Origin of the sequence: Rhizobium sp. CBN3, assembly GCF_030518245.1 — a bacterium.
Classification (GTDB): domain Bacteria; phylum Pseudomonadota; class Alphaproteobacteria; order Rhizobiales; family Rhizobiaceae; genus Rhizobium; species Rhizobium aethiopicum_A.
In genome coordinates this window covers 1-55,865 of the sequence record NZ_JAULSE010000025.1, presented here as the reverse complement: position 1 = coordinate 55,865, position 55,865 = coordinate 1, and the positions used below count along the sequence as shown (strand labels likewise).

The 55,865-nt window shown below is 58.3% G+C and carries 57 protein-coding genes and 2 pseudogenes (1 of these 59 running past the window's edge); 15 read left to right on the top strand and 44 right to left on the bottom strand.

The window, feature by feature from the left end; all coding sequences use genetic code 11:
- Nucleotides 1-2,515: the 5' portion of a Ti-type conjugative transfer relaxase TraA gene (traA, locus tag QWJ46_RS26500; protein WP_018247162.1), read on the bottom strand. Its footprint begins 2,144 nt before the window's first position; only the first 2,515 of its 4,659 coding nucleotides appear in the window; it begins with the start codon at nt 2,513-2,515; its stop codon lies off the left edge, out of view.
- Nucleotides 2,516-2,688: 173 nt separating this feature from the next.
- On the opposite strand from traA, the gene QWJ46_RS26495 reads away from it, so the two are divergent.
- From QWJ46_RS26495 to traG, 3 genes are read left to right on the top strand one after another with little or no spacing between them, the layout of a single operon-like run.
- Complete coding sequence (locus tag QWJ46_RS26495; RefSeq protein ID WP_004676102.1) at nt 2,689-2,976, top strand: TraC family protein; 288 nt, start codon at nt 2,689-2,691, stop codon at nt 2,974-2,976.
- Nucleotides 2,966-3,205, top strand: coding sequence for a conjugal transfer protein TraD (locus QWJ46_RS26490; RefSeq protein ID WP_004676101.1), 240 nt, complete (start codon nt 2,966-2,968; stop codon nt 3,203-3,205). Before QWJ46_RS26495 ends, QWJ46_RS26490 begins: the two co-directional genes overlap by 11 nt.
- A complete protein-coding gene (gene traG, locus QWJ46_RS26485) occupies nt 3,196-5,115 on the top strand; it encodes a Ti-type conjugative transfer system protein TraG (protein WP_004676100.1) in 1,920 nt (639 codons plus the stop codon). The genes QWJ46_RS26490 and traG overlap by 10 nt, the downstream gene beginning before the upstream one ends.
- 11 nt (nt 5,116-5,126) lie before the next feature.
- Here traG and QWJ46_RS26480 read toward each other — a convergent pair whose 3' ends face one another.
- Nucleotides 5,127-5,393 carry a type II toxin-antitoxin system prevent-host-death family antitoxin gene (locus tag QWJ46_RS26480; RefSeq protein WP_004676099.1) on the bottom strand — a complete coding sequence of 89 codons (267 nt, stop codon included), beginning with the start codon at nt 5,391-5,393 and terminating at the stop codon, nt 5,127-5,129.
- A gap of 154 nt (nt 5,394-5,547) precedes the next feature.
- Nucleotides 5,548-6,030 (bottom strand): hypothetical protein, encoded by a 483-nt coding sequence (locus tag QWJ46_RS26475; protein WP_004676098.1) that lies wholly within the window; start codon nt 6,028-6,030, stop codon nt 5,548-5,550.
- A gap of 502 nt (nt 6,031-6,532) precedes the next feature.
- On the opposite strand from QWJ46_RS26475, the gene QWJ46_RS26470 reads away from it, so the two are divergent.
- Nucleotides 6,533-6,838, top strand: coding sequence for a WGR domain-containing protein (locus tag QWJ46_RS26470; RefSeq protein WP_004676097.1), 306 nt, complete (start codon nt 6,533-6,535; stop codon nt 6,836-6,838).
- An 80-nt stretch (nt 6,839-6,918) separates the two neighbouring features.
- Here the strand turns inward: QWJ46_RS26470 and QWJ46_RS26465 are convergent, their stop codons facing one another.
- On the bottom strand, nt 6,919-7,086 hold the full coding sequence (locus QWJ46_RS26465; protein WP_004676096.1) for a hypothetical protein: 168 nt from the start codon (nt 7,084-7,086) through the stop codon (nt 6,919-6,921).
- A 345-nt stretch (nt 7,087-7,431) separates the two neighbouring features.
- Entirely contained in the window at nt 7,432-7,755 is a 324-nt protein-coding gene (locus QWJ46_RS26460; protein WP_004676095.1) for a DUF736 family protein, read from the bottom strand.
- A gap of 37 nt (nt 7,756-7,792) precedes the next feature.
- Here QWJ46_RS26460 and QWJ46_RS26455 point away from each other — a divergent pair, with 37 nt between their 5' ends.
- Entirely contained in the window at nt 7,793-8,233 is a 441-nt protein-coding gene (locus QWJ46_RS26455; protein WP_004676094.1) for a hypothetical protein, read from the top strand.
- A gap of 127 nt (nt 8,234-8,360) precedes the next feature.
- Here QWJ46_RS26455 and QWJ46_RS26450 read toward each other — a convergent pair whose 3' ends face one another.
- The 3 genes and pseudogenes from QWJ46_RS26450 to QWJ46_RS26440 all read right to left on the bottom strand — a co-directional run bounded on the left by QWJ46_RS26450 (nt 8,361) and on the right by QWJ46_RS26440 (nt 10,047).
- Nucleotides 8,361-8,759: a type II toxin-antitoxin system VapC family toxin gene (locus QWJ46_RS26450; RefSeq protein WP_008536014.1), complete on the bottom strand. Its 399-nt coding sequence runs from the start codon at nt 8,757-8,759 to the stop codon at nt 8,361-8,363.
- A complete protein-coding gene (locus QWJ46_RS26445) occupies nt 8,756-9,022 on the bottom strand; it encodes a type II toxin-antitoxin system Phd/YefM family antitoxin (RefSeq protein ID WP_004676093.1) in 267 nt (88 codons plus the stop codon). The genes QWJ46_RS26450 and QWJ46_RS26445 overlap by 4 nt, the downstream gene beginning before the upstream one ends.
- Before the next feature lie 84 nt (nt 9,023-9,106).
- Nucleotides 9,107-10,047, bottom strand: a pseudogene (locus tag QWJ46_RS26440) (DUF2493 domain-containing protein).
- A gap of 488 nt (nt 10,048-10,535) precedes the next feature.
- Here QWJ46_RS26440 and QWJ46_RS26435 point away from each other — a divergent pair.
- From QWJ46_RS26435 to QWJ46_RS26420, 4 genes are all read left to right on the top strand, one after another.
- Nucleotides 10,536-10,673, top strand: coding sequence for a hypothetical protein (locus tag QWJ46_RS26435; RefSeq protein ID WP_018247159.1), 138 nt, complete (start codon nt 10,536-10,538; stop codon nt 10,671-10,673).
- A 269-nt stretch (nt 10,674-10,942) separates the two neighbouring features.
- Nucleotides 10,943-12,133 (top strand): DUF1173 domain-containing protein, encoded by a 1,191-nt coding sequence (locus QWJ46_RS26430; RefSeq protein ID WP_026188839.1) that lies wholly within the window; start codon nt 10,943-10,945, stop codon nt 12,131-12,133.
- Nucleotides 12,134-12,570: 437 nt separating this feature from the next.
- Entirely contained in the window at nt 12,571-13,092 is a 522-nt protein-coding gene (locus QWJ46_RS26425; RefSeq protein ID WP_018247157.1) for an excisionase, read from the top strand.
- Complete coding sequence (locus QWJ46_RS26420) at nt 13,082-13,375, top strand: hypothetical protein (RefSeq protein WP_004673430.1); 294 nt, start codon at nt 13,082-13,084, stop codon at nt 13,373-13,375. The genes QWJ46_RS26425 and QWJ46_RS26420 overlap by 11 nt, the downstream gene beginning before the upstream one ends.
- Nucleotides 13,376-13,701: 326 nt before the next feature.
- Here the strand turns inward: QWJ46_RS26420 and virB11 are convergent, their stop codons facing one another.
- Genes virB11 through QWJ46_RS26355 form a run of 13 tightly spaced genes read right to left on the bottom strand, consistent with a single transcriptional unit; the run spans nt 13,702 to nt 23,829 of the window.
- Complete coding sequence (gene virB11, locus QWJ46_RS26415; protein WP_004673428.1) at nt 13,702-14,730, bottom strand: P-type DNA transfer ATPase VirB11; 1,029 nt, start codon at nt 14,728-14,730, stop codon at nt 13,702-13,704.
- Nucleotides 14,731-14,738: 8 nt separating this feature from the next.
- Nucleotides 14,739-15,911: a type IV secretion system protein VirB10 gene (gene virB10, locus QWJ46_RS26410; RefSeq protein ID WP_004673426.1), complete on the bottom strand. Its 1,173-nt coding sequence runs from the start codon at nt 15,909-15,911 to the stop codon at nt 14,739-14,741.
- 8 nt (nt 15,912-15,919) lie between these two features.
- Nucleotides 15,920-16,777, bottom strand: coding sequence for a P-type conjugative transfer protein VirB9 (virB9, locus tag QWJ46_RS26405; protein ID WP_004673424.1), 858 nt, complete (start codon nt 16,775-16,777; stop codon nt 15,920-15,922).
- On the bottom strand, nt 16,774-17,445 hold the full coding sequence (locus QWJ46_RS26400; protein WP_004673422.1) for a virB8 family protein: 672 nt from the start codon (nt 17,443-17,445) through the stop codon (nt 16,774-16,776). The genes virB9 and QWJ46_RS26400 overlap by 4 nt, the downstream gene beginning before the upstream one ends.
- 1 nt (nt 17,446) lies before the next feature.
- Nucleotides 17,447-17,728 carry a hypothetical protein gene (locus tag QWJ46_RS26395; RefSeq protein ID WP_004673420.1) on the bottom strand — a complete coding sequence of 94 codons (282 nt, stop codon included), beginning with the start codon at nt 17,726-17,728 and terminating at the stop codon, nt 17,447-17,449.
- Nucleotides 17,729-17,767: 39 nt separating this feature from the next.
- A complete protein-coding gene (locus QWJ46_RS26390; RefSeq protein WP_004673418.1) occupies nt 17,768-18,700 on the bottom strand; it encodes a type IV secretion system protein in 933 nt (310 codons plus the stop codon).
- 2 nt (nt 18,701-18,702) lie between these two features.
- A complete protein-coding gene (locus tag QWJ46_RS26385) occupies nt 18,703-18,936 on the bottom strand; it encodes an EexN family lipoprotein (protein ID WP_004673415.1) in 234 nt (77 codons plus the stop codon).
- The gene (gene virB5, locus QWJ46_RS26380; RefSeq protein WP_004673414.1) at nt 18,933-19,634 is read right to left on the bottom strand and encodes a P-type DNA transfer protein VirB5; all 702 of its coding nucleotides are present in this window, start codon (nt 19,632-19,634) and stop codon (nt 18,933-18,935) included. The genes QWJ46_RS26385 and virB5 overlap by 4 nt, the downstream gene beginning before the upstream one ends.
- Entirely contained in the window at nt 19,631-21,997 is a 2,367-nt protein-coding gene (locus QWJ46_RS26375) for a VirB4 family type IV secretion/conjugal transfer ATPase (protein WP_004673411.1), read from the bottom strand. Before QWJ46_RS26375 ends, virB5 begins: the two co-directional genes overlap by 4 nt.
- A complete protein-coding gene (locus tag QWJ46_RS26370) occupies nt 21,990-22,328 on the bottom strand; it encodes a type IV secretion system protein VirB3 (protein ID WP_018247156.1) in 339 nt (112 codons plus the stop codon). The genes QWJ46_RS26375 and QWJ46_RS26370 overlap by 8 nt, the downstream gene beginning before the upstream one ends.
- A gap of 5 nt (nt 22,329-22,333) precedes the next feature.
- Nucleotides 22,334-22,633 carry a TrbC/VirB2 family protein gene (locus QWJ46_RS26365; protein ID WP_004673407.1) on the bottom strand — a complete coding sequence of 100 codons (300 nt, stop codon included), beginning with the start codon at nt 22,631-22,633 and terminating at the stop codon, nt 22,334-22,336.
- A 14-nt stretch (nt 22,634-22,647) separates the two neighbouring features.
- Nucleotides 22,648-23,289, bottom strand: coding sequence for a transglycosylase SLT domain-containing protein (locus QWJ46_RS26360; protein WP_004673406.1), 642 nt, complete (start codon nt 23,287-23,289; stop codon nt 22,648-22,650).
- Between the two features lie 3 nt (nt 23,290-23,292).
- The gene (locus QWJ46_RS26355) at nt 23,293-23,829 is read right to left on the bottom strand and encodes a hypothetical protein (RefSeq protein ID WP_018446357.1); all 537 of its coding nucleotides are present in this window, start codon (nt 23,827-23,829) and stop codon (nt 23,293-23,295) included.
- Nucleotides 23,830-23,927: 98 nt separating this feature from the next.
- Here QWJ46_RS26355 and QWJ46_RS26350 point away from each other — a divergent pair, with 98 nt between their 5' ends.
- Entirely contained in the window at nt 23,928-24,299 is a 372-nt protein-coding gene (locus tag QWJ46_RS26350; protein WP_004673403.1) for a hypothetical protein, read from the top strand.
- A 768-nt stretch (nt 24,300-25,067) separates the two neighbouring features.
- Nucleotides 25,068-25,250 (top strand): hypothetical protein, encoded by a 183-nt coding sequence (locus QWJ46_RS26345; protein ID WP_016737443.1) that lies wholly within the window; start codon nt 25,068-25,070, stop codon nt 25,248-25,250.
- A gap of 110 nt (nt 25,251-25,360) precedes the next feature.
- Here QWJ46_RS26345 and QWJ46_RS26340 read toward each other — a convergent pair whose 3' ends face one another.
- Nucleotides 25,361-26,281 (bottom strand): ArdC family protein, encoded by a 921-nt coding sequence (locus QWJ46_RS26340; protein ID WP_004673402.1) that lies wholly within the window; start codon nt 26,279-26,281, stop codon nt 25,361-25,363.
- Between the two features lie 294 nt (nt 26,282-26,575).
- Here QWJ46_RS26340 and groEL point away from each other — a divergent pair.
- Nucleotides 26,576-26,801, top strand: a pseudogene (gene groEL / locus QWJ46_RS26335) (chaperonin GroEL); the annotation flags it as partial.
- Nucleotides 26,802-26,871: 70 nt separating this feature from the next.
- On the opposite strand, the gene QWJ46_RS26330 reads toward groEL, so the two are convergent.
- The 13 genes from QWJ46_RS26330 to QWJ46_RS26270 all read right to left on the bottom strand — a co-directional run bounded on the left by QWJ46_RS26330 (nt 26,872) and on the right by QWJ46_RS26270 (nt 44,346).
- The gene (locus QWJ46_RS26330; RefSeq protein WP_018247155.1) at nt 26,872-28,527 is read right to left on the bottom strand and encodes an IS66 family transposase; all 1,656 of its coding nucleotides are present in this window, start codon (nt 28,525-28,527) and stop codon (nt 26,872-26,874) included.
- A 45-nt stretch (nt 28,528-28,572) separates the two neighbouring features.
- Nucleotides 28,573-28,920 carry an IS66 family insertion sequence element accessory protein TnpB gene (gene tnpB / locus QWJ46_RS26325; RefSeq protein WP_008536653.1) on the bottom strand — a complete coding sequence of 116 codons (348 nt, stop codon included), beginning with the start codon at nt 28,918-28,920 and terminating at the stop codon, nt 28,573-28,575.
- Entirely contained in the window at nt 28,917-29,324 is a 408-nt protein-coding gene (locus QWJ46_RS26320) for a transposase (RefSeq protein WP_004675073.1), read from the bottom strand. Before QWJ46_RS26320 ends, tnpB begins: the two co-directional genes overlap by 4 nt.
- 785 nt (nt 29,325-30,109) lie before the next feature.
- A complete protein-coding gene (locus QWJ46_RS26315) occupies nt 30,110-32,908 on the bottom strand; it encodes a bifunctional diguanylate cyclase/phosphodiesterase (protein WP_004671498.1) in 2,799 nt (932 codons plus the stop codon).
- A 175-nt stretch (nt 32,909-33,083) separates the two neighbouring features.
- A complete protein-coding gene (locus QWJ46_RS26310; RefSeq protein WP_008534399.1) occupies nt 33,084-35,345 on the bottom strand; it encodes a methyl-accepting chemotaxis protein in 2,262 nt (753 codons plus the stop codon).
- 292 nt (nt 35,346-35,637) lie between these two features.
- Nucleotides 35,638-36,603 (bottom strand): AraC family transcriptional regulator, encoded by a 966-nt coding sequence (locus QWJ46_RS26305; protein ID WP_008534397.1) that lies wholly within the window; start codon nt 36,601-36,603, stop codon nt 35,638-35,640.
- Between the two features lie 296 nt (nt 36,604-36,899).
- Nucleotides 36,900-38,165, bottom strand: coding sequence for an NAD(P)/FAD-dependent oxidoreductase (locus tag QWJ46_RS26300; RefSeq protein ID WP_004671504.1), 1,266 nt, complete (start codon nt 38,163-38,165; stop codon nt 36,900-36,902).
- A 63-nt stretch (nt 38,166-38,228) separates the two neighbouring features.
- Nucleotides 38,229-38,540, bottom strand: a complete 312-nt coding sequence (locus QWJ46_RS26295) for a putative quinol monooxygenase (RefSeq protein WP_004671505.1) — start codon at nt 38,538-38,540, stop codon at nt 38,229-38,231.
- Nucleotides 38,541-38,552: 12 nt separating this feature from the next.
- Nucleotides 38,553-39,656: an NAD(P)-dependent alcohol dehydrogenase gene (locus QWJ46_RS26290; protein WP_004671507.1), complete on the bottom strand. Its 1,104-nt coding sequence runs from the start codon at nt 39,654-39,656 to the stop codon at nt 38,553-38,555.
- A 58-nt stretch (nt 39,657-39,714) separates the two neighbouring features.
- Complete coding sequence (locus tag QWJ46_RS26285; RefSeq protein WP_026188838.1) at nt 39,715-40,713, bottom strand: ABC transporter permease; 999 nt, start codon at nt 40,711-40,713, stop codon at nt 39,715-39,717.
- Between the two features lie 5 nt (nt 40,714-40,718).
- Nucleotides 40,719-41,660: an ABC transporter permease gene (locus tag QWJ46_RS26280; protein WP_004671512.1), complete on the bottom strand. Its 942-nt coding sequence runs from the start codon at nt 41,658-41,660 to the stop codon at nt 40,719-40,721.
- Between the two features lie 12 nt (nt 41,661-41,672).
- The gene (locus QWJ46_RS26275) at nt 41,673-43,202 is read right to left on the bottom strand and encodes a sugar ABC transporter ATP-binding protein (protein WP_004671513.1); all 1,530 of its coding nucleotides are present in this window, start codon (nt 43,200-43,202) and stop codon (nt 41,673-41,675) included.
- 55 nt (nt 43,203-43,257) lie between these two features.
- Nucleotides 43,258-44,346 carry a substrate-binding domain-containing protein gene (locus QWJ46_RS26270; RefSeq protein ID WP_004671515.1) on the bottom strand — a complete coding sequence of 363 codons (1,089 nt, stop codon included), beginning with the start codon at nt 44,344-44,346 and terminating at the stop codon, nt 43,258-43,260.
- A gap of 255 nt (nt 44,347-44,601) precedes the next feature.
- Here QWJ46_RS26270 and QWJ46_RS26265 point away from each other — a divergent pair, with 255 nt between their 5' ends.
- A complete protein-coding gene (locus QWJ46_RS26265) occupies nt 44,602-45,231 on the top strand; it encodes a 2,3-bisphosphoglycerate-dependent phosphoglycerate mutase (protein ID WP_004671516.1) in 630 nt (209 codons plus the stop codon).
- 364 nt (nt 45,232-45,595) lie between these two features.
- Nucleotides 45,596-46,702: an NAD(P)-dependent alcohol dehydrogenase gene (locus QWJ46_RS26260; protein WP_004671520.1), complete on the top strand. Its 1,107-nt coding sequence runs from the start codon at nt 45,596-45,598 to the stop codon at nt 46,700-46,702.
- Between the two features lie 236 nt (nt 46,703-46,938).
- Here the strand turns inward: QWJ46_RS26260 and QWJ46_RS26255 are convergent, their stop codons facing one another.
- The 8 genes from QWJ46_RS26255 to QWJ46_RS26220 form a co-directional block, all read right to left on the bottom strand.
- The gene (locus QWJ46_RS26255; protein ID WP_004671523.1) at nt 46,939-48,219 is read right to left on the bottom strand and encodes a bifunctional 3,4-dihydroxy-2-butanone-4-phosphate synthase/GTP cyclohydrolase II; all 1,281 of its coding nucleotides are present in this window, start codon (nt 48,217-48,219) and stop codon (nt 46,939-46,941) included.
- A 16-nt stretch (nt 48,220-48,235) separates the two neighbouring features.
- Entirely contained in the window at nt 48,236-48,754 is a 519-nt protein-coding gene (locus QWJ46_RS26250; protein ID WP_004671524.1) for an NAD(P)H-dependent oxidoreductase, read from the bottom strand.
- Between the two features lie 360 nt (nt 48,755-49,114).
- Nucleotides 49,115-49,447, bottom strand: coding sequence for a GFA family protein (locus QWJ46_RS26245; RefSeq protein WP_225881302.1), 333 nt, complete (start codon nt 49,445-49,447; stop codon nt 49,115-49,117).
- A gap of 77 nt (nt 49,448-49,524) precedes the next feature.
- Nucleotides 49,525-50,742, bottom strand: coding sequence for an LL-diaminopimelate aminotransferase (locus QWJ46_RS26240; protein WP_026188837.1), 1,218 nt, complete (start codon nt 50,740-50,742; stop codon nt 49,525-49,527).
- Between the two features lie 77 nt (nt 50,743-50,819).
- Nucleotides 50,820-51,989, bottom strand: a complete 1,170-nt coding sequence (locus tag QWJ46_RS26235) for an ABC transporter substrate-binding protein (RefSeq protein WP_004671529.1) — start codon at nt 51,987-51,989, stop codon at nt 50,820-50,822.
- 123 nt (nt 51,990-52,112) lie between these two features.
- Nucleotides 52,113-53,234 (bottom strand): LLM class flavin-dependent oxidoreductase, encoded by a 1,122-nt coding sequence (locus tag QWJ46_RS26230; RefSeq protein WP_011053356.1) that lies wholly within the window; start codon nt 53,232-53,234, stop codon nt 52,113-52,115.
- Nucleotides 53,235-53,294: 60 nt separating this feature from the next.
- Nucleotides 53,295-53,702 (bottom strand): carboxymuconolactone decarboxylase family protein, encoded by a 408-nt coding sequence (locus QWJ46_RS26225; RefSeq protein ID WP_004671531.1) that lies wholly within the window; start codon nt 53,700-53,702, stop codon nt 53,295-53,297.
- Between the two features lie 72 nt (nt 53,703-53,774).
- Nucleotides 53,775-54,284: a flavin reductase family protein gene (locus tag QWJ46_RS26220; RefSeq protein ID WP_004671533.1), complete on the bottom strand. Its 510-nt coding sequence runs from the start codon at nt 54,282-54,284 to the stop codon at nt 53,775-53,777.
- Between the two features lie 134 nt (nt 54,285-54,418).
- On the opposite strand from QWJ46_RS26220, the gene QWJ46_RS26215 reads away from it, so the two are divergent.
- Nucleotides 54,419-55,186: an SDR family oxidoreductase gene (locus tag QWJ46_RS26215; RefSeq protein WP_004671535.1), complete on the top strand. Its 768-nt coding sequence runs from the start codon at nt 54,419-54,421 to the stop codon at nt 55,184-55,186.
- Nucleotides 55,187-55,669: 483 nt separating this feature from the next.
- On the opposite strand, the gene QWJ46_RS26210 is transcribed toward QWJ46_RS26215, so the two are convergent.
- A partial coding sequence (locus QWJ46_RS26210; RefSeq protein ID WP_275245415.1) for a transposase occupies nt 55,670-55,865 on the bottom strand: 196 nt, incomplete at its 5' end.

The following is a 55,865-nucleotide window of genomic DNA, read 5'->3' as shown; positions in this document are numbered from 1 at the left end:
TGACGCCCCAGAGCCGATGGGCGGTTCCGTCGTCCGTCCTGACATCGGCATAGGGGCTGTCGTCGGCATCCTCGTCCTCGGGCCGGAATTTGGCTTCGCCGGTTTCGACAAGCTCGCCGGTGACACCGGCGGCATGATCGACACGCGGTTTGCGTCCCCATTCCGGTCTCGGCTCAAAATCCTCTTTCGCCGCATAAAGATCGACGCGGTCGCGATGCCGGGTCATCGACACATAGGTCAGATGCCGGTCCATCATGCCGGTGGCGAGCACGAAGGTGCGGTCGACGGTCGACCCTTGAGATTTGTGGATCGTTGCGGCATAGCCGTGGTCGACATTGTCATAACTGTCCTCGCCGAAGACGACTTTATTGCCATTGTCGAGCAGAACCGACAGCAGCGGATCGCCGCGTTTGTCGCCGGTCGCGGTGACCGTGCCGAGCATGCCGTTCTTGACATATTGCGGCCCGGAGTGCTTGGCCCGCGGCTCGAGGAAGCGGGCGTTCTCCAGGAAGATGATGCGGTCGCCGGCGGCAAATTTTCGCGCCCCGCGCTCGGTCCGGAAGCTGCGGCTTTCGCCGAGGGCATTATCGCCGGCCATCACCTCACGCAGCGCCTCGTTGAGCTTGCGGACATCGTCGTTGGTGTGGGCGAGCACCAGCAGTTCATCACCGCGAAGACGGCCATCCCTGCCCTCGGAGATCGAGCGACCGATTGCGTGTTTGCGTGCCTCTGTCCAATCGACCACAATCCTGTCGATCGTTTCCTCGCGTGTGCCCGCCTCGACCAGGTGGCCCTGCTGGGTATAGGCGTCGAGGCCCTTCTCGACCTCGCCGCGGGCAAACAGCCGCGAGGCATTACGTGCCCAGGCCTCACGCTGGCGGCGCACGCCGGCAAGCTCTGCAAAGCCGATGCGTTCGGTAATTGCCCGGAAGGCAGCACCGGCCTGGATCGGCTGCAGCTGCATCGCATCGCCGACCAGCACGACCTTTACCTCAGCCTCCTCGGCAATCTTCAGCACACGGGCCATCTGCTGCGAGGCCACCATGCCGGCCTCGTCGATCACCAGCACATCACCGCGATGGAGCGTATCGCGGCCATTGGCCCAGGCCAGTTCCCAGGAGGCAAGTGTCCGCGACTTGATGCCGGAACTGTCTTGCAGCCCTTCTGCGGCCTTGCCGGCAAGGGCTGCACCGATCACCCGGTGTCCCTCGCCCTCCCAGGCAAGACGTGCGGCAGCAAGCAGCGTCGATTTGCCGGCGCCGGCAAGGCCTACAATAGCGGCAATGCCACCATCACCGGTGACATGACGGACAGCATCGACCTGCTCTGCATCGAGCCGGAACGGAGTTTTGGGATCGCCGCTCTCGATGCTCTCCACGCGTTCGATCGCCACCGTCACATTCCGCTCGGAAACACCGAAGCCGCGACGCTCCGACAAAACCCGCGCCGACTGCGCCATGTCGTATTCGATGCGCAGCATCTCCCGCGTCGTAAACACCGCGGGCTCCGACACCTTTCCTGTCTCTGCCTCGATCTCCTTCGGCTTCAGTATGACCAATTGGTCCGACGCCATCAGCCTGGCGCGGATGTTGGCAAAATCGGTGGGATCGTCGACGTAACGGTGCAGCGCCCTGGCGATATCCCTCTCGTCGAAGGTAGAGCGTTCATTGCCGAGCTGCTTCAGCAAAAGCTCCGGCTCTGAAAGCAGCCGATCGGCCATCTCCTGGCGGCGGGCGAGATCGGCCGGCGCGAAGTGGAGCTCCCTGCCCTTCCTCGCCAGCGCCGCCTTCTCCGGCCCGAGATGTTTTTGCGCGATCCCGTCGAGGCCCTGTTCGGCATAGGAGCGACCGTCGAGGCGGATGTCATGTCCGGCCAGCGCCAGATGCCGGTTGGCCGTTTCCGCCCAGGCGATCTTCCACGCTTTCATCGTTTCCTTGTCGCCCGCCCAGACTTTGTAGACGATCTTGCCGTTCGGGCGGTCCGGCGTGACGACACGCAGCGGCTTGCCACCCTCACCAAGCACTGGAACCTTCTTTGCCCCGAACCCCTCCTCCGTCGCCGGCCGGAGCGTCGTCATCAGGTGGATGTGCGGGTTGCCGTCCTTGTCGTGATAGACCCAGTCGGCGATCATTCCTTTCGAGGTGAGATTGTCGCGGACGAATTCGCGCACCAGCGTGATATTCTCGGCCCGCGTCAGCTCCTCCGGCAGCGCGATGATCAGTTCGCGGGCGAGCTGCGCATCTGCCCGCGTCTCGAAGGCGTCAACGGCATTCCAAAACACTTCGCTGGCCTTGCTGACGGACTGACCTGATATCGCCGACCGCAGCCAATCCGGGATCTCATCCGGCAGCGCCAGTTCCTCATACATCAGTTCGCCCGCCCCACCGCGATAGCTGAACGACGTTCCCGCCTGCTCGTCCATCATCCGGGCGCGGTGGCGATAGGCGGCAGCCGAGACGATGCTGCGTCCCGATCCCCTGCTGATCACCTGCGCTCTGACGAACATGATCGCCACTGGCGTCTCCAGACTGGCCCAAGCACGTCGCGACAGCGACGTATATTGCGCCCTCAAACAGATCGGACCGAAGGGCCGATGCCGCTTTTCTGGTTGCACGGTAGCGCATTTTACTGTTTTATTCTAGTTAGTATAATCGCACCTTCGACATCAAAGCAGAAAAGGAACCAGGAATGGCGACAAAATCATCGATTTCCGATCTCGACGCCCAGATCGAAAAGCTGCGCGAACGCAAACGATTGTTGATAGTTAAATCGGCCGAGCGGTTTGCCCGCGCCGCGACCAGAACCGGGCTGGCGGAGATGGAGATCGCCGACGAGGAGGTCGATCGGATCATCGAGGAAATCGCCGCGCGATTTCGGAAGGGGGAAAGGAAAGGCGCCGCTGGCCCCACTCCTCAAACGCGTCGACCAGCAGATAGCGGCGCTGGAGCGCAGGGGCAGGTTCCAAATGACGGCTGAGCGCAAGCGCGACACGCGCGAAAAGATCCTGCTCGGCGGGATCGTCGTCAAAGCCGGGCTATCGAAGGCGGATCGGGCGTTCCTGCTCGGCGGCCTCATAGAAATGGCAAGGCTCGTCCCAGGCTCCATCGAGCATCGGCGGCTGCGCGATATCGGCGAAGAGGCTTTCAAGGCCCCCTCGCTGAGGAACGGTTCATCGCATCTCGAGGAGAAAGTAAGATGGGCCTAAGAGGGAAACCGCATCCGAGCCTGTTACTCGTTTTGGTACCGATCGCCGTCACCACGATCACAATCTACATTGTTGGCTGGCGATGGCCGGGACTCGCCGCCGGCATGTCCGGGAAGATAGAACACTGGTTCCTGCGGGCAGCACCTGTACCGCCTCTACTGTTCGGACCTCTTGCCGGACTTCTGACCGTGTGGGTCTTGCCGCTGCATCGGCGAAGGCCGGTCGCCATGGCAAGTCTTTTGTGTTTTCTCAGCGTTGCCGCCTTCTATGCGCTGCGCGAATTCGGCCGGCTTGCACCTACTGTGCAGGCCCGGGTCGTTCCGTGGGATCGAGCGCTGTCCTATCTTGATATGGCCGCAGTCATTGCTGCCGTCGCCGGCTTCATGGCAGTGGCGGTGTCCGCCCGCATCTCCGTCGTCGTGCCAGATGAAATCAAGCGTGCCCGGCGTGGAATATTTGGAGATGCCGATTGGCTGCCGATGGCGGCAGCAGGAAAGCTGTTCCCGCCGGATGGGGAAATCGTGGTCGGCGAGCGTTATCGGGTCGACAAGGAAATCATCCATGCGCTTCCCTTCGATGTAAACGATCGCAGCACATGGGGACAGGGCGGGAAGGCGCCATTGCTCACCTACAGACAGGACTTCGATTCCACCCATATGCTGTTTTTCGCGGGATCGGGCGGATACAAAACGACCAGCAACGTCGTGCCGACGGCGCTCAGATATACCGGACCCATGATCTGCCTCGATCCTTCCACTGAGGTCGCGCCCATGGTCGTCGAGCACCGCACCAATGCGCTCGGGCGCGAGGTCATGGTGCTCGATCCGACGAACCCGATCATGGGCTTCAACGTGCTCGACGGGATCGAAGCATCCAAGCAAAAGGAAGAGGACATCGTCGGCATTGCCCATATGCTGCTGTCGGAAAGCCTTCGCTTCGAAAGCTCGACGGGATCCTACTTCCAGAACCAGGCGCACAACCTCCTGACCGGTCTGCTCGCCCATGTGATGCTCTCGCCCGAATATGAGGGCCGGCGAAGCTTGCGCAGTCTCCGCCAGATCGTTTCCGAACCGGAGCCCTCGGTGCTCGCTATGCTGCGCGACATTCAGGAGCATTCCGGTTCGGCCTTCATCCGCGAAACGCTCGGCGTCTTCACCAACATGACCGAGCAGACGTTTTCGGGCGTCTATTCCACAGCATCGAAGGATACCCAGTGGCTGTCGCTCGACAGCTATGCCGCGCTCGTCTGCGGCAATGCCTTCAAATCGAGTGATATCGTTTCGGGCAAGAAGGACGTCTTCCTCAACATCTCCGCATCGATCTTGCGCTCCTATCCGGGCATCGCTCGTGTGATCATCGGCTCGCTCATCAACGCCATGGTGCAGGCCGACGGCGCCTTCCAGCGCCGGGCGCTGTTCATGCTCGATGAGGTCGATCTGCTCGGCTACATGAGGGTGCTCGAGGAGGCGCGCGACCGCGGCCGCAAGTACGGCATCTCGATGATGTTGATGTACCAGTCGGTCGGGCAGTTGGAGCGGCATTTCGGGAAGGATGGCGCGACGTCATGGATCGATGGCTGCGCTTTCGCCTCTTACGCAGCGATCAAGGCGCTCGACACGGCGCGCAACCTCTCTGCGCAATGTGGCGAGATGACGGTGGAGGTGAAGGGCAGTTCCCGCAACATCGGCTGGGACACGAAGAACAATGCATCCAGGAGATCCGAGAACGTCAACTTCCAGCGCCGGCCGCTGATCATGCCGCACGAGATCACCCAGTCGATGAGGAAGGACGAGCAGATCATCATCGTCCAGGGGCATAGTCCGATCCGCTGCGGCCGGGCGATCTACTTCCGGCGAAAGGAGATGGATCAGGCAGCGAAGGTCAATCGTTTCGTCAAACCGGTGCTATGATCGTGGTTTTATCAGCGGCCCACCTCGTCCTCGCCGGCATAGGCGTCGACGGCGTTTTCGAGTTCGGCAAAAAGCTCATCGGGCATCGTTTCGATAGTGCCGACGGTGCGTCGGTCTGCCTGCCTGATCAGTTGCTGATAATCTTCGATATTGAGGAGAACCAGCCGGGGTTTGTTCCGCTGGGTGATCGTCACCGGATGACGCAGCGCCTCGGCGATGATGTCGCCGGATTTACGTGAGAGGTCACTGGTTGAATACGTCCCGCTTGGCTTCGGCATTGGGCTTCCTTGCTATCGCTGGAATTTAGAGCATTTACAACATTACTGCGATTGTTGTGAAACTTCGCAGCCGTCCTTCCTCGGCTCACTTGAGGGCCATCGGCAACTGAGAGGCAACCTCGTCTGTCGCCTCTCAGTATGTGAGATGGTGCTGCTACCACCATGACCAAACGACGCGCCCCGCATAGACCGGGATGCGAGTTGCCAACGTGATATCCTTGATGATCGGCGCCAGCGAGCCGAGTTCGTCCGCAATCAGCGCAACGAGCTCAGGATAGTTGATATCGACGCCAGTGTCGTCGGCAGCCCAAGCGCTCATCCAATCGCCGCCGTTGACGCGGAATTCATGCGTGTCGTAATCAATTTCGAGTTCGTCCAGCAGATTGATAGTGAAGCGCCCGAAAATCTCGATCTCGCCCTCCAGCTGATATTCGGCGAATTCATCCTCCCCGATGAGAACACTTCGTTCCAATTCCATGATGACGCTGATCCGATCGATTGCCGCGTCGAGCCCCTCAACCAGGCGATCGTGAAGCTCTCGCGAAAAATCGCTGTCGCAGCCGAAGCGGTTTGCCAGGACGACGAGCCGGAAGCCGGCAAACTTGGTGTAGAGTATAAGGTTCTGATCGGTTGTCATAATGTGATCTCCTTCGTTGATGACGGAGATCGGCCACTCTCTTGCAAAGAGGGGTCAAGGACCGCGGAACGCGGCTCGCAAGCGGGGGAACCGATTTTTCCAGAGCGCAGTGAAACGCAGCAGCGGAAAAATTGGGGGAGACGCGCCGTCCTTGACGCCGGATTTGCTGGAGTAAAATTGGACGTCAGAGAGAGAAGAGACCCGCGGACCCGAAGGGGACGCGACCGTTTCCGGCGTGAGCCGGCAGGAGGTGTCGAGGATAGAACCGCCGCCCTGCGGCTGGGCAATTCGCTCACGTCATTCCGCGAGAGGGGGCGTGACCGGAGGCGGAGACGGTGTTCGGGCTCCGTGAGCGGAGCGAATAGCACCCGGCCGCCGATTGGCCGGCTCGCCCAAATCCATGATCTTCGGCTTCAACGATCATCACAAAAATGAATCGGTGTGGGCCGACCGATTCATAAGTGTCGTTAGACGCAAAAGCTGGAAGAGGCGACTCTCCGTCATGCTCACTCAACCCTATCAGCTCTACATCGAACGCAGGGACGCGACGAAAAACATGGCGCGCTTCTACGCGCTCGCAATCGAACCGACGTTGTTCGGCACACCATGCCTGACGCGGCGATGGGGACGCATCGGAACGATCGGACAAGCCATGGTGCATCACTTCGACAGAGAGGAGGATGCAGTCCGTATGTTCCTCGAACTTCTCCGATCAAAACGGGCGCGCGGCTATAGGCCGAACACAAATGTCGGACGGGAACCCATGGTCCGGGCTGTCCGCGGAAGTCTTCCTGGTCCTTGCCGGTAATTATCGGCGTGAAGCGCAGCTTCGGGTCGACGCGCCGGTCGATCCGGCGTACCGGCCCAGGCGAGGAGGCAAACGCCGCCTCAGAAGGGTGGCGCGGCGTCGATGGCGCCCTCCTGCTCGGCGATCGCTACCCTCAGTTCGGCCCGAGCGATCTCCAGCTCCGCTTCGATCTGGCGGCGCTCAGCCGGATCGGCGTTCCTGAGCTCGGCCCGCAGTTCCTCAACCTGAATTTCGAGTGCAATCGTCATCGTCGTCGTCTCCTGAAATGTGAAAGATGACGCCCGGGGTCGTGAGGATCGGGCCGGGTCAAGGATCGCGTCAGCGACCGGCGGAGCCGGCGAGCGGAGGAACCGATTTTCTGACGGTGCCCTTCAGGGCGCCGGCTGAAAATTGGAGGGGCCGCGAAGTCCTTGAGGCGGCACGAGCCTCACGGCAGACTTCAAGTATCTGAGCAGACAGGGTCCTTGGTCTCGTGTGGCACGACAGGAGGATTGAAGGCGGGCTCGATGCCCGCTTTCAATCCCGCTATTGCGCGCAAAACCTGAGATACGGCGAAGCCGGCCCCGATTGCTCGAGGCCGCTCGCTTTGTTCTTCAGTTCGGGCTGTTCCAGAGGATCACCTTCTTGCTAGGATCGCCGCCGGGTGCCGGTGCGAGATTGCCGAAGATCACACCGATCTCGGGAGCCTCAAGCTTCACTGAGAGGTATTCCTCGCCGGTCTGCCGCGCGATGCGGTTCCAGGCGGCGCCGATCTCGAAGCCCGTCTTGCGGTGAATGACGCGGTAGTCGGGCGCTTCTTCGCTTGCCTTGCTGGCATTTGGGACGATGGCGATCGGGGCGTTGACCCGGATCGTGGCGAAGACGCCTTCGAGGATGCCGTCGGTCTTCTGCGTGAGCGTTGCGATCGTGGTGGCCATGGTTGTTGTCTCCTTCGGTTGCTCGGGACCATTCCCGATGGCGCACGAAGAGACGGCCGACCTGCTGCGGTCAGCTCGCCTGAAAATTTTGCAAAATTCTATTTTCCACCAGGATAAACGAACCGAAATCGAATTTGCAAAAATTTCGGGCGAGTCTTACCCCTTCAGGGGTTGGCCGCCAAAGCAGGCGGTCGTCTATACGAGCGATATAAAACGGGAATGGTTCGGGGCAATCGAAGGAGACAACAAACCATGGCCTCCCGGTCCAAGCACTGGGGGATATTGGCCGCACACTCCACGGACGCTTCGCCCGCATGTCGATCAACATAATACCCTCGCCCGCTCCCGGCTGCGGCAGGCTGTGAGCACCTCGATAACATTTCTGCTGATCGGCGAGGTCGCCGCGGCACCGCATTGCCGTCTGCAGACCGTGCTCCAATCCCGGGTGAAGCTGTTCACGCGGGCGTCGAATGAGTGATCTTCCCCAAACGTGCCCGCTCCCAAGCACCTGAGCCGCCGATGGGTCGCCAGGTACATCGCCATTGGCAAACACGCAACCGGAACGATGTGAGCCGGCTTCATCCGCGGAGCCAAGCTCGGTGAGATCACAAGGCAACAGGATCGGAGCAAGTCACAAACGGAATGCCATAAAGCGCGACATTTTGATCGTCCGAAACCAAATACGCTCCCTCCGCCACGGCTTGCGCCATGAGCAGATGATCGAAAGGATCGCGGTGATGAAGTGGAAGAGCAGCGAGAGCGATAAGATGCGCGTCCGAGATATCCAGCCGGTCGAAACCTTGATCCGGCAAAATCGCAACAATCTCTTCGATATCGGCATCAAGTTTGCCGATGCGCAGCTTCACAGTGATTTCCCAAAGGGAGACAGCACTGACGAGGACATCATTCTCGGGATCGCCAATAAGGCGACGCGCATGGTTCCCTAGCTTCTCGTCGTCGTTCAGCCACCACAGCAAGGCATGTGTATCGAGCAGCAGCCTCACGTCCCGTCTTCCATGGACTTCAGAACATCCGCCGGCAGACCATCGAAGTCATCGGCAACTTTGATCTTTCCGCGCAACGCGCCTGGTTTCCGCATGACGACGCCGGCTGACGGCGGGCCGATTTCGGCGACAACCTTGTGATGCGACGTCAGGACGAACCGCTGGCCGTCTTCGACCTGCTTGAGGAAAGACGTCAGGTTGCCGCGAAATTCCCGCACGCCGACACGGCGGGGAGATGGTATCTGCTGCCGAGATTGGGTCATGGCGAAGCTCCGTTTCAGCGGCAAATGTGTACACAATTTTTGCGAAATGCAAGCATCTCCTTCAGCCGTATGGACAGATGGCGCTTACGCGCCATCTCCCGCCGCTTGCCAAAACGGAGATGCCAAGTCGGCGGGTCTTGTCGGCAAGATTGCCGGTAATGCCGGAGCCGGGGAAGATGACGACGCCAGCCGGCATGACCGAGAGCATGTCGTCATTGCGGCGGAACGGTGCGGCCTTGGCGTGCTTCGTCCATTCGGCTTGAAGGCGATCTGTATCACCTTGCGCGCTTCTGCCCAGCAGGCAGCGATACGTTCGGCGCCCTTCGGCGAGCCGCCGTGCAGCAGCACCATGTCGGGATATTTGGCGAGGGCTTGATCGAGTTTCGCCCAGATTCGTTCGTGATCATTGTAGTCGATGCCGCCGCCGAAGGCGATCTTGGTGCCTGCCGGGATCAGCACTTCGGTCTCGGCGCGCCGGCGGGCGGATGGAAAGTCTCTGGAGTCGATCATCGCCGCGGTCATGTTGGCGTGGCTGACCTTGGAGCCCGTCCGCGGCCGCCATGCCGAGCCGCATTGGCTTCGAAGTGGTCGCCCGCATAGGCGCGCATGAACTCGAAGGCATTGCGGCGCTCAAGCAGCGTGATGCCTTCGGCAACGAGGCGCTCCAACTCGACACTCTTGACCTCCGAGCCGTCCTGCTCGCGCTGACCGTTGCGTTGGCTATCCTCATTACGCTGAAGCTCCCGCTGGATGCGCTCGCCGGCGCGGTGGAAGAGATTGACCGTCGACCACAGGAGGTCTTCGAGATCGGGCTCCAGGCGGGTATCGCCGAGCATTTCGAATAGAGCATCGAACATGGCGGTCAGCGCCGACTGGACGACCGGCTCCTCCGGCAGCGGACGCGGGTCCGGTTCATCCTGGAAGGGGCGATGGCCGTAGATCTGCATCTCGTAGATGAAACGGTCGGTTGGGGACGAGGCGGGGCGGGGCTCGAAGGCGTCGTCGATGGGAAGACATAGGTTCAGATGGTCTCCGTCGGATTTGGGCCGCGCCTCTCGCGGCCTGACGGCGATTGGGCGCGGTAGCTCAATCCCTCGATACGTAGGCGCTGGGGATCCTGCCGCTAGTGCTTGCCCCGGAGTTCGGCGACTTCAACGAGGATCTGCGCCGGCTCAGTCCGGAACGGCTCATCGCTAATCTCAGGGCGCAGCTCGTTCTGAAACGCTCTGGCCTTTCTGCCCGCATGATCGAGCCGGACGGGGAAGGTGAGGGCGTGAGGGCCTACAGGATGGCAGGTCTCTGCCGGTCGCCGCACGGGTAGGCGCCCGCCCGCGGGCCTGCCGAGAGGCGACCCTTACCATGCGGCGGGCGGGCCTTCAGCGGGTCGCTCAGGTTTCTTCCCCTGGCTTGGGCCGCGTGCGGCCCGCCATTCCTGGCACAGCAAGAAACCTCCCTTCCGCCGCCCGGCGCTTCGCCGCGGCGTCAGGCGCCGCGGTTCCGGCCCGTCTGCCGCGTGGACAGGGTGCCGGCCGGCCGCATCGGCGTCAGCTGCGATGTAGAGACGCCGGCAGCCATCGGGCAGTCGGAAGGCGGCAAGGTGATCGGCGGTTCAGTGCCGGCCGGCTCGAAGGGCTGGGTAGCACGCGATTAGAACTCACTTCATGCTGGCGCAGCCTCTACATTTTGACCGGCTGACTTCTAATCAACGCACCGTTGACTTCTAATTATCAAAAGAAGATACGTGCATTCCAGCCTCCAAAAATTAAAATTAACGATCATTCCTGCCTTGGCGTTGAAATCGGCCCCAGCGGCCGTAACATTTACATACTAACTATTTTGCGCTAGTAAAGTCCGCGAAGCTCATGCTACGCCTTCCTTTTACGGCTCGATCAGCCTTTGGCCAGGCAAGGGAGGAACGACGTGCGACAGTTTTTGATCGGCAACCAGGCGTTCGACGACAGTTCTCCAGAGTTTCTGCCGCAGCTCGAACGCGCTTACGAACAGAAGCTCAGGCCACTTTGCCCGTGTCGGCAACCGCCGGTGCCGATGTATATCGCCCGGATGGATGGCCAATTCCTGATCAAACGGATGCCGCTTTCAGGACGAGATCACGATCCCGGCTGCCCATCCTATGAACCGCCATATGAGCTGTCGGGTCTTGGTCCATTGATCGGCAATGCCATCCAGATCGACGCAGCGACGGGCGCGGCTGTGCTGAAACTCGATTTCTCGCTGTCGAAACGAGGGAACCGATCGGCTTCGGCCTCATCTTCGGAGCCGTCGGAAACGGTGCGAAACGATCCGAAAAAGCTGTCGCTCAAGGCCATGCTCCATTATCTCTGGGAGACAGGGGAACTGACTGAATGGACGGCGCTGTGGGCTGGGAGACGCGGCTGGGGTCGCGTCCGCAGCAGCCTGCTGAACGCAGCGCGACAGATGATTGTCCGCGGCGGTCCGCTTAGCGACATCCTGTTCGTGCCGGAAGTGTTTCATCAGGAGGACAAGGAAGGGATCTCCGCCAGGCGCGCAGCGATGTTGGCCGGAGCCCAGTTAACCGGTCCCGGTCCGCGGAAACTGATGATGACCGTCGGAGAGGTAAAGGAATTTTCCTCAGCGCGCGATGGCCAGAAGATGCTGGTGCGCCACCTGCCTTTCCCCTTCATGCTCGATGAGGGTGCGTGGAAACGGTTGAATGCCCGATATGAAACCGAACTGGAACTGTGGCGATCCAACGAGGGGTTTCATCTCATCGGCATCGCCACGTTCGGCATTTCGGGAGCGGGGATAGCTTCGGTCGAGGAAGTGGCGCTGATGGTGGTCAACGAGAACTGGATCCCGTTCGAAACCATCCATGAACAGCGTCTCCTGGAGCGGCTCTCAAGCCTGAAGCGAAGAAGCGTGAAAGGACTCCGGTTCGATCTTTCGCGCGACCAGCCGATTGCCTCCGTGACCTTACCGGAGGCAAAGCCAGCGCCGATCGCCATGTTCATCGTTCCGACGAAGGCCGACGAAGACTATGACGTTGCACTGAATGAGATGATCGCCGCGAGAGCCGAGATGACGCCGTGGATCTGGCGTGTGGCCGACGGCGAAATGCCGCGGCTGCCATGATCCACACCAGCCTCCTTGGTCAGCGACGTAGGCGCCCTAAAAGGAAGCCATCGCCCGGGCGATCTCGAATGCGTGAAGCTATATCCCGGTCAAATCGGCCCAGAGAACTCTCTGCCATTTCTGCATAGCTGCACTGCACAAAAAATGTTTTACCAAGCGGTCAAAATATGAGCATATTGCCTCAAGTTGATGCAGTCGATGGTTTTCCTCCCAGTGCCATCGTATCAGCTGTTCCCCTCTGGAGGTTATTGACCTTCACACCTTAAAGGGCCCTGGTTTTCCAGCGGCCCTATTTTTCTGCATAGTTGGTGAGGCGGCCCCTTTGCATTGCACGATCACATCGGAAGCGGAGCGCTTGCCGTTGGCGGTAACCCACGCTTCAAGTTGGCGGGTCGAGCTCGTTCGCCGCGCGCTCCTATGGCACCCGGAAATCGGAGATGGAAAGCGGAGGATATTTCAGGTATTGCAGTTATGAGCGACTTGCCCTATATACATGGTCAGAGGTGTTCGCCATGACCAGCCATGTTCTTCAATTTACCGAATTGTCGGATCGCGACCGCAAGGCCGTCGCGCCGATCCCAAAGCTGGCGGAGGGCGACCACCTGGAACTGCGGATTCGCCGCGAAGGTGGACAGCTTCAAACCCTTTCTCTTCCAGCCTCGGCTTTCGCACCTGTCGAAGCACTCCTCGATCATCTGTTGCGCGGCAAGCGTGTTGCCGTGCTCACGGAAGATCAGGAATTGAGCCCGACCGACGCCTCCACCATCCTCGGCATCTCACGTCCTCTCGTGGTGCTGCGCATGGATCGCGGCGATCTGCCCTTCCGCTATGTCGGCAAGCACCGCCGAGCCAAGTTGAAGGATGTTCTTGCGCTCAAGGCCAAGCTCGATGCTCGCCAGAAAAGCCTCGACGCGCTGGCCGAGGACACAGAGGATCTGATCGTCAATCATGGCCTCTAAGCCGCCCGTCGCGGTCTACGATGCCTGCGTCCTCTACCCTTTCCATTTACGCAATGTCTTGGTCCAGTGTGCTTTCGACGGTCTCGTCGACGCACGCTGGACCGACGACATCCACGCCGAGTGGATTCGCAATCTGGCCATCGGCTCACCCGAGATACCCTTCTCCCGTCTGGAAGCGACCCGTGATCGGATCAAGGAAGTTTTGCCCGATGCCGATGTCGGTAACCACCAAATCCTCATCCCCAACCTCTCGCTACCGGTCCCGATGATCGTCATGTTTTAGCTGCAGCCATCGCCGGAAAAGCTTCCGTGATTGTCACGTGGAATCTCAAGGATTTCCCTGTCACGGAGCTTCGGCCTCATGGGGTGACCTGCGTATCGCCGGACAATTTCCTCGTGGGCCTCCATCCACCTTTTAGAGCGCATTGATCGACAGCATCAGGCGCGCCCGGTTGAATTTACGCAAGACGGTGCCGGCGGTTCACGAATTCATTGATGCACTGGACCATCAGGGGCTCCGCGCGTTTTCAGTGGTCCTGCGTGAGAAGGCCGCACAATTGGACTGACGGTCGAAACCGACAGAATTGTTAGAGGCCCGGACGCAACCCGTTAAGCTCGATCCGACGAAGAGCGGCCGAGGTCAGTCGCGGCGTCTCGATAGTAGATCTCGCTCACCCGAAACCGGCCGTCGATCCGCTTGCATTGGACGATGATGTCGATCGCGATCGTCAGCATCTCGCGGATGTCGTGCCGTTCGAGGTCCCCACCACCCTCCGACTCCTTGACCAGCAAAGTCAGCTGCTCAAAGGCGAGGCGGGCGGAGTCGGCATGGACCGTGGTGATGGAGCCAGGATGGCCGGAGTTGACATTGCGGATGTAGTAGAATGCCGTCCCGTCACGCAGCTCCTGCAGCAGGATACGGTCGGGCCGCATGCGCAGGCAGGATTCGAGCAGGTCCTTCGCGCCGACCTTGGCGAGACCCTGCCCGCCCTTGGAGTAAAAGAGCCGAACATGGTTGGGCTGCGGGACCACCAGTTCCGGTGTGTCCTCGATGGAAATGATCCGCTCATTTTGCGGGATGTGGCGGATCAGCGCTTTCGACAGCGTCGTCTTTCCCGACCCCGTGGCGCCGGAGATGATGATGTTCTTCCTTGCGAACACCGCCTCCCGCAGAAACGCCTTGTAGGCGCCGATCCGATAGTATTCCAACAGCCTTTGGTCCAATCGTCTCCCGTCGCTTTCGACAGGCGCGACATCGGCGAACAATCCTCCATGATCGAGATCCTCGAGGGTCAGCGACACAGAGGACGGCTTGCGGATGGTGATGCTGACGGTTCCCTTCGTCGTTGCCGGCGGGATGACGATCTGGATCCGCTCATCGTCCGGCAGGGTCGCCGACAGGATCGGCCGCGTCTCGTCGATCGACTGATTGGAGAAGCTCGCGACCGTGCGGGCGAGACGCATCAACCTGTCGAATGAGAGTTCGGGCATCTCATAGGTCTGCCATCCCTCCCTCCCCTCCGTGACGACCTGTCCCGGCCGGTTGACGATGACCTCGTAGAGGGTCTTGTCACGCAGAAAGCGTGATAGCGGCGAAAGCAGTTCGCGCACGACGCCGGAGTCGGCAGCTTCAGTCATTGCCGAACCTATTTCGTCACGAGCTTCGAGGAGGGGCTGAAATCCCCAAGCGCAGCACGGTCGTAGATGCGGTTGCGGGGCTCGGTCACACGAAGCCGGTAGACGGTGGAGAAATCGAGGTCGCGTGCGACGAAGATCGAAACCAGCTCGCCCTGATGTTTCATGAGCGTCGGCGGAATGTTGATCGATTGCTCGACGGCGATCGCCGCCGCCTGCTGACCGGCGCTGGTGGTGTTTTGCGCGTCGACATCGCTGTCCTGCAGCCGGCTGCTGGCATAAGAGCTGGCGTCGCCGACGATCGACAGGAGCATCGCGCTGCCAAAACGCTCCCACCAATGGGTGTCCACATAACCATCGATGCCGGCCCGGCCAAGCGCGTCGGTTGCGGGCGAAGCCAAAGTGATGATCACGCCTTTCGGCGTCTTCGCCCGGTTCCAGAGAACGAACAGGCGCTTTTGTCCACGCCGAATACCGCCGCGATATTCACCGACAATCTGCGTGCCTTTTTCCATCAGCACAACGCGGCCGTTATCTGAAAGAACGTCCCGGTTGATGACGCAGCTCGTGAACCCTGGCTGATCGGAGGAGAGCGCGGTCTCGAGAACGCAAGGAATGGATGTCCCCATTGCGACGATGAAATCACGATTGCCCAACGTGCCGGCACGCGATCCCTGCAATTGCGTCGGTGTCAGCAAGCGGTCGAAGCGCTGGTCATCGTTTTCGCCCTGCGAGGCGAAGCCGCCGGGATTGGCGCCGAGCGGCACGTAATTCGAGGCCTGATCCGACGCCTCGCCCTGATCCTGCCGCCGCGTTGCCGGCGATTTCTCGCCGCCATAGGCGATGACCGGCGCACGGCGGGCAGCATCGAGCAGCTTGTCGCCGTCGGTCGGCGCCTGCTCGGCGGCGACAGGCGTCGGGAGCTGGACCTGCGGCGGTGTCGCCACCGGCTGTGGCTCCTTCGCCGGTTCGAAATCCGATGTCTGCCGGATGACAACGCGCTCCGGCTGGGCACCGTCTGACGGCTTGTCCTGCCCTCGCATCGACCAGAGAGCGAACGCGACAAAGACGACGATCGCCAAGGCGACAGCGCCGCGTTTGAGGATCGGGTTATTGTCGAGCCGGCCGCCGGCCGACGTCTCGGCGCGCTCGCCCGGAATCTGGGTAATCTCTTCCTCGGCCATAACGCCTCCTATTGCGCCGCGCCGGGCGGCACTTTGACGACGCGCTCGACCGATGGTGACGTCGTGTTAGTCTCGGGATTGGTGCCGACGCGATCGTAGGCTTCGTTGAAGACGCAAAGCACGTCGCCGCCACGGCGCAGTATGAACTTGCGGCTGATCGCGTGAACGAGGACGAGATTGCCGTCGACTGACTTCGGAACCAGGCTTTCGCTGCCGTCGGAGTTTTCCATATAGATCGCCGGCATTTCCTGGTTGCCGGCAAAGGCGAAGGTCGTGACCTTGCCGTTGTCATAGACCGCTTGCGGTTCGAGCGCCTGGGACCCTTGCGCCGAATAACGCCAGTTGCGCGGTCCATAGGCTTCGTGAAGGGCAAGCACGCGATCGGCCTCGCCGGCTTGTGCCGCCTGCGCGCGCGCAGATGCTTCCAGCCGGCGCCGCTCCGCTTCATCAGCGGGATAGCGATATTTCACATAGAAATAGGTGTTCTGACCGGCTTCAACACTGCCGTCACGGACGGTGAGTTCCATCTGATAGCTGCGGGTCGAGCCGTCCCGTCGTGTCGTCACGACCGAGATATTCGTCACCGGCTGATTTTCGCGAGGCTTCAGGAACAGGATGTTGCCGGCCGGCGCCACCTCCCAGGCGACGCTGTTGCCGAGGGCGACATGAGCGATTTCCTCGTCGGCGGCGAATTCGATCTGCACGGAAGACCGGAGCGTGCCGACGACTTTTGTGATGTTATAGGGCTGGTAGTCGACGAAACGGATGCGGCTGTCCTGCGTGGCGCCGCGTGGCGTCTCGAGGGCGAGCGCCGCCGAAGAGAAACCGGTAACCAGAATGAGCGGGAGAAGGAAACGCGGTTTCAATTGATCGCCTCCGGATCGGCGCGATATTCGCTGACGACGAAGCCGATCGGGTTGATCAGCCGGTCGGTCGAGGACATCGGGGCATTGGCATAGGAAAAGGTCAGGGTCGCAACCCAGTGCGTCGTGCGCACCTCGTCACCGCGGGTCACCGTCCTCATATAGCGGACGGATGCCACATTGGCGTTGATCAGCGAGATGGAGACAATGTTGATCCGCGACGTGGCACTGCGGCCATAAATGTTCTGCGGGGAGTCTGGATTGCTGCCGCGGTAGACTGCGGCAAATCGAGTCTGCTCCGGCTGCGCCGATAGCAACGCCGCGGTGCGAAAATTCTCCTCGCCCTCGCTCCAGACGTAACCTTCGCGGGCACGGACATATTTGGCCGCGAAATATTTGGTGACGGCCTCGTCGTAGGTGCCGGCGGTCGATGTCAGCGCCGAAACCACATCGACGATGCCGGTGGAATTATCGACCCGCACGACGAAGGGCTCGACGGTTTTCAAAGGCGTGAGGCCGGCAACGGCAAAGACGGAAACGGCAGCAAGCGTACCGGCGCAAGCAGCGATGAACCAAGCGATGCGGGCGGAGCGCTCGACCTGGATCACCCGGTCCTGATCGAATCGGCGGGCCTTGTCGAAGTAACTTTTGAGGTTATCCGTGGTCACCATGTCACTCGCCCTCGCATGGACGGTAGGAGCTCGCGACATCGAAATGCGCGAAAGCGGCCGGTGTGGCTGAAGATGGTTCCGGCACATAGGCGGCGGCGTGACTGGTCGGCTCAGCGGGAACGGCCCGGGTCGCCGGCTGCTCGCCTCCACTGTCCTGCCATTGCCACATGGCGCGGTTCAGCGGCCGGCGGGAATAACCATCACATTTCGGTAGCGGGTGGGAAATCGAACCGCAGCCTACGAGACCGGCGGTCAGCAAAAACGACAAAACGATACGAAGCATCGAAAAAACCTGTTCAATTGTCTGAAGCGTTGGTGACCGTCATTCGGTCCGGCCTGGCGTCAGGCGGCGGCCGACGGAACGCGCGCCGCGGCCGACCGCTCTGACTGTGTGGGATGTCGCCCAGGCGAGCGTGCTTTCGTGCGCATCGCGGGCGGCGCCGTAGCCGTAGGTGAGCGACGCCCCGCCCGCCGCAAGAGCCGAAGCAATGCCGGGCAGTTGGTAGAAGACGTAGAGTGCGGCGACGCAAATGGCGCAGAGCGCGATCGGCCGCATCAGCACGTCGCTATAACCTTCGATCGCCGTAAACGTCGTATCGATGCAGGTGATCAGCAGCGAGCCGATGGCAACGACCAGGACCTGAAGGATGACGAAATTGACGAGCTGGCCGATCCAGGATTCGGTGAACCGGCGGGTCGACTGGAACATGGCGAGCGCGATGAAGATCGGACCTATTGCCAGCACGATGGCAAGCGTCAGCCGGGCATAGAGCGAAACTATATAACCGATCGCCGCGACAAGAAAGCTTCCGCCGATAACCAGTAGGCCGCCCACGCCGGTGACGATATCGATAGGCCAGGAGCCCCGCGACCATATCTCTTTGGCGCATTTCTGGCCCTTATCGAGCAGGCTGTCGAAGGTCGATGCGCTCGGCGCCGTGCCCGAATTCAGCGCCTGCGAGATTTCGCGCGGCAGCGCATCGAAGAAGATATTGGTGACGTAGGTCTGATAGTCGCCGGCGTTCCTCACCAGCATGACGATGATGGCGAGCTTCATCGCCCGGAAGGCGAATTCGAGGATCGGTTCCTGCACGGAGCCGCGCAGGACGAGATAGCCGTAGAGCACGACATAGAGGGTGAGTGCCGCCGTCAGCGGGCCGCTGACCCAGTTGGCGATATTCGAGGTGCCGGAGGAAATGAAGTTTTCCAGCGGTGTCTTGAACTGTCCGTCGACGAAGCTGAAGACCTGATACATCGTCAGCCTCCCAACGATTTGCCCATCCGCTCCAGCCGCAGCTTGCCGTCGGCTGCCTCGGCGTTGCGGCAATTGGGCGTATCGCGGAGTTCTCCGGGATTGTTACGGCATTCGCCGATAATCCTAGCGAGCAGACCATCGTCCGCCATGAGCTCATCGACGGTGTAAATCTTATCCGCCTGTGGGGAGCAGGCCGCCAGTAAAAGCATGGCCGCGCTAGAAAGAAGCCACTTCATTTCAGCGCCGCTCCCATCGTGTCCATTCGCTTGCGCCAGTCCTCAGCCTTGCGTTGGTCATCGACCTGCACCTGAGCCTGCTGGACCATCTGCAGGCCCTGCATGCGCAGGACGTCGGCTTGCAAGAAGGCGGTCTCGGCCTGGAGGCGGGCCTGCAGATCGGCGATGTCCTTGGCGTCGGCAGCACCGGAGATTTTCTGGCGAAGCTCATCGATGCCGCCGATGCGCTTGGTCGCCGCATCGTAGATCTGCCGGCCGAGGCTCATCTGCCCGGCGTTCTGGTTCTGGATGCGCGACAGTTCCTGCGCATAGAAATCGTCGGCATCGGTGCGGTAGGTGGAATTGTCTTGAACGAATTTGGAAGCGGAACTACCGAAGACGCCGCTGCCGGAACCTTTGAACAGCCCCTCGATCGCGTTGAAGTCCTGCGGAAGCGCCTTGCGGATCGACGGATCGTTCAGCAGGTTGGCGACGTCGGCCATGTTGGTGATCTTGTTCAGCGAGCCGTAGAGCTGCTGGGCTTGTTGGAGCTGCTGGTTCAAGGCGTCGAGCTGGGACTTCAGCTGCGCGATGCTCTCGATTTGCTTGGCGATCGATGTCTGATCGATGACGGGGATGCCCTGCGCCGATGCTAGCATCGCCGACGCCAAAAGAGCGGCCGATACAAACAATGGCCGCATCGTTCCTGTTCGGATCATGCTGTCTTCCTCCTCTGATGAAACACGGCAAGCCAGTCCTCCCGTCCCTCGCCGATCTCCAAACGGATAGCATCGGCAAGCTCGACATTGGCGGTCCGGCCGGAGAGGATGGCAAGTTCGTCGTCGAAGCCGTTGAGGTTCAGCTCGGCGACAACGCTGTTGTGCCCCTGCTTGACGATGAACCGGCGGCTCTCGACGGAGAGTTCGCGCGAGACGAGCTCGAATTCGCGCTCCGTCAGCTTGAAGCCGTCGACATAGTCGGCGCGGTCGCCGCGCGGGTTCGGAAGAAAGATCTGTGTCGGGCACTGCTCGATGATCGTGTGGGCGATCGGCGAGACGATGGCATCGCGCGGGCTCTGGGTCGCAAACAGCATGAGACCGTTCTGCTTGCGGATCGTCTTGAGTTTGTTCTGGGCGAGATCACGAAAGCCTTCGTCCTGCAGCGCCTTCCAGAACTCGTCGATGACAATGATGATGCGACGCCCGTCGATCAGCTGCTCGATCCGATAGAACAGGTAGGCCATCAACGGCGTGCGGATCTCCTCATTGTCGAGGAAATCGGTCATGTCGTAGCCGATGAACCTGGCGCCGATGCCGATATCGTCAGCCTCGTTGTCGAATACCCAGCCGAGCGGGCCGCCCTTTTCCCATCGTCGGAGACGTGCGGCAATGCCCTCGGGATCGGTGTTGTTGAGGAAGGTGCGCAGGGCGCCGATGGAGCGACGCTCCACCGGCAGGTCCGCCACCCCGTCGACCGCCGAGGTGATGTCGCGCAACTCGGTGATCGACAATTCGCCAGATCCGGATCGGACCAGCTTGGCGATCCAACCGGTGAGGAATACTTTGTTTTCCGCAGTGAATTCCAGTGCTTTCACCGGCGCGCAGCCGGTGGCGACACCATTCTTCAGCGGCAGATAGGTGCCGCCGGCCGCCCGCACGAAGAGATCGGCGCCACGGTCCTTGTCGAAGAAGACCATATGCGGGTCATGCTTTTCGAGCTGGGACAGCATGAAATTCAAGAGCACCGTCTTGCCGGCACCCGACGGACCGCAGACGAAACTGTTGCCGAGATCGCCGTGATGAAAGTTGAAATAGAAGGGCGAGCCGGACGCGGTCTTGAGCATGGCGACCGCCGGTCCCCACTCGTTGCCGTCCTTCTTGCCCGCCGGATAGGAATGATAGGGAGCAAGGGCTGCGAAGTTGCGCGACGTGATCGCTCCCGAGCGCGCCCGGTAGCGGAAATTGCCCGGCACTTGCGCCCACCAGGCAGCCTCGAGCCCAAGATCCTCGCGGGCGACGACCGCGCCGCCGCTGGTGAGATAGGCCCGCGCTTTCGCCATGTGATCAGTCAGTTCCTTGACCGAGGGCGCGAAGACGGCAAGCGCAAGATGATGTTCCCCGAGAACGAAGCGATTGGATTCGAGATCGTCCATCGCCTCGCCGAGTTCCTCGATCTGTGAGGCCGCCTTGTCGCCGGCGCTGACCATCTGGTTCTGCTTGCGGCCCATGATCGTGCGGGCATCGGCCTTTGAGGTGAAAGCGAAGGACTGCGTCAGGATAAGCTCGAAAGGTGCGGTCAAGATAGCGTCGAGCATGCCGCTGCGCGTCGTCGCCGGATATTCCTTGAAGCCGAACATGCCGGCATAGCGGCTGTCGGCCTCGTGACGGATCTCGACGGTCTCGCGCCCGAAAATGACCCGGTCGGAATAGATTGCCGAGGAAATTCGTCCCTCCGTCAATGGGATCGGCTCCCGCCGGCCGCCGACGATCTGGTGGAGCACTTCGCTCGGCTCGGAGAACAGGATCCCGTCCTGTTCGTGGAGGGTGAGCAGCCGCGGCTCGAAGCGCTTCAGGCCGGCGACGACATCCGCCACGCGGTCACGCAGATGCTTCAGGGCCTGCCCGTCGAGCTCGGTATCGGATCGGCGGGCCTTGCGCAGCCGGGAGAGAAGCTTGGCCGCCTTTTCGGCAGGATCCCGGCCGGGATGCCAGACAAGGGTGAGGTAAAGATCGTTGCGAAACAGATCTTCCCTCACCATGCGCTCGCGGTATCGCGCGTTCAGACCGTCGGAGAAGGGATTGGCGAAGCGTCCCTCGGGATAAGCATTGTCGCGGCGGCGCACCAGATGCGTCCAGAGCGCCAGCCGCTCGTCAGCGATATTGCGATAGAGCGTGTTCAGGCTGCGGTGCAGGTCGTTGAGGTCCCTGACGTCCGAAGTTTCGAAGGAAACGCCGTCGAGAGCGATCATCGTCATCAACGCTCGGGATTCGAGCGCAATGGTCGTCTCGTCGACATGCCTGACATAGGGGATGAAGGTTTCCGGCCCGAGCTCGCGCGACCGGAGCGTCGCAATGTTAGACAAAGCTGAGATCCCTTTCGTCATAACGTCGGGTGAGCGTCAGAGGCGAGAGCGTGGCGCCGCCCCAATAGGCGGCATTGCGGGAGCGGCCACGGGTTTCGATCCACGCAATCAGGATCCGAAACATGTTGTGGTCGTGCTTGACGAGCGCCCGGAACACGACGTGGAAGACGACGCCGATCAGCGCATAGGCGATCGACCCCGCTGTGATGTAGAGAATGGTCGTCAGCATGATGTTGACGCCCATCGCCTCCATCGTCACGCCTGCGATCGTCGCCGGGCGGGTGCAGGCGAGGAACAGGATGTCTTCTTCGAGGCTGGGAGCGTTTGCCATGCCCGTCAGCCTCCGACGATGGTGTTGACCAGCTCGGTGGCGCCAAAAATGCCGCCGATCCCGATAATCCAGAAGCCGGCCCGCCTCAAATCCATGTAGCCAAACATCCAGGCAATGCAGATGATGATGACGGCGATGACCGCCAGCAGACGGGCGATATTGCCGGTCAGCATGTCGACGATGTTCTGCAGCACGGTTTCGATGCCGGCGGCCTGGGCGAAGGCCGGCTCGACCAGGCAGATGACAATGGCGGCCGCCATCAGCGTGGATGCGGCAAAGGGGCGAAGGCTGGCTTTGGAGATCATTCACTTTGCTCCGATCAATCATTCTGGAAAACGAGAACCGTGGATCGCCGCCCTGAGCTGAAAACATCCCAGGATGCGGCCTCAGCGGTTTGGGAGGATTGTTTCGCAAGCGCCGGCGGCGCCTCATCTTGCGTCGGCACGCCAGACCCGGCCTGGTCACCTCGTTCGCCGATGGTGAGCGAGGCAAGCGTCGGCGATAACTGCTTTACTTCCTGGCGTACCTGCTCGTCATATTTGACCATGGCGCCGAGGGATCGATCATCGCGGCCATAATAGGACTGGAGCATCACCCTTTCGGCCTGAGCCGGATCCCCCGCGCGTAATGCGGCGCGGTAGTATCCGTCGAGAAGCGTAGCCGTGGCCTTGAGGTTCATGCAGGGATCGAAGGCGTCGGCGACGGATAGCTTCAATTTTTGAAGCGCCTCTATCGCGATACCGCCGAGCCCGATCTGAATATCCTGGTGATCGGCAATCAGAGACGTCGTGACCTCGATCGCCTCCGCCTTCGATGCGGGTTGAGCAGCGAGTGGTGGGCCGCTGTTGATGCGGATGGCGAAGGGCTGAAACCGGCTCTCAAGGCTGACAATGCCGGCCAGCGTCTCCACCTGAACCATCGGCGCGCAGGTTTGCGCGATTTCGACGAATGCAGCACCCATCGGTCAATACCAAACGCGCTGTTTACCGGCGCCGTCGATGGTGACATCGACATAGTGCGGCTGCGATCGCACATTCGGGCGCGTTGTCGGATAGCCGATGCACTGGCGGTGCCCGTCCACGCGCTGCCAATGTGGCGACAGGACCGAATTGTCGCGGGAAGTATAGTCGTTCCCATCCCAGCAGAGGCTGTTGCTCACCGGCTGCGGCGATGTCGATACGCAGGTTGCTTGCCGACCGCCGCGACCGCTATCAGTCGTGAGCTTGTACCCCGCATCGCAATAATAGGGTTCATAGCCAGGCCGCGAACTCTGAAAACCGACGCCGCTACAGGTCGGGAATGAGTGCCCCTCGGCAAGCTCCCGCCACAGCTTCTGGATCGGCGGCCGGCATTCTGCATATTGCGTCGGCCCGCCGGGATTGGAAAGGCATAGAATAACCTGGCATCCCCAATCCTCGGCCCGCGCTTTACTGCCGAAAATAAGATAGGGTGGCGCAACGAAGCAGACCGTAAGCAGTGAATTCAGGAGAAGGCTTTTCATGAACAGGATCCTTCGAGACGATGGCGCCCTATTGCGTTTCGGGAGACTCAATCTGCCTGCCCGCGTTTATACTGTCGTATATAACATAGTTAAATGACATGACAAGCGCGATTAAAACGCAATGGCACAACCTTGCCTTCTCGGGACTCATTCTCCATGAGATCCTCGACCATCCGCTGGAGGACGAGACCCCGCAGGCGAGGCTGAAGCAGATCGGCATGATGACGATCCTCTATACGATGACTCAGGCCCATCAGAAGCTAACCCTCTCTAATATAATTGAGATTACCGAGCTAACACGCAGCGGTGTGAAGGAGACGGTCGACCTTTTGGTAAAGCGGGGAATGCTGGTGGAGACGATGGGGAAGAACGCCATGGGCCGGGGGACGGCGCGGCAATTCGAGATCTCTCAGGACCTCCTGAGCAAGCTGAGCTCTTTCCGCGCCAGCCAGGAGGCGGGGTTAAACTGACTGATCTTCGGCTTTAATGGAGTGAGATGCGAATCATCCGCCAGCCCGATCGCATGGCTGCCGGTAGTCATCAGGGACGATCAGGCAACCCGTCCGCAGGCGGGTTGCAATCAAACAATGAAGAGTATCGGAGAAATCAGCATAGCGGCGCCGTGAGGCGGATTTCGGGAATTCTCGCCACGCTAAGGGCGGAACAAGGGCAGCCGCAGGAGCCTCAGCATAGCGGCCGTCAAGGGAGGCGGGACCGACTGCCCCCGCCCGTGCGTTCCCTATCTCCGTCGCCGCTCAGCATATGGAGCGCGTTGCGCACCGGCGAACTCGGCTGGAACATGACCTACCGGTGAGGGCGCCGATGGTTGGCTCTCCAGTGTCTATCCGGCATTACGCGCCAAGCGAAAACAGATTTCATGAACGGGTCCAACGCGTTTGGACGGAGAGATCGCTAATCCCAGGCAGGATCTGACGAAACAGGAAAGACGTTGTTTGCAGCTTTTATCCGACGGCGATAGTGACGGTGCTATCCATAGGAGACTGAAACTTATCCATTCAAACCGTCCGCCTCCATCTTTCCAATGCGCGCCAGCGGCTGCAGGCACCCGCTCGTGTTGAGGCCGCGGCCAAAGCTGTCAGCGCAAATTTATCAAAGCAATATTTTTTGCTAGTTCCAAATAGATCATCCGACGACCCGCTGTCATCAACGCTTCTCTCGATGCTACGCACGACGACTCGTTCGCGCGGGACATCGTTCTCGTTCGCCCTCGGCGGACGATGGCTTCCGCCATCGCGATGCTAAGGGAGGATCTGCCGGAGGAGGTTGCAAGCCTGCACAGTCGCGTGATTTTCAGCATCGACGGTCGAGGGGATGCGCTGGTTCTCACCACGGGCCGCATGACGACGCCGTCGGAATACTTCGCGCGTCACTTCAATATGCCGGTGAACACGCCCCACTAGCTGCGCGAGGTCAATGCCTGACGATTTTAGACGCCGGTTCGCGGGATAGGAGCTTGCGGCCGTCGGGTCGCGGCAGTGGGCGGCGTCCGGGTGGCTAAGAAGGAGACGGCTCACGCCGCCTCCTCCTCGTTGAGGTCCGGCTGCAAGTCATGCAGATAGTCGACCGCGCGCTGGGCATGAGCTGCCGCTGAAAAGATGGCACGCTTGTCGCTGCCGAGAACCTTGAGCCAGTCATCGAGATAGCTTGCATGGTCGGGGCGTGGTTCGAGCTCGGGGACGATACCAAGATCGGCGCAGAGAAAGCAGCTGCCGAGTTCGGCAATGAGCTCTTCGCGGGCGCGTTCGCTCCTGTCTTTCGCATAGCGGCTGAGATCCCGATCGAGCCTTCGCGGTGCAGCGGTCCAGTGCGTCATCTCGTGACTGAGAACGGCGACATAGGATGCATCGTCCCGGAAGGCGTCGAAGCACGGCATCTGGATGTAGTCACGGGCAGCAGCATAATAGGCCGCCGATCCTCCATGGCGGATCAGGGCGCCGGTATTGGCAAAGAAGCGGCCGGCAGCACCGATGCGGCTCATCCAATCCTGGTCAGGCGCGATGGAATGGGCAAGGCCATCAAGGCCGGTGATCTGGTCGGTGTTGAACACGGTGTAGGTTTTGAGGAAGGGGATGTCGCGTTCGATTTCGGCGCCTGTCTCCGTCGTCTCGGCGCGGATGAAAGAGCTGGCGAAGACGACGGTCGTGCCGGTTTCGCCCCTGCGGACGGCGCCGCCGAGCTCGATTGCCTGGCGAAACGTCATCCACCTTGGTGATGCAAAGCCGCGGGCGATGGCTTCAGACCAGAGGAGCAGAGCATTGATGCCGGTGTAGGGTTGGCCATTGTGGCGCAGTGGCCGGCTGACCTCGGCTGTCCAGCCTCCCGTCGTCCATGGCTTGGTCCATGGACGGACGCCCTGTTTGAGATCGGCGATGATCTTGGTGGTGATGCGGCTGTAGATATCGGATCGTTGATTGGATTGCTGCCTGTTCATCTCTGAACCTCCGTTCGAGGTCGCGGCCATCGCGACCTGCTACGGCGGTCCAAAAGCCAGGCTGCAAGTGCGGCCAGCACCCGCAGGGCCGCAACGAAGTGAAGGACGGCAAAGCCGTTGCGGGCAGCGCGAGCCTGGCAGGACCAAAAGCCGGGGCAGGACGGGATGCAGCAACACCACGGCGAGACAGGTTTGAAACCCAGGCAGAAATGAAAAATCCAGTCTATTACGCAAGGCGGGAGCGTCCGGGATGAATCGATGGACCCGAAGCGTGGCATCGACCTTGCGCGGCCGTTCCTCGTCGACGCAATGGAGAAGGTTAGCAACGAGAGTGCCATTTCGTCGAGGAAGCCAAGACCGCCGAGACCAAACTCGTAGTCTTCGCGCGCATGCATTCGACCCGTACCTCAGCCCCTACTTCGTCGCCAACCAGGACAAGATGCGGGTAGAGTTCGAGGATCCGTATATCCTCATCCACGAAAAGAAGCTATCGAACCTGCAGTCCTTGCTGCCGGTAAGTTGAGGTCTGATGGAGCATTCCAATCGGCCGACCGCCTTCAGCAAAGTAAGCCTCCGGTGAAGGCCGCAGGTCAGGCCGCTTGAGCGTTGACGGTCGGCGGCGTCCAATTCCACGGAAGCAACTGCTCCAGCCTGGTAATCGACGTATCAGCGATGCTGGCAAGAACGTCGGCCAGCCACACCTGCGGATCGATGTCGTTGAGTTTTGCCGTCATAATCAATGTGGCCATGAAGGCCGCACGATCTGCACCGCGGTCTGATCCGGCGAAGAGCCAGGATTTTCTGCCGAGCGCAAAGCCTCTGAGCGCTCGCTCTGCCGCATTATTCGTCAGGCAAATCCGGCCGTCCTGCAGAAATGATGTGAAGCCATCCCAGCGCTTGAGCATGTAGTCGATCGCCTCCGCCACCGGAGAACTGCGTGAGAGCTTTGCCCGCTCGGTTTGAAGCCAGACCTGCAGATCATCGACGAGTGGCAGACAGTCTCTCCGGCGACGCTCCAGGCGTTGATCGGCCGTAAGCCCGTTGATCTCGCGCTCAATATCGAACAGGCCGTCGATCCGTTTGACGGCTTCGAGCGCCATAGGCGAGATCGGCGCGGCATTCTTTCCACGCTTGGCATTTGCGGCGATGTCGGCGAGCACGAAGAACTTACGCCGCGAGTGTGCCCAACAAAACGCCTGCCTTAGAGGATTTGGATCGCGATCAACCTTGAACAGCGGATTGTAGCCGCCATAGGCGTCCGCCTGCAGAATGCCGTTGAAGGTCTTCAGGTGGCGCTCCGGATGCTCCTGCCGTCGGTCCCGCGAGGCATAGTAAAGGGCCGCCGGCGGAGAGAGCCCTCCGAACGGCCGATCGTCCCGGACATAGGTCCAGATGCGGCCCGTATCGGTCTTTCCCTTGGCCAGGATAGGCACGGTCGTGTCGTCGCCGTGCAGACGTTCGGCAGCAAGGACATGCGCCTCGATCAGGGAGTGAATGGGCTTCAACGCCGCGGCACATGCTCCAACCTGATCGGCCAGCGTCGACAAGCTGAGGTCGACGCCCTCGCGGGCGTAGCGCTCGCTCTGGCGATTGAGCGGCTGGTGCTGGGCGAACTTCTCAAACAGGATCATCGCCAGCAGGTTCGGCCCGGCAAAACCGCGGGGTGTCACATGGAAGGGTGCGGGTGACTGCGTGATCTTCTCACACTCGCGGCAGGTGAACTTCTCCCGCACCGTCTGGATGACCTTCCACTGACGCGGGATGACTTCCAAGGTCTCGGTAATGTCTTCGCCAAGCTTCGACAGTTTAACCGATCCACAACAGGCGCAATTCGTGGGAGCGGCGATTACGACGCGCTCACGCGGCAGGTGTTCGGGAAAGGGCTTGCGTGACGGACGCTTGCGCTCGAAGGCTTTGACGGCTGAAGCTTTGGCTGCGATCTCCGCCGCCAGTTCATCTTCACCGGCGTCCGCTTCCAACTCCTCGAGCTGCAGTTCCATCTGCTCCAGGAGCCGCGCCTTGCGCTCGGACCGGCTGCCGTAGAGTGCACGGCGAACCTTGTCGATCTCCAGCTTCAGCCGCGCGATCAGCGCCTCGGAATGCGATACGAGTGCCTTTGCGCTGGCGGCTTCTGCCTTGGAGGTCGCTGCTTCTGCTTCGGCTGCGACACGTCGAGCGCGTTCCTGGGCCAGCAGTGCAAGCGCACTGGCAAGGTCGTCCGGAAGCTCTTCGGTCGCATTGCTCATGACAGGATGGAATCATATTCGACCCTGTCATTCCAGTGTTTTTGCTTATCCGGCCGACGTCGGCCGCCAGGTCTTTTGCGGCATCCGCCAGTCGATACCTTCCAGCAGATAACCGAGCTGCGCAGGCGTGATCACCACCGTGCCATCGGCCGCTGATGGCCAGATGAAGCGGCCGCGCTCCAGCTTCTTCGTGAACAGGCAAGCGCCCTGGCCGTCATGCCAGATCACCTTGATCAGACCGCCACCGCGGCCGCGGAATACGAACAGGTGTCCACACATCGGGTCGCGCTTCAGCGCCTCCTGCACCATCAACGACAAACCGGGGAAGCCCTTTCGCATATCGGTGTGGCCTGTCGCCAGCCAGACCTTCACGCCACTCGGAACCGGAATCATCGCAGCCCCAGCACGCAATCGAGAATCCGGCCAAGGGCATCCGTATCGATGTCGCTATCCACGCGCACGCGCCGACCCCGTCCAAGCTCGATTGTCACATCGCTACGCTTCCGACGAGGGTGGGATGTGGTGGGCGATTCCGGTTGAACGGGAGAGACTGTCGAAGCGGCCTCGGATACGATCACCGGCACCAAAGTCGCCGTATCAGACCTTGGCTCCTCGATCCGGCAAAGCTCTTTGCGCCAACGGAACAACTGGCTGACATGGATGCCGGCCGCGCGGGCAATCTCGGAGATGACCGCGTCTGGCTCAAAGCATGCAGCGACAAGGCGCTCTTTATCTTCGCGTGACCAGCGCCGACGGCGCTCTACAGACGTGATCACCTCAATTGGATGCTTCGTCATATGACTACTCCTAGTGTTACCACTAGGACTGGCAGTCAGAAGCCCTCTATCGCAAGACGGCCTTCACCGTGGGCTTACTCAGCAAATAGGCAGAACCATTACGAAATCACGGCGCAATCGCTGGCGTTTTTTTCCGCCACCCGTTCAAATGGCCGAAAGTTTCGAGTTGATCGAATTGAAGCTCCCGTGTTCGGGAAGTGGTGGGATCCGGGAACGTTTGGCAAGATTCAACGAACCACTGGCCGCCACGCCCAGAGAGGGTCATAGGGAATACGATGACAAGCGCGGACGCTCAGTCGTTCAGTCAGGTTGCGAGCACGTATCAGCTTGGGATCGGTATGACTCACATAGCGCCTCCAACTGATTTACGGCACTAGCCAAATCGTGAAGTTCCGATTTCAGCGATTGGATGATGTCGAAATGTCCGGAGCCATTCGAATTCGCAGTTGAACTTTTCAAATCCGCAGAACTTCTATTCGGATGGGGAAATGGGATGAGCTTTTGCACGGTTATGCTTTTGACGATATTGACGCAGAATAGTAGATTGTACTGGGCAAGTCTTTGCAATGGCAATCGAAAGCGAAAACACGTCAACGTATGTTTCGTCGCGCAATTCGGTACAGGGCCTGCATATTTCGGAACATCAAAGCACCTGAAGTTTTAAGTAGTTCCTATTGGTCCGCGTTTTATCCAATCGCCCAGAGTAGTTTGGGCTTCCGTTGGATGAGTGCGGTATAAACAGCGCCGCAGGTGGCGTGGATCCTGCGCGCTGTTAGCCGTAGGCTTCACGCGGTTCGGGTCCCAACAGATGCGGGAGGCAAGCGCATGAGTGCCACCCCTTCCTCTGCGGGCATCGGCGTAAGATGGGAATCACCGCGAGAGAACTCGAGCACTGCGTTTGCAGCGAGAAGTTCGGACTTCGGGATGGGCTTGCTATAGTAGAACCCCTGTGCCACAGCGCAGCCGCTTTCAGCCAAGAATTTTTCTTGATCGACCGTCTCCACGCCCTCAGCGACTACATTTTGCCCTAGGCAGCGCGCAATTGAGAGAATTGCCTTGACCAGTTCTCTACTTCGCTTGTCGGATCGATTGATGAATGACCGGTCAATTTTGAGGGTATCAATGGGAAAGTTAGCCAAATAGCTCAGAGATGAGTAGCCGGTGCCGAAATCATCGATCGCTATGGAAATTCCGCTCGCATGCAATTGAGAGAGTGTCGTCGAAACGCCCTCGCAGTTATGGAGCAGGAGACTCTCAGTTATTTCAACCTCGATCCACTCCGCACGACAACCGGTTTCCTGCAATACGTCCGCCACCGTTTGCGACAAACGCGGGCATTGAAACTGCTTAGGAGACAAATTTATCGCAATCTTGTGCGGGGGCAGTCCATCTGCATTCATGACGGCAGCCGTGCAACACGCCTCATGCAGCACCCATCGTCCAAGATCGATGATCAATCCCGTTTCCTCGGCGACACCTATGAATTCTCCCGGAGGGATCATTCCCATCTTCGGATGATGCCATCGTAGCAGTGCTTCTGAACCGATCACCTTTCCGTTGTCCAATAGGACCTTTGGCTGATAATGGAGTTCAAGTTGCTCATGTTTCAAAGCTAGGCGTAGGTCTGATTCTAGCGCTAGGCGCTTTTCAGCCCCAATCGTGAGATCCTTTGAGTAGAAGCGGAAGTTGCTACGCCCCGAGCGCTTCGCCAAATACATCGCAGAATCCGCATATTTCACCAAATCGTCGGGAGCGTCGCCGTCATTTGGAAATACCGATATCCCGATGCTGCAGGATACAAAGATCTCCCTGTCGGAAAGCATGAAGCGTTCGCCGAATGCGGCAAGCATTCTGCTGGCAATTTGAGCCAAATCGTCATTGTCCTGAACATTGGGCAGCAAGACTGCAAATTCATCTCCACCGAGTCTCGCCACGGTGTCGCTGGCACGGACGCCTTTTTTCATGCGTGTCGCCACCTGCCGCAGCAACTCGTCACCGACGGGATGTCCCATAGTGTCATTGATCGCTTTGAAATGGTCCATATCGATCAGCATCACCCCGGCTCGCTGGCCCGCCGAAGCCGCGTCCCCGATCATCTCGCGTAGCCGTTCATTGAAAAGTGTCCGGTTAGGCAGGCCGGTCAGAGAATCGTAGAATGCCATCTGATGGATTTTCTTACGGGACGTGTCCAGTTCGGTGATATCGCGGGCGACGCCGAGGATCCCCATCAGCTTTCCCCCCGTGAATACCGGAACCTTACGAGTCTCCAAAAGCGTTGATCGACCGTCCTCGTGAGCGGTAAACCGTTCCTCATTGATGAGAATACGGCCGGCTTGCATGGCCTCCTCATCCTTGTCACGAAAAAACTGGGCGAGTTCGGGAGTAAACAGGTCATAATCCGTTTTCCCGACGATTTCCGCTTCTGCCTTGCCGACCAATTCTTCGAAGGCATGATTGCACAACAGATATTTGCCTGTTACGTCTTTCAGCCATACCATATCCGGAATGGTCTGCAGGACACTTAGGAGGCGAGCCCGAGCTTCAATAGTCGTGCCCTCGGCGTGCTTTCGTTCGGTAATATCGCGAGATAACACCAGAAAAGTGACGGTTGAGTGATTGCTGCTTGGTCGCCTTGCGACCGACAGTTCAAACCAACGGGATTCGCCGTTTGGTAGGGCTATACGGACACAACGACCGTAGGAGGCGCCGGTTTCATCGGCTTCTTCAAGAGCCAGCATAGCGATGTCGGCCTGATCTGGAGGGAGCACATCGCGGACAAGCTTGCCGAGCAGCACTTCTTTTCGCTGCGCCAGGATCTCCTGATTCCTTGCCCAGACCTGCAGGTAGCGACCGTCGGCATTTACCTCGAACAGAACGTCAGGAATGGCGGCAATAATTCCCTCTGCGAATTCAAGAGCCTCTTTGAGATCATGCTCCGCACGTTTTCGCTCTGTGATGTCCAACATCGCGCCAACCAAGCCGATCCTGTTACCAGCGATATCAGTGATTGCGGTCTTGCTGAGTAAAAGATCAACGACACCACCATTCTCGGTGGTGGCCTTTGCTTCATATTGCTGAACACCGCCATTTGCAAAAAGCGCCTCGTCCAACGCGGCATACGTCTCGGCTATGGGTGCGGGCACCAAATCGAAAACGGTTTTTCCGATAATATCTCCCTTTGAGCGGCCGGAGAAGCTTTCGAAGGCCCTGTTGCAACCAAGGTGTATCCCATCTCTGTTTTTGAAGAAGACGGGTAACGGGATCGCGTCGAGTACGACGGCACTGGACATCTCTTCGGCGTTGAATGGCAAGTCGATGTTTGTCGCAGGATGCCGCGGATTCGCCCGGAAAGCCTTCTCAAACGGTTGCTTCAGACTTGCGACATCTGCGTCGTGACCGTGCGATGGCCGGACAACGGAGGCTTCCGAAAATGGCGGGGCCGTGCCCGTGGCAAGCGGAGGGCTGGCATTGACCGCGTTGCGGAAGGCTCCACGCCCCTGGTCGATTTGAGCATCAGTCGGCATCTGCACTTCCACAGGCTGTTCGGGGCGGGATGTGCGTTCCGATTGACGTACGTGTTTCATGTGCCTGTCCTGCTTTGTCACGTGGCTGAGCAATCATGCGTCAAGCCAGCATTTTGTTAGGACCGCACAAGTCATTTGGCGGAGTACCATGCCGCTACCCCACCGGGATATCGCTCTCATTCAGAATCATCAAAGACGTGTATTTGCATGTGGTCGGCGACGCCGCCCATATCATTTAGAACGCTTGCCAATCATCATTCGAAGGCGCGAGCACCAGGTTACCACGGCGCATCGGATAGTCTCCGCGGTCAACCATTGTCTGACCGGGCGGGAAGCTCTTCCCAAGTTCGCCCGTGACCTTCTGTGGCTTCCCGCTCTCGTCTTTGAAGTGGAAATGTTTCAACAGTGCGGCTAGGCTTTGGCTCTCTTGAGCGAGGTGCGATCCTGCAGTATTCATCTCCGCGACCATGCTCGCATTTTCTTGAGTGGCATGGTCCATATGGTTAACCGCGCCGTTGATCTCGCGCAGGCCCGACGATTGTTCCTGGGAGGCCGTTGCGATTGCGTCCATATGAAGATTTACATCCTGCACAAGCTCTTCAATCGTTCTCAGGCCCGATCCGGTTTCACTCACGAGCCTTACGCCTTCGTCGACGGCAAGAGCTGAATTGCCGATGAGATCCTTGATTTCTTTTGCCGCTGTCGCTGAGCGCTGTGCAAGCTCCCTGACCTCCTGGGCAACAACCGCAAAGCCTTTTCCCGCGTCGCCAGCACGCGCTGCTTCGACGCCGGCGTTCAGCGCCAGGAGGTTCGTTTGGAAGGCGATCGCGTCGATGACGCTGATGATCTGGGAAATCTGCTTGGAGGAGTTTTCAATGCGATTCATGGCGCCGATAGCATCGCGTACAACCCGACCGGACATTTCCGCATGATCTCGCATCTGTTGGACGGCTCCGCGCGCCTCAGCCGTCCTCTTCGTGGTCGATGCAACGTTGACGGTTATCTCCTCCAACGCCGCTGCAGTTTCCTCGAGCGAAGCCGCCTGCTGCTCCGTGCGTCTTGAAAGATTTTCAGATGCGGCCGAGACGCCCGAGCTGCCATTCGTGACCGTTTCGACTGAATGGCCGACGGTAACAAGCACGTCCCGGAGCTGACGAATGGAAGCGTTGAAATCCCTGCGCAAACTTTCAAACTGTGGCGCTAACGGCTCCTCAATTTCATAAATCAAGTCTCCATCCGCCATCCGCTTCAACCCGGTTGCCAATGCCGTCGTCGCTCGGATGAGGCGCTCTTCTGCTTCTTTTTCCGCCCTTACCTGAATATCCAGCTTCTCTTGGTCAGAACGAATGCGCTCAGCTTCCGCGGATGTCTCCAGGTTACTTTTCTGTATGGCCGCGCCGCGGAAAAACTCAAGGCAACGCGCCATGTCCCCGATCTCGTCGCGTCGGATCGTCAAGGGCACCGGCGCCGACGTATCGCCTTCTGCGAGTGCCTTCATTCGGCTTGTCAGAGTCCGAATGGAGCTTGAAATTCTCCGAACGACCGAAATGCACAAAATGAGTACCGTAGACATGATCAGAAGCGTGGCGCCGGAGTAGCCGATAAAGGCATTGCGAAGATCGGCGTAACGCTGAAATGCCATCTCGTCCAACTCGTCGCCGGTGCGCATAATGAGTGCGGTCAACAAAGCAGCCCGCTGTTGGGTGATTTCATTCCATCGATCCAACGTCTCGGGGGGGAAGGAAACGCCCGGCTGGTTTGCATACATCTGATCGCGAACGCCCGCGATGAACTTGCCTGCGGCGCTGGCCTCGAAGTCGTCATAAGATTTGACGAGATCGGCGGGGAGAAATTCCTGCATCGCAGGCACATAAAGCTGCTTTAGATTTTTTGACTGTAAGAGGGACGAAAATAGATCGACGGACATGGCTGAATTTTTGACGTAGGCTCGGCCGGGCCTGATCTCCAGCAAACTAGCTTCCGTGATCTGCATGAGCGCGTGAAAACCGGTAATTTGGCGTGCTAAATCCAAATCATTGACAGTCGCCCCAGTGCGACGGACGAGCTCCAAGCCCGCAAGGGCAGCTGGGCGCAAAGCAACAGCTCCCTCCGCCTCGCTAGCCGTTCCGTCATCGACGCGCCGGCGGAAGCTATCGATATTGTCCCGCCTTTCACGAATGATCTGTACCGCCCGTTCTATGGCCGGATCGTCGAATGCCTTTTTCCAAGAGTCGTAAGCGGAAAAGACCGCTGTAAAAGCCCTGTCCGATGCAGCTTGCTTTGCCCGACGCACGTCGGCGCCTGCAAACGCTTCCGCCGCTATAGCTTGGGCGAGGAATCCGCCTTCCCGCCCAAGTCGCTGCGTTGTTTGTGCGCTGCGGAAGGTAGAGTATTCTCGGTAATATCCCAGTGATGTTGATACTCCGATGATTACGAACGCCGTCAACGGGATAATTGCCAAAATCATTAAAAGTAGAGATAGCGGCAGTCTCGACATATGTTCCTCATAGACGACTATAAATTACACCGGCTTCCATTAGCGACGCGGTCCAGAACATTGCGACATTGACCGCTATGTGTGAGATGACCTCGGCATAATTACTATAAGATTAACCCCTGTAGTGGTCTTGAACTGCGTTGCGCAGATCGGAACATCGTCGCGTTCAGGGGATCATCTGCAAGACAGATCTTGGGCCGAGGCAGTCGGCTTTTCTGGAGAGTGCTGTTGCTGCAAGCCTTGAGGACGGTCGAGCGTGCCGGCTGATCGTAGCTCGGTCGGCGCAATCTGCTTATGATATACGCAATGTTTCCGAGGGAAGTACCCCATAGCGCTTGCGATAGTCCGCAGAAAATCTGCCTCTATGCACGAAGCCCCATTTCAGAGCGACCTGCGTGACCGAGAGGCCAGGTTCGCCTGTCATCAGTTCCTGATGCACTAATTCCAACCGTAGGTGCTGCAGGAATGCCAGAGGGGTCGTATTCCGAAAGTTGCGAAAACCGCTTTGAAGAGTGCGTCGGCTTACGCCACAAGCCGTTGCGATTTCCTCAAGAGATAGCGGCCGAGTAATATTGGCACGCATATAGTCGACCGCCCGCTTAACGGCCTTGGGTAAGGGTGATTCAGCAACGCGGCATAACTCAGATGAGTAGCGATGCTGCGCAGCTTCGATCAAAAGCTCCATCGTCGTTTCAGTGAGGTGATGAAGTGCTATCGGTGATTGAAGGAGGGTTCCGTCTCGTAATCCAGCATACAGCACTGGTACCAGTTGAACCAAAAGGGAGCCGAACCCGACCGATAGGTCGATTTCTGGCGAAAAATCGAGGCTGCCTCTTATTGGCGTATTGAGCCGACATCCCAAACGGCGCGTCAGCTCATCATGGGCGATCCTAAGCCCCAAATGTTTCCTGGGCCCAATGAATTGGGTCGTACTCGCCGACATACTGTTCACGAAAACGCCCCGCGTTCCCTCTGACGGGATTTGTCTGCCGTCAACGGTAACGACCGATCGCCCATGTAGTGGAAGCATGATGATGTTTGCCTCCGCCGGTCCCCGGTGCTGGACGGTTAGGTCGCCCTCGTAGTGCGCGGCAATAACTGCAATCGGACCATTGGTAATCGCATGTACATCGTAGGCGATCGTCTTATCGCCATGTACATGCGCTTCAGATTGCGGGGAAAGCCTCGAAAGCGCTGCCGCGAGTTCCTCGCTGCAGGTACCTTTGAGCGAGAAATGGTCAATCTTAGAGGGGGACACTCTCAACTCTCCACATCATCACTTCCTTCCCGAAACGGTATTCAAGCATGAGGCCCGCCTATCGCTAACGACAGGCGGACAGGGCAATTGACTTGTCGCGGCCAGTCCTCGCCGTGAATTCGACGCAGTCGAAGTCGCCTAAGTTGATAGTGCGAAGATCAATCATTGTTATATATGGAACTCCGACAGAATTGTTACCTGCTGCCAACCATCGCTTCGCAACCGATTCCCAAATGTCTGGCCTTTGATGGTCTCCATTCACGGCCCAGCAGACTCGGGCGTGCTCGCGCTAGCGACTAAACCTCATCCTTTAAGGTTTCTTTTTGCGTGATCAAACGTGCGGAGTGATGGCCGGAAACAAAGATCCATAGCCAGCTTAGTCCCACTGCCAATCTGCTCCTCGTACCTATCAGGAAGTAGATATGGGCAAGCCCCCAAATCCACCATGCAATTCCGCCCTTGAGCCGGATCTTCCCAAAGTCGATAACAGCCGAATTCGGCCCGATGGTAGCCAGGTTTCCCAGATGCCTATATCTGAACGCACTTGGAGTGGGTGTACCCAGACGTCGTGCTTCAATTACCGAAGCGACATATTTGCCTTGCTGTTTGGCGGCGGGAGCCACTCCGGGGACGGGTGTTCCATCAGCGGCCTTCACGGAGGCAGTATCTCCAATAATAAAAATCTCGGGCTTACCGCCAACAGTCAGATCTGGCTGCACGACCGCCCTACCCGCCCTGTCCTTTTCAGCACCGACCCAGGCGGCGGCGTTCGACGCTTGCACCCCCGCAGCCCAGATGACGGTCCGGCTTGAAACGAACTCATCTCCGATCGCGATGCCGTTCTCGTTGCATGCCGTCACGGGAATGCCTGTTCTCACTTCGACGCCCATCTTGATTAGCGACTGCTCGGCATATCTCGAAAGTGCTTCCGGGAACACGGGTAGGACACGTGGACCTGCCTCGATGAGAAGGATGCGCGCCGATCTGGTGTCGATGCTACGGAACTCCTCAACAAGGGTTCGTTGGGCCAGTTGCGCTATAATCCCAGCCATCTCCACGCCTGTCGGGCCTGCTCCGATTATGCTGAACGTGAGCATTGCCTTCCGCCGTTCGGGATCAGCCTCCAATTCGGCCTTCTCAAACGCGAGAAGAAGCCGCCGCCGGATGGTCGTCGCGTCTTCGAGTGCCTTTAGCCCGGGCGCAAACGGCTCCCACTCGTCCCGGCCAAAATAGGCGTGCCTTGCACCTGTCGCGAGAACGAGCGTGTCATAGGGAATAGCATTCCCATCCTTGAGCGATACTACGCGTGCCTCGGTATCAACGCCAACAACCTCGCCCAGCAGCGTCGATACATCCTTTCGTCCTCTGAACAATGCTCTGATGGGCCAGGCTATCTCCGAGGTTGCCAATACAGTCGTGGCAACTTGGTAGAGGAGCGGTTGAAAGAGGTGATGGTTGCGCCTGTCGACGATCGTTATGGAAGTGTCGGGACACTTGAGGTCCTTCGCTAACTGGAGTCCGGCAAAGCCACCGCCGACTACGACAACTCGATGCGTATCCATTTCGTCTCCCTCAAACCTGCGCGCTCGGGGCGCGCGCCTCGTAGAAATGGCCATTGCGCCCGATCAGTCGCTGATACGGGTATTTACATTAATCGACGGTGGACTCACCAACAGTGGAAGAAGAGGCTCCAGCACCCGCTTGACATTAGGATGTTCGCCATGGCCAACGACAGCCGCCTCATTCTGCCAGCCGTCTAAGATGATGAAAGTGTTCGGATCGTCCGACCGCTGGTAGAGGTCGTAGTAGAGACAACCAGACTCTTCGCGGGCGGGTCCAATGAATTCCTGAAGGAGTTCTTTTACGCGATTTCGATTTTGGGACGTGGTTTTGAATTCAACGACAAGGTGCTGTTCCTCTGACTTCTTCGATGTCATTTGCGCTGGCTCCTAATTGAAAACGACGACCGGCTTGATCACTCGCCCGGCTTCGGCGTCCGCGATCGCTTCGTTGATCTTCTCGAAGGGATACTTGGTGATCAATTTTTGGAAGGGGAAAAGCCCAGCCTGATTAAGATCCATCATCTGCGGAATGAACAGCTGTGGAATCTGATCACCAAGGATCGCACCCTGGATCTTGCGATTGAACACCATTAGATCGAGGGGGATGGGAATGTCGTTCCCGAGCGCGTCGAGGCCGAGCAAGACAACGTGCCCGCCGGCACGGGTGCACTTGATCGAGTTCAGAATAACCGGAATGATGCCAACTGCGTCGATCGCGAAGTCGGCACCGCCGCCCGTCAGCGCATGGATCTGGTTGACTACGTCGGGATCTTTGCCGTTGATCGCATGTGTGGCACCAAGCCCCATGGCCATGTCTAGCCTCTGCTGATTCAGATCTATGATGATAATCTTGCTGCACCGACGAACTTTGGCGGCCATCACGGCGGCCATGCCGACAGCACCTGCGCCGAAAACGGCTATCGTCGACCCTATTTCCGGCTTCATCGCGTTTATCACTGTTCCTGCACCCGTTGCCATGCCGCACCCGAGTGGCGCAGCGTCGGTAAGGTCGAGGTCTGTTTTCGGCAAAAGCGCTGCATTGTTTTCAGTCGCAAGGATATGCGTCGCAAAGGACGACTGGCCCACGAAATTGCTGCCAATGCCAACTTCATCGCAGAGCAATGCCTTCTTACCATTCGGACGAAGCCCCGTAAGATTGTACTGGGTATAGTTTTGGCAGTTCATTGGGTGAGAACGGCGGCAGTCGGCGCAGAATCCGCATGAGCTCTGGCTCAGTGCGACGTGATCACCCACTTTGAGGCTCTGAACTTCTGGTCCGACCGCCTCGACGACGCCGACGCCTTCGTGCCCCGGGATCACCGGTGCCGGCGGGCCAAAAATACCGTCGCGAAGCAGCAAGTCCGTGTGGCAGATCCCGCTCGCAACCGTGCGAACCAGGATCTCGTTGCCTTCGGGGTCAGCCAGTTCGAGTTCACGGAATTCCAGCGGGCTCTTTGGCTTCACGGCGACAGCCGCAGTGATTTTCACCATTATATTCTCCTGCGTTCTCCCGCAATTGCTACGGGAATGACTTGATCGGCCCGACGGACTAGACGCGACCCGCGCGCGCACCGTAGATGATTGCGGCAAATGCAATGATCACGCCCTGGACGATAAGCTTGCCCGGCTCCTGGATGCCGAAGACGGTCAGCATCGCGAACAGGAAGCTGAAGGCAACGACGGCAACGAACGGCCCGGCGACGCCGCCCCGGTCGACGCCGAACGTCACACCGCCGAGGATCGTGGCGGCGAGAGCATTCATGAAGGTGTCGAAGCCTGGCTTGATGGTGCCGACCGCCAACGCGGATACCTGGACCAGGGCCGCGATGCCTGTCAGGGCGCCCGCGAGCGTGTGCGAGACAAAAATCGTACGTGCCAACGGAATTCCTGTAGTTTCCGCCGCCCTCGGATTGTCGCCGACGGCCCTGAAGTAACGCCCGACGATGAGAAAGCGAAATGCGATAGAAATCAGGGCGGCGATGACGATCCACAGGACCACGGAATAGGAAAGGCCGTGGATATTGCCGCTCGTAAGTATTCGAAGCCAGCTTGGCGTTGAACCGGGCGCGCGGCCGGCGCTCATGTATTGGACGATCCCAATCAGAATGGCCGAAACACTTAGTGTGGAGATAACGGCAGAAGCGCGCACGTATGCTACGAGTATTCCGTTTACACCCCCCACAGCTAGCCCAATCACAACAGGCATGAGGACGGTCATTAGCGGTGGATAGTTGTTGAGCTGGCCCGAGCTGGCCAGATAAATCGCGAACGCGAAAATACCGCTGACAGAGAGATCGATGGATCGCACCCGCATGACAAGCGACTGGGCGAGCACCGCGATCCCGAGCGGCGCTGACTGCTTGAGGATTACAAACCAGTAGTTGGGATTTATGAGCGTGGCGCTCACTGCTGGAGCAACCGCAACCAGGATTGCGAGCACATAGTATGCGGGCGGTAGCCCGAGTATCCACGAAATGGCGCTCTTACCCCTCAATGAGCGAGATGGTGCTTCAGTTTTCGAGTCTGATGTGGTCATCGAGAAGTCCATTTCTTTCAAAGTCCGATTGTTTTGCGTCGCTGCGAAACGACGAGTACGAGAAGCAACACACCCTTGACGACCGACTGAAGAAATGCAGAGACGTTGGCCAGATTCATCACATTATTCACTGTCCCGAGGATCGCCGCGCCAACGACGGTTCCCACAATGCTTCCGATGCCCCCGGCGAGGTGGACCCCACCCAATGCTGCAGCCGTTACAGACTCAATCCCGAATGAAGCGCCGCCCTTAGGATCACCCGATGCAAGGCGACCTGCAAGAAACATCCCCGCAGCGCATGCGAATAGAGCAGAAAGAACATACGCTTTGATGATGGTGCGCTCGACGGGAACACCGTTCATCCGTGCGTTGAAGTCATTGCCGCCGGAAGCGAAGAGGTAGAGGCCGAAGGGACGACGATAGAGAATCCAGGATGCGAAGAGCGATGCCGTGATCAACCAAAACAATGAGTTAGGTACGGGGCCGATGGATCCGGCTACCGAGCCGGAAAGCCACTCCGGCACGCGCCCGCCTGGGATTGGCAAAATGATCAACGCGATACCTTGGCCGATGCCCATTGTTGTCAGCGTCATGATGATTGGATGTACATTGAGGCGCGCGACACCGTAACCGTTCGCTACTCCGAACCCCATCGCCACCGCGATGCAGATAAGCACGCGGGTTATCTCAGGAAGATCAAGCGTCATGATCGTCGTCGTTAGACTGATGACGGACCCAACCGACACGTCGAGGCCGCCAGTGAGAATGACGAACGTCTGACCGAGAGCCGAGATGACGAGCACCGTCGATTGCGCCAGGAGATTAGACAAATTCTCCGGATCCATGAAGTCCGGCAATAATATTACCGAGGCGACAACCATCACCAGGAGCGTTCCAATGGAAAGCCCGATCGCTCCCGCGCGATAAGGGAGCTTCAGGCGACTGGCAAATGAATTCATAAGTTATCCTCCTCAATGCACCGCAGCACGGGGATCCGGTGACGCACTCGCCCCCAGCGCAGTCTCGAGGATTCTTTCCTCGGTCGCCCCCTCTGCGGACATCTGCCCGACGATCTTCCTGTCATGAACGACCAAAATGCTGTCGCAGAGCCCTATAAGCTCAGCGTGCTCGCGCGACGAAACCACGACCGCACCGCCACGATCACTGAAGTCCCGCAGCAATCTGTAAATCTCTGCCTTTGCACCGACGTCGACGCCGCGCGTGGGCTCCTCAATAACGAGGATGTCCACTCCGGAGAGCAACCAGCGGCCCAGCAGCACCTTCTGCTGATTCCCGCCCGAGAGTTTACCTACGGGCGCATTGGGATCGGCGGCCGCAACTCGTAACGACTTGATCACCTCGCGGACCCTCGACACCGATCGCCACGCAACGCTTGCCATATTCCGATTGAGCTGTTTTCCCAGCGCGATGTTGTCGTAGATAGGCAGGCGCAGGAACAGCCCTTCCTGCTTCCTGTCCTCAGGGATAAAACCGATTCCTGATGCGACCGCGCGAGCGAACCCTGACCCTACATTCACCACGTGCATGCTGTTGTCGGGGCCGGCACGCCACACGGCGATGGCCTTTGGCGATTCAACGCCCACAATGGCACGCATTATCTCTCGCTGGCCCTGTCCTTCGAGCCCTGCCAGCCCGATGATTTCACCTTTTCTGACAACGAAAGTGACTGTCGAGCTGCTGTCGTCGAGGCGCAAGTCCGAAACCTCCAGCATTGCCGCTCCGGTGGCCTGCGAGCGCGGCGGAAAGAAGTTCTGAAGTTCGCGACCAACCATTGTCGCTACCAGCGTTTGCAAGTTGAAGTCCTGCGCTCTTGCAGTCCTTACCCAAGCGCCATCTTTCATGACGGTGATGGTGTCGCATAGTTCGAAGACTTCATTCATGCGATGAGAGATGTAGACGACAGCCTTATGTTGAGCCTTAAGGTCGCGGATAACCTTGAAAAGATGCGCGACATCGGTCGAGTTCAACGCCGCCGTTGGCTCGTCGAAGATGAATACGTCCGCGTTCGACGTAAGTCCCTTCGCGATCTCTACTGCCTGCTGCTGCGCGACAGTCAGTGTCTCGACGATCGCGGTTGCGTCGAGCTGTGGAAATACGTCAGCCAGCAAAGCGCGAGCGCGTTTCACTACCTCGACGCTATCGATCGAACCGTCAATGCGACGAGGTTCGTGGCCCAGGAACATGTTCTCAGCAACGGTGAGATTGGGGATCAGGGTAAACTCCTGAAACACCGTCGACACTCCCGCCAACCGTGCCTCCTTAGGGGAACGGAAATTGACTTCCTCCCCGCGGAGCCGAACACTTCCTGCGCCCGGCTGATATACCCCCGCCAGAATACGCATCAGGGTGGACTTCCCCGCGCCGTTTTCCCCCATCAGAGCGTGCACGGAGCCACGTTCCAGGGAAAAGCGAACGTCCGAAAGGACTTTCGTGAAACCAAACGATTTGTTGATGCCGACCATCTCGACAAGCGTGCTCATGGGAATTTCCATCTTCGACAGGGATACGGGCACGAGTGATCGTGCCCGTAGTTCATCAAGCCTTGAAATAATCAAGGAGCTTTTCGTTCGGCATTTCGGTCGGCGCCCAGTACGCATCAGTGAGATCTGCGCGATAGAACTGGGAGAGCGTCTCGTCGGTGATCGGCTTGGGGCGGTTCGTCCAGTTACGCTGAATCGGCTTCCCATCCAGCAAGGCGAAGGCGGCCCGTAGCGCGGCAGTAGACAGAGCGGGTGGGCAAATCGGACCGATCGAGGAAAGTTTTTCGTCATTCCAACGACGCATCCAGCCGTTAAGTGCTTCGCCCGTGATTGGCGGGATCGTTGAGGCGCCAGCCTCCTGCAAGGCATCCAAAACGCCAAGAGACATGTTGGCTCCATCGGTCCAGATGCCCGCGACATCTGGGTCGGAGAGATACAAGCTTTCGGCGATCTTCTTTGAGTCCTCATAAGACCAGCTTCCGTGCTGGGTCGACGTGATCTGAAGTCCAGACTTGCTGAAGACTTCCATGGCGCCTGCATAACGATCTGCATCGATGGGATGCCCGGCGACGCCACGCAGAACCCATACCTTGCCCTTGTTGCCAAGCTTGTCGACGAGGAACTGAGCCATCACGCGCCCGAAATAGAAGTCGTCGCCCTGGACCTGAACCGTAAACTCCTCGGTGTCGACGCGTCCGAGATAGACTACGGTTGGAATGCCAGCAGCCTTTGCCTTCTTGATGCCCTCGACGGCGGAACCGGTGGTTAGCGGTGCGATGATGATCGCATCGACCTTCTGGGCGATCAGATCCTCGATATCGGCAACTTGTTTGGAGGCATTGAGATCAGCGCTCCGGAACTGGTAATCAGCGATCCGATCCTTGTTCTTTTTTATTTCATATTCGGCTTCAAACGCCGTCTGGTAGGTATGCGTTGAACCAGCGAGGCCGTAGTGGCTGTGTCCGATCTTCCACGGGCCTGACTTCTTGAACTTACCCGCGTCGACAATTGGGTTGGCGCCTTCGGAGGGCCAAGTGTCAGGTAGGAGACTGATCGCGTCGTCGGCGCGAAGAATCCCCGGCATTCCGAACGTGCCGGCTACAGCAATTGCCCCGCTCGCTTGTAGAAATGTACGTCTCTTCATGAAAATTCCTCCTCCGGCCGCTCTGGGCGGCATTGTCTGTTAAGGCGAGAGCCTTGCCTTCCCAAGCCGTGCCGGACTCTCCTCAATACGGCGGAGTGCATTGGTATGAGCTATCAGACAATCTGTCAATAAATATAAACTTCGACGTTTGTTTTTTCGACATCGTTTTGTTTTCACTTGCACATAGTCGCACTTGACGGATTGTCCGATAGTGCGACAATATTCGTGTTCGCTAAATCGATGGGAGGGTTATGAATGTCCACTCTGGTGATTGTCCGGCATGGCCAAAGCGAAGGGAACGCGCGCGGGGAGTTCACGGGTACGAGCGACGTGCCGCTCACACAGGAGGGCTGGTCTGAGAGCAGGCGAGCCGGCTCACTGCTCGCGAACCTCGGCATCTCGTTCGATATTGCGTTTAGCTCTGCCCTCTTGCGCACAGTCGACACTTGCAGAGCGATTTTGAACGAAACCAACGGCGATCTGCTGGAGCCAATCAGGAGAACCGAGTTGAACGAACGCGACTACGGACAGCTCACCGGCATCAACAAGAACGTGGCACGTGAGCGGTGGGGCCAGGATGTTGTCCAGGTTTGGCGCCGCTCGTACAGCACTCCACCACCTGGGGGAGAAAGCATACGGGACATAAGCGCGAGGGTTCTGCCCTTTTTGATAAGCGAAGCGTTCCCCCCCTTGTTGAGAGGGAAATCGGTTCTTGTGGTGGCCCACGGGAATACGATCAGGTCACTAAAGCAGGGCATCGAACGCCTCACGATCCAGGATACGCTCGCTATTGAGTCACCGACCGCCGCGCCAACTGTATACCGGATTGCGTCGGACCTCTCGATCATCGAGAAGACTAACGTCCTGGTTGGTACTGTCTGTTAAGCCTGGCTGGCAGTAGCATCGTTTGTAGTCGGTTGAACTTGGCAATACCGGTGTCTCGAAGCTGTCGATAGCCTTCAGAACCGGCTCGACGTCGGCAAGCGACGCCATCCGGCTCGCCTCACACGTTGCTACTAAATTTTCGTCTGCCGATCTTTCAGCCCAAAGCGGGACAAGACGCATGCTCCCTTTCGAACATGCATCGGAACCCTTTGATCACTTCAAATCAGCGTTCACTCGTGACTTTGCAAAAATGCAGCCCTGCTCCGGTTGAACTGATCTAATTTAATAGAGTAATTATTGACTGATTGTCTGACGATGAGTACGTTCGCGCGAATTGCGTTGTGAGCCTTGGAGGAACAGTTACATGAAGCAGGCATATGCGGCGGTCTCGCGCGAAAAGGCGAAGCCCTTGATCTTGGAGTGCATAGGGATTGAGGAACCTCGTGCAGACGAGATTTTGGTCCGCATCGTCGCATCGGGGGTATGTCATACCGACCTGGTGGTCAGGGACCAGGGATATGACGTACCTCAACCTGTTGTGTTGGGACACGAAGGCTCTGGCGTCGTCGAGGCCGTCGGGAGCGCAGTTAAAGATCTTGTGCCCGGTGATCACGTTGCTTTGAGCTACGCCTATTGCGGCAAGTGCGAAAAGTGCCTTTCCGGTACACCTTTCTACTGCGAGGACTTCTTCGGTCGCAATTTCCGCGGCACTCGTCCGGATGGCACCTGCCCGATCCATGATTCTCACGGGAAACAGATTAGTGGCTGCTTCTTCGAGCAGTCGTCATTTGCAACCTACGCCATCGCCAGCGAACGAAACGCCGTGAAGGTTGCAAAGGATGTTCCACTCGAGTTGATCGGACCGCTCGGGTGCGGGCTTCAGACCGGTGCTGGCGCGGTACTGAATTGCCTCAAGCCGAAGCCCGGCTCGTCAATAGCAGTGTTCGGTGCTGGTGCGGTTGGCATGGCGGCTACGATGGCCGCGAAAATCGCCGGATGCGCGACCATCATCGTGATCGACTTGAACGATGAACGGCTGGAACTTTCGCGCGAACTCGGGGCGACGCACACGATAAATGCCCGCAAATTGGACAGCGTTGCCGCGATCAGGAAGATCGTCCCCGCAGGCGTTGATTTCAGCTTGGAATGCACGAGTTCGCCGCGAGTTTTCCGTCAGGCAGTCGACTGCCTTGGTACGCCGGGAACATGCGGTCTCGTTGGCTCGTCCGCTCTCGGCACTGAAGGCACGATCGATATCGGGAACTTCCTTTTCGGCCGCACATTGATCGGCGTTGTCGAAGGACAAAGCGTTCCGTCCGAGTTCGTCCCGCAGTTGATCGAGTATTGGCAGCAGGGACTTTTCCCGTTCGACAAACTGGTTCAGTTCTATGACCTCGACCAGATCAACGAGGCGATGGCTGATTCCGAGAGCGGCAAAGTCATTAAGCCGATCCTTCGCATGAAGCATTAGTTTTGCGAGACTTTTCGAAAGACAAGACGGACCGCGATTAAATGCGATCCGTCGGAACAGCCGTGCTCAAGACGAGATATGGTCGAACGCTGCTTTCGATGCAATCGCGGGCCACATCACTCCGATAGGCCTGCACGAATGATGTGCTGGCAGGGCCCACGCAAAAGCTCTAGGACTCTGCCGGTCAAAGGCGGCCCCCTACAATCACCGGCAGGTAAGTGGCGAGGGCGGCTCCGTTAACCCAGGGGTCCAGAGAACACCTGCGCGCCAAACACTGAAAAGACGTTGCTCCGGCCGACGTGTTCAGCTGACGTGTCCTGGTCCAACAGGTGGCCAAACCGATCGCGCTTTGTCTTAAAATAAGTGATGTTGGACGCGCTAGATGCGGCGATCAGACTCTGGCGAGACGACACGATGACGCCTGACGTTCGCAGCGCCTCTATTTTTGTAGGATTGTTGGTCAGAAGCCGAACGCTGCCGATACCGAGGTCGCGGATGATATCCGCCGCTGCGTTATATTCGCGGGAATCAGATGCGAAGCCGAGTTCCCGATTTGCCTCAAGAGTATCACGACCATGATCCTGCAGGCTGTAAGCCGCAATTTTGTTTCCTAAGCCAATGCCACGCCCCTCTTGCCCACGCATGTAGATCACGCAACCAGCGCCCGCTAACTGGACCGCCCGAAGAGCCATTTCGAGCTGTTGACCGCAGTCGCATCGCATGGACCGGAACGCCTCACCTGTCAGACATTCAGAATGCACCCGTACCAGAACGTCTTCCTTCTCGCACAACTCGCCAAGTGTCAAAGCTAAGTGTTCCGTTCCCGTCAAACTATCGCGATAAGCAATTGCCTTGAAATCCCCAAACCGCGTTGGCATAAAGGACTGCGCGTAACGCTTTACCCTCGTATCACGACTCCTGCAGTACTCAATCAAAGCGTCGATCGTTACTATGTGCAGGCCATGTTCGATTGCGAACTTCTCGAGATCTGGCAGTCGAGACATGGTTCCGTCGTCATTGGCGATCTCGCAGATTACGCCAGCCGGCGCCAGGCCGGCAAGTCGTGCAAGATCCACGGCAGCTTCGGTGTGGCCAGGACGGCCCAGGACACCGAGACGATTTGCACGCAAAGGAAAAATGTGACCCGGTCGCGATAGGTCTTCCGGCCGCGTCTGCGGATCGATGAGCGACTTGACGGTTGCTGCTCGATCTTCGGCTGAAATCCCTGTCGTTGTGCCGTGTTTGCAATCGACGGAAACGGTAAATGCCGTCTGCAGTGAGTCCGAATTACGTGTGACCATCAGGGGGATCTCGAGTTTGTCGAGACGTTCGGCTGGAAGTGGCACGCAGATAAGGCCTCTCGCATATTTCATCATGAAAGCGATGTGCTCAGCTGTTATTTTTTCGGCAGCAACGACTAGGTCGCCTTCATTCTCCCGGTTTTCGTCGTCGACCACGATAACCATCTCGCCCGCTTCGATCGCCTCGATCGCCTCATCTATGCTCGAAAAAGACATGGAATCCTCCTCCTTATTATGGGCTGACGGCGCGACGCGCGGCATCGAGCTCTCTGTCGACAAGCGCGCGCAGGTTCTCAGAAAGAGCATCGTTCTGAAAATCTTCATCGAGAGCGAAAATGAAACGGCTATGTATTTGCGCTTCGAAAAAGTCGAATAAGGCTTCCATCGAGGCTTCGACGAGCGGCTTGTGACTCGATGCTTTACCGGTTGCAAAAGGGATCACATAGCGGCCCTTAAGCGCTTTCATGTCGACAAGGTCGAATAAATGCTTCAGCAACCCAGTGTAAGATGCTTTGTAGACCGGACTACCAACAACTAGCACGTCACTAGCCAAAATATCGTTGAGTGCCGCTTTAACAATCTCAGCGGCGCTGGAGGGCAACACTGTTGCCCCAAGGTGCGGATGAAGGTCGACAAGGTCCCAGCAGCTTGCTTCGTTGCCGGACGCGCGCACCCGATCCACCATGAAGTCTGCTACGGCCCGGGTTTTCGAGGGGCGCGATAAATTCCCCGTTATTACAACAACTTTCATGTCACAGGACTCCCAACATTCTCGCATAAGACAATCTTACAATTTTCACTCACACCGCAATGGAGGTCGTTGAGGACCCGTGGGGGCAAAAATAGTCCTGCGGTGTCCTGAGCCCTCACAACCCGTAATTTCCCAACCTCGAAGGCTGGATTGCTTCGCAGAAGTCTTCTGTCTCGTACGACTTTATTCTCTCAATGGGTGGGCTCGCCGTGCAAGCGCACCTACTGTCTGCAATCCCTGCCGCTTTTACCGACCCAGCACGTTTGCGTTAGAACCTCCTGGACACGGAATGAGGCGTTGCCGCTTGATATACGGTCGCCGTGGCTCCACCTCAGTTACGACAGGTAGTATCCCGGTCACTTACGGGAACTCTGGTGAGCTTGCCTTCGATGGATCATGGGCGAGCCAAGGTTCCGCATGCGATACCCATACGTTTGACATCGGCACACTTCCAGGATCGGTATCGAACGTGCCGGCTCTAACGACTTTGAGCTCCGGGCTGGCCGGCCGCTCCGCATAAACGTGCGAGCCACATACCGAACAAAACCACCGCAGCTTTCCAGGCGTCGATTCGAAGCTATGAAGCGTATCTTGGCCTGTAAGGATCTTGAAGTGCTCGCTTTTCACCTTCGCAGCGGTATTGTGATCAGCGGCGTGTGACTTCCGGCATGTTTGACAGAAGCAATTCCACATGGGTCCATCAATTTCCTGAACCTGGTACGTTACCGCTTTGCATTGGCATGATCCGAAGATTGGCATCGGGTATCCTTTCACTGATTCATTACGTTGATTTCAAATTTCTCGTCGCCGCTAAGCCAGCGTTTGATGTTGCGCGCAGCCTGGCGGATGCGGTGTTCGTTCTCGACGAGCGCCAGACGGACGTAGTCGTCGCCCATTTCGCCGAAGCCGATACCCGGTGCAACGGCGACGTCGGCCTTCTCGACCAGCAGCTTGGAAAACTCCAGCGAACCGAGATGACGGAACTTTTCCGGGATCTTTGCCCAGGCGAACATGGTGGCAGCCGGCGGCGGCACGTCGAAGCCGGCCTTCCCGAAGCTTTCGACCATGACGTCGCGGCGACGCTTGTAGACGTTGCGAACCTCCGCAATGTCGGAACCGTCGCCGTTCAGCGCATGGGTCGCGGCCACCTGGATCGGCGTGAAGGCGCCGTAGTCGAGATAGGACTTGACGCGGGTGAGCGCCGCGATCAGCCGCTCGTTGCCGACGGCAAAGCCCATGCGCCAGCCGGGCATGGAAAAGGTCTTCGACATCGAGGTGAATTCGACGGTCACATCCATTGCACCCGGCACTTCGAGAACCGATGGCGGCGGAGCGCCGTCGAAGTAGATCTCGGAATAGGCAAGGTCGGAAAGCACGATGATGTCATGCTTCTTGGCGAAGGCGACGACGTCCTTATAGAAATCGAGCGTCGCGACGAGGGCCGTCGGGTTCGACGGATAGTTGAGGATCAGCGCCAACGGCTTCGGGATCGAATGCCGGACCGCCCGCTCCAGCGGCGGGAAAAAGCTCTCATCCGGCTCAACCGACATCGAGCGGATCACGCCGCCCGCCATCAGGAAACCGAAGGCGTGGATCGGATAGGTCGGGTTCGGGCAGAGGATCACGTCGCCGGGCGCGGTGATCGCCTGCGCCATGTTGGCGAAGCCTTCCTTGGAGCCCAAGGTGGCGACCACCTGGGTATCCGGGTTGAGCTTGACACCGAAACGGCGGGCATAATAGGCGGCCTGGGCACGGCGCAGCCCCGGAATGCCCTTGGAGGAGGAATAGCGGTGGGTGCGCGGATCCTGCACGACCTCGCACAGCTTGTCGACGATCGACTGAGGAGTGGGAAGGTCGGGGTTTCCCATGCCGAGATCAATGATATCGGCGCCGCCCGCTCGCGCGCTTGCTTTCAAACGGTTGACCTGTTCGAAAACATAAGGCGGCAAACGTTGAATTCTGTGAAAGTCCAGCACACTATTTCCAATCAAATCGCAGATACCTCCCGCGCCGATTATAGAAACCGACGCGGGAGGCTGGGAGGTCTCCTTCCGGAGAACATTCATTACTTCTTCGGCCGCCAAGCTAACGGATCTTCAGGACGTTCGAAGTAGTTTGCAGCGACGTCTGCAGGCCACCAGCCGTTGTTCTTCGGCTCGATCCAATCCGTGGAATTGGGATCGCAATCTTCCTTCAGCACTTCCTTCACGTCATCAATGGTGTAAGGAAGCGCAGGACGAAGAATCGACTGGATCTTTGGTCCCTGGCCTTCGAGCGTTCGCATCATGACGTCCCACACAAGGCGGGCATCAGACCGCGGCGGCCAGAAATGGAAGCTCTTGCTTATGAAATCAGGGTTCTTACGCCAGTAGCAGGCTGCCGAAGCCTCACCCCCGAGCACGATAGGCATCATGTCGCGGCCGGATTGCTGTACTGCGTTCACGACACCGTTTTCTGAAGCGGACTGAACGAGAATGCCATTAACCTCAGCAAGATTGGTGGCAAGAAACTTCTGAACCTCAACCTGGGCGACCTGGTCGGTCCATTTGCCAGCTATCGTGCCTACAATTTTGATACCGGGGAATTTATCGAACGCGTTCTTCGCGCCGATGTCGAAGCTGTCCGATGATGCGAAACCGGGGATGCCCGATACCATCAGGACGTTGCCTTTTTCACCGATTTCCTTGGCAAGCCATTCAGCAGCCTTGTAGCCACCGTCGGTGTTATTCTCTGTGGCATTGATTGCGTAGGGTGATGTGACATAGCCCGAGACTGAGAAGACTGGCACGCCTTTCGAATGAGCATACTCTATGGTCTTGTTAAGTGCGGTAATGTTCGAGCAGCAAATGACGATCGCATCAACACCGTCGTCAACCATCTGCCGCATCTGCTGGATTTGGACAGCGTCTTTGAGGTCAGACTGCGTGACGATTAGATCGGAGACTAGGCCTGCTTCCTTATATCTCGGAAGCAATACGTTGGTGAATTCGTCCAGGATGTTCGCGCGCCAGGTATTACCGGCATATGTGGATGCATAACCAATTTTCCACGGCGGTGGACGTTTTGGAACAAAATCTTTGTACACCGTCCCCCCGAGCGGAATGGCGGGATCGATATTCTCGTAAAGCGCCTTTTGGTCCGGCGGCAACGAATCGAGGCCGTCAGCCTTCGCCACGCCGTTCATGTGATAAAGGCTCGACAGCGTAAAAAGCGCTGCAACGATTTTCTTCAGCATTCAGGGCCTCCTCCCCTTGTGGTTCCGCTCAACCGCCGGCCCCTTTGGCCGCCAGCCGCGAAAATCCTGCCAGAATCTGGCAGAGTTCGTGTCGGGACGGCAATCGCCGTCCCGAGGACTGGTTCAGTTGCGCAGACCGGCTTGCTTGAGCAGCGGCATGACACGGTCGTTAAAGAAGGGAAGTTCCTCGTTGTAATCGACCATTGTCAGCAAGGCGCCGTTGACGCCTGTATTGCTGAGATCCACGAGCTTGTCGGCGACTTGTTCTGGATTGCCGACGATCGGGTATCCACCCCAGCCAGCGACGAAGCGTTCCTTGAATTTTTGATACATTTCGGCAGAATGGTTTTGAGATTGCACCTGCAGAACTTCACAGATGTTCTCGCATGCCTCCCAGTCACCCTTCTGGTTGACGTAGTAGTCGTAGTATTCCTTTGCTTCCTTCTCCGTTTCGCGAACGATAACGGGGCAAGCTGTGAATGTGCCAAGATCACGGTTATATTCAGTACGCGCCAGGTCCTTCACCTTTTTGACCCAGGCAGCGCCGGATTCCATGTCTTGCATGAAGCCGAAGTTGAAGTCGCAGAACTTGGCGGTGAAATGCAGTCCCTTGCCCGAGGCGCCGGCGCAGATCAGGAGCGGGCGACCCGCCTTGTTGTAGGGTTTGGGTTCACTGAAGGCGTCTTTGACTTTGAGGAACTCGCCTTCGAAGGTAACGCCATTGCGTTTCCAGAGCGTCTCGACGATATCCATCCATTCAGTGGCGTATTCATAGCGGGTGTCGTGCTCCATCATAGGAACTCCGAACATTTCCATTTCGGGAGTGAACCAGCCGGTAACGAGATTGAGGCCGTATCGACCCTTCGAGATGTGATCGATTGTTGTCGCCATCTTGGTTGCAACAATCGGGTTTAGCGTCGGAATGTGAGTCGTTGAGAAGAACTGGAGCTTCGTGGTGACCGCCGCGAGAGCGGCCGCCCAGGTGAACGTATCCATGTTCACGCCATTGAAGTTTGAAGGACCGCCAAAACCACGCCAGCGTGCAATCGGCACCATGCATTCCCAACCGGCTGCCTCAAGCTTCTTTGCAATCTCGACGTTGTGGTCGAAGGTAGGTTCGAACGTTGTCTCAGCGAGCGTAATCGCGCATGCATTCGAGCAATTCGTGCCAAATACGCCGAGCTTGAGCTTGTTATCATTGAACATTGGGTTTCCGGCAGCGCGGAAATCGTCTTGTGCGGTCACTGTAGTCCCTCCTCGGGCTGGCAACGGATGATGCTCAGCCCACTCAAATGCGTTGAATAACTAGATGCCCATCTCGTCGAAAACTTCCGCTGCCACGCGGAAGCTGTCGATGGCCGCAGGAACACCGCAGTAAATCGAAACCTGGAGGAAAACCTCCCGAATTTCCTCTTTGGTAAGACCGTTGTTGATTGCTCCGCGAACATGCAGTTTCAGCTCATGCGGACGATTGAGGGCCGAAATCATCCCGAGATTGAGGATGCTGCGCTGCTTGCGCTCCAGGCCCGGCCGATTCCAAATCGCGTCCCAGCAGTATTCTGTGACGAGGGTTTGCATCGGCCAATTGAAGTCGGTGGCTTTGCTGACCGACGCATCAACATAGCCCCCCCCCAAGACTTCGCGCCGGGTCTTTAGTCCGCGCTCAAAGCGCTCTGTGACTTCACGTCCATGAATTTCTCTTGCGGGTGCCATATTGCTCACGCTTTTCTCCTTGCCGCCCTTGGGCTTTCGATGAGTGATGTGATTGGTGGTTAAAGCCACCTACTATGCGGCCGATCCACTGATGGACGACGACCTGACGAGTTGACCGTTTTCGTAGAGAAGCGGCGCGATTGACTCGATGAACCGTGCTTCGAGCACTTCTCCGAGCACAACATCATGCGTTCCAACGTGAACGACATCTTTTAGCTTGCAGACAAACGCCGCCTGCGCATCGGACAGGACCGGCATGCCGTCGAGAGACAGCCACTCGCCGTAATGAAAGCGCTCTTCACCCTTCAATTGCCCACTGAACAGCGGCACAAGATCGGCATGTGAAAGATGCAGCATGTTCACGGCGAACTTCCCGGAGATCTTCAAAGGCTGATTCACCGAAGCCGATTGGTTGATGCAGACAAGAACAGTTGGTGGGTCCGCGGTAACCGACTGGACCGCGGTGGCGGCCATGCCATGACGGACCCCGTTGAGTTCGGTCGTGATCAAGCAGATGGTTGATGTGAACCGACGCATAGCTGCCTTAAAAGTCAACTGCGCCTCAGTGCTGGTATCGGCCATATTGTCCTCCCACGGCCAAATTCGATCGAGCCTAGATAAACAGATCAGCAGACAATCTGTCAACTGGATTTTCACAATTGACAGATTGTCTGCTAAAATGTCTTCTAAGGCACCCAAAAATGAGGAGATGGTCGATGGATTTGAATCAAAGAGTTTGTATCGTCACAGGGGGCGGCAGCGGCATTGGTCGTGCGACAGCCGAGCTTTTCGCAAAGAACGGCGCCTATGTGGTTGTTGCTGATGTCAATGAAGACGCCGCGGTTCGTGTGGCGAACGAGATCGGCTCGAAGGCTTTCGGTGTTCGCGTCGACGTCTCGTCCGCCAAGGACGCGGAAAGCATGGTTGAGAAGACGACCGCAAAGTGGGGCCGGGTCGACGTGCTCGTCAATAATGCCGGGTTCGGAACGACGGGGAATGTGGTGACCATTCCTGAAGAAACTTGGGACCGGATTATGTCCGTAAACGTCAAAGGGATCTTCCTTTGCTCAAAGTACGTCATTCCTGTTATGCGACGGAACGGCGGAGGTTCGATCATCAATACGACTTCCTACACCGCAACCTCAGCAATCGCGGACAGGACTGCCTACGTAGCATCGAAAGGAGCAATATCTTCGCTGACGCGCGCGATGGCCATGGATCATGCGAAAGAGGGAATTCGTGTCAACGCGGTCGCTCCAGGGACAATCGACTCTCCTTACTTCACGAAAATCTTCGCCGAAGCGAAGGACCCCGCGAAGCTTCGCAGCGATTTCAACGCCCGTGCCGTCATGGATCGGATGGGGACAGCTGAAGAGATTGCTGAAGCAATGCTTTTTCTTGCGTCCGATCGTTCGAGGTTCGCGACCGGTAGCATTCTGACGGTCGATGGCGGCTCCTCGATCGGAAACCACCTGGTCAAGTGAAGGAAAGGGCGGCACTCGTCATGCCCTTACATTTGAGGCAGGAACACCGGGTATAAGGCTCCAGCCTCGTTGATCATTGACGTGTTCCTAACCCGTCAATGACAGCACAGAGCTGTTGGCCTAGGCGCAGCTCTTGTCGGACTTGCGGCACGCTCCAGCAAATATGATAGAGAAGGAGAAGGACTGCCGGCGACAACTAGATCTAACAGCGGAAACTGGATCAAGGACATTTCGCAATTTTTGTCGAATAACCCCACGATGTCGGTCAGATGACGTCATGCGAGTGCCGACCTTCCGGAATAGCCGCATGCTGGTTCCGAATGCCCTCTATCGCAACGCTGTCGGCATAAGTTTAGTCCGGAATACAAGGTGATACGATCGTGTCCCGGGAGGTGGTGTAGGTCGCGGCTGATGGCCGTGCTTTCCCGACATGGGTCGGAAGGGGATATCAGCGTGCCACAGCGGGGCAGGCTGATTTGGGGCTCATCTCATTTGGGCCATGGTCTCAAGCGTCATATACTTGGCGCGTTGAACGGCCCATTCGTCATTCTGTTCGAGCAGCAGTGCGCCGACGAGACGGACGATGGCTTCGTCGTTCGGAAAGATGCCGACGACCTCGGTGCGTCGCTTGATTTCGCCGTTGAGACGCTCAATTGGATTCGTCGAGTGCAGCTTTGCC

What these genes read in the sequence shown, in the direction of transcription:
- QWJ46_RS26495 (WP_004676102.1), top strand. Translation starts at nt 2,689, where the DNA reads ATGGCGACAAAATCATCGATTTCCGATCTCGACGCCCAGATCGAAAAG.
- QWJ46_RS26490 (WP_004676101.1), top strand. Translation starts at nt 2,966, where the DNA reads ATGACGGCTGAGCGCAAGCGCGACACGCGCGAAAAGATCCTGCTCGGC.
- traG (WP_004676100.1), top strand. Translation starts at nt 3,196, where the DNA reads ATGGGCCTAAGAGGGAAACCGCATCCGAGCCTGTTACTCGTTTTGGTA.
- QWJ46_RS26480 (WP_004676099.1), bottom strand. Translation starts at nt 5,393, where the DNA reads ATGCCGAAGCCAAGCGGGACGTATTCAACCAGTGACCTCTCACGTAAA.
- QWJ46_RS26475 (WP_004676098.1), bottom strand. Translation starts at nt 6,030, where the DNA reads ATGACAACCGATCAGAACCTTATACTCTACACCAAGTTTGCCGGCTTC.
- QWJ46_RS26470 (WP_004676097.1), top strand. Translation starts at nt 6,533, where the DNA reads ATGCTCACTCAACCCTATCAGCTCTACATCGAACGCAGGGACGCGACG.
- QWJ46_RS26465 (WP_004676096.1), bottom strand. Translation starts at nt 7,086, where the DNA reads ATGACGATTGCACTCGAAATTCAGGTTGAGGAACTGCGGGCCGAGCTC.
- QWJ46_RS26460 (WP_004676095.1), bottom strand. Translation starts at nt 7,755, where the DNA reads ATGGCCACCACGATCGCAACGCTCACGCAGAAGACCGACGGCATCCTC.
- QWJ46_RS26455 (WP_004676094.1), top strand. Translation starts at nt 7,793, where the DNA reads ATGGCGCACGAAGAGACGGCCGACCTGCTGCGGTCAGCTCGCCTGAAA.
- QWJ46_RS26445 (WP_004676093.1), bottom strand. Translation starts at nt 9,022, where the DNA reads ATGACCCAATCTCGGCAGCAGATACCATCTCCCCGCCGTGTCGGCGTG.
- QWJ46_RS26425 (WP_018247157.1), top strand. Translation starts at nt 12,571, where the DNA reads ATGGAAAGCGGAGGATATTTCAGGTATTGCAGTTATGAGCGACTTGCC.
- QWJ46_RS26420 (WP_004673430.1), top strand. Translation starts at nt 13,082, where the DNA reads ATGGCCTCTAAGCCGCCCGTCGCGGTCTACGATGCCTGCGTCCTCTAC.
- virB11 (WP_004673428.1), bottom strand. Translation starts at nt 14,730, where the DNA reads ATGACTGAAGCTGCCGACTCCGGCGTCGTGCGCGAACTGCTTTCGCCG.
- virB10 (WP_004673426.1), bottom strand. Translation starts at nt 15,911, where the DNA reads ATGGCCGAGGAAGAGATTACCCAGATTCCGGGCGAGCGCGCCGAGACG.
- QWJ46_RS26400 (WP_004673422.1), bottom strand. Translation starts at nt 17,445, where the DNA reads ATGGTGACCACGGATAACCTCAAAAGTTACTTCGACAAGGCCCGCCGA.
- QWJ46_RS26395 (WP_004673420.1), bottom strand. Translation starts at nt 17,728, where the DNA reads ATGCTTCGTATCGTTTTGTCGTTTTTGCTGACCGCCGGTCTCGTAGGC.
- QWJ46_RS26390 (WP_004673418.1), bottom strand. Translation starts at nt 18,700, where the DNA reads ATGTATCAGGTCTTCAGCTTCGTCGACGGACAGTTCAAGACACCGCTG.
- QWJ46_RS26385 (WP_004673415.1), bottom strand. Translation starts at nt 18,936, where the DNA reads ATGAAGTGGCTTCTTTCTAGCGCGGCCATGCTTTTACTGGCGGCCTGC.
- virB5 (WP_004673414.1), bottom strand. Translation starts at nt 19,634, where the DNA reads ATGATCCGAACAGGAACGATGCGGCCATTGTTTGTATCGGCCGCTCTT.
- QWJ46_RS26370 (WP_018247156.1), bottom strand. Translation starts at nt 22,328, where the DNA reads ATGGCAAACGCTCCCAGCCTCGAAGAAGACATCCTGTTCCTCGCCTGC.
- QWJ46_RS26365 (WP_004673407.1), bottom strand. Translation starts at nt 22,633, where the DNA reads ATGATCTCCAAAGCCAGCCTTCGCCCCTTTGCCGCATCCACGCTGATG.
- QWJ46_RS26360 (WP_004673406.1), bottom strand. Translation starts at nt 23,289, where the DNA reads ATGGGTGCTGCATTCGTCGAAATCGCGCAAACCTGCGCGCCGATGGTT.
- QWJ46_RS26355 (WP_018446357.1), bottom strand. Translation starts at nt 23,829, where the DNA reads ATGAAAAGCCTTCTCCTGAATTCACTGCTTACGGTCTGCTTCGTTGCG.
- QWJ46_RS26350 (WP_004673403.1), top strand. Translation starts at nt 23,928, where the DNA reads ATGACAAGCGCGATTAAAACGCAATGGCACAACCTTGCCTTCTCGGGA.
- QWJ46_RS26345 (WP_016737443.1), top strand. Translation starts at nt 25,068, where the DNA reads ATGGCTTCCGCCATCGCGATGCTAAGGGAGGATCTGCCGGAGGAGGTT.
- QWJ46_RS26340 (WP_004673402.1), bottom strand. Translation starts at nt 26,281, where the DNA reads ATGAACAGGCAGCAATCCAATCAACGATCCGATATCTACAGCCGCATC.
- QWJ46_RS26330 (WP_018247155.1), bottom strand. Translation starts at nt 28,527, where the DNA reads ATGAGCAATGCGACCGAAGAGCTTCCGGACGACCTTGCCAGTGCGCTT.
- tnpB (WP_008536653.1), bottom strand. Translation starts at nt 28,920, where the DNA reads ATGATTCCGGTTCCGAGTGGCGTGAAGGTCTGGCTGGCGACAGGCCAC.
- QWJ46_RS26320 (WP_004675073.1), bottom strand. Translation starts at nt 29,324, where the DNA reads ATGACGAAGCATCCAATTGAGGTGATCACGTCTGTAGAGCGCCGTCGG.
- QWJ46_RS26315 (WP_004671498.1), bottom strand. Translation starts at nt 32,908, where the DNA reads ATGAAACACGTACGTCAATCGGAACGCACATCCCGCCCCGAACAGCCT.
- QWJ46_RS26310 (WP_008534399.1), bottom strand. Translation starts at nt 35,345, where the DNA reads ATGTCGAGACTGCCGCTATCTCTACTTTTAATGATTTTGGCAATTATC.
- QWJ46_RS26300 (WP_004671504.1), bottom strand. Translation starts at nt 38,165, where the DNA reads ATGGATACGCATCGAGTTGTCGTAGTCGGCGGTGGCTTTGCCGGACTC.
- QWJ46_RS26295 (WP_004671505.1), bottom strand. Translation starts at nt 38,540, where the DNA reads ATGACATCGAAGAAGTCAGAGGAACAGCACCTTGTCGTTGAATTCAAA.
- QWJ46_RS26290 (WP_004671507.1), bottom strand. Translation starts at nt 39,656, where the DNA reads ATGGTGAAAATCACTGCGGCTGTCGCCGTGAAGCCAAAGAGCCCGCTG.
- QWJ46_RS26285 (WP_026188838.1), bottom strand. Translation starts at nt 40,713, where the DNA reads ATGGACTTCTCGATGACCACATCAGACTCGAAAACTGAAGCACCATCT.
- QWJ46_RS26280 (WP_004671512.1), bottom strand. Translation starts at nt 41,660, where the DNA reads ATGAATTCATTTGCCAGTCGCCTGAAGCTCCCTTATCGCGCGGGAGCG.
- QWJ46_RS26275 (WP_004671513.1), bottom strand. Translation starts at nt 43,202, where the DNA reads ATGAGCACGCTTGTCGAGATGGTCGGCATCAACAAATCGTTTGGTTTC.
- QWJ46_RS26270 (WP_004671515.1), bottom strand. Translation starts at nt 44,346, where the DNA reads ATGAAGAGACGTACATTTCTACAAGCGAGCGGGGCAATTGCTGTAGCC.
- QWJ46_RS26265 (WP_004671516.1), top strand. Translation starts at nt 44,602, where the DNA reads ATGTCCACTCTGGTGATTGTCCGGCATGGCCAAAGCGAAGGGAACGCG.
- QWJ46_RS26260 (WP_004671520.1), top strand. Translation starts at nt 45,596, where the DNA reads ATGAAGCAGGCATATGCGGCGGTCTCGCGCGAAAAGGCGAAGCCCTTG.
- QWJ46_RS26255 (WP_004671523.1), bottom strand. Translation starts at nt 48,219, where the DNA reads ATGTCTTTTTCGAGCATAGATGAGGCGATCGAGGCGATCGAAGCGGGC.
- QWJ46_RS26250 (WP_004671524.1), bottom strand. Translation starts at nt 48,754, where the DNA reads ATGAAAGTTGTTGTAATAACGGGGAATTTATCGCGCCCCTCGAAAACC.
- QWJ46_RS26245 (WP_225881302.1), bottom strand. Translation starts at nt 49,447, where the DNA reads ATGTGGAATTGCTTCTGTCAAACATGCCGGAAGTCACACGCCGCTGAT.
- QWJ46_RS26235 (WP_004671529.1), bottom strand. Translation starts at nt 51,989, where the DNA reads ATGCTGAAGAAAATCGTTGCAGCGCTTTTTACGCTGTCGAGCCTTTAT.
- QWJ46_RS26225 (WP_004671531.1), bottom strand. Translation starts at nt 53,702, where the DNA reads ATGGCACCCGCAAGAGAAATTCATGGACGTGAAGTCACAGAGCGCTTT.
- QWJ46_RS26220 (WP_004671533.1), bottom strand. Translation starts at nt 54,284, where the DNA reads ATGGCCGATACCAGCACTGAGGCGCAGTTGACTTTTAAGGCAGCTATG.
- QWJ46_RS26215 (WP_004671535.1), top strand. Translation starts at nt 54,419, where the DNA reads ATGGATTTGAATCAAAGAGTTTGTATCGTCACAGGGGGCGGCAGCGGC.